The sequence below is a fragment of the Rhizobium lentis genome (assembly GCF_017352135.1).
GTDB lineage: Bacteria > Pseudomonadota > Alphaproteobacteria > Rhizobiales > Rhizobiaceae > Rhizobium > Rhizobium lentis.
Genome location: NZ_CP071454.1, coordinates 1566790 through 1622362, shown reverse-complemented (window position 1 = coordinate 1622362; position 55573 = coordinate 1566790). Strand labels below are relative to the sequence as shown.

The following is a 55573-nucleotide window of genomic DNA, read 5'->3' as shown; positions in this document are numbered from 1 at the left end:
TTTCTGACCGCCATAGCGCGGTGACGGTATGGCGGCCTTTCGTCAGTAGTTGCAGTTTGACGATCCGTTGGTCGGAGCAAAGCCGTAGCCGCAGGTCTTGTTCAGGGGCTGCCGCCGGCCGATCGAGCCGGTATACTCGCCGAAGGCGGCCGCGGGATACCAGTAACCGTTCGAGCTCTTGATATATCCGGGCCGGGCGCTCTCATATCCGCGGTATCCGTTGAGAGACGGTATCTTGCTTTGCGCCACCTGATACAGCAGGCCGGAAGAGGCCGTGACCGGCGGTATTGCTGGATGGATCGGTCCGGCGACGGCGGCGTCGATCGATGGCTGTGACGCAAATATGATCAGGCTGGCTTGCAGTACACTCCGGACGATTTTCTGCCTCATGGCCATCCCCCAATGGCGCGGTGTTCGCCGAAGCCGGAACGGTACCTGTCGCGTGTTGCGCCCATATTGATGAGGCCACAGGCGTTGTCCGATGTCGATTGCCCGAATGGATGAAATTGGGAATGCGGGCCATTCACAAACGGGTTCATCTGCTCAATCACAGCGATCGGAGACGAAGCAGCGGTGCGATGAAAAGAAAACCGCCCGATGCATCAACAGCGCATCGGGCGGCTTTTTCTCTCTTCCGTCGGATGACGGATCAGTTCCACTCGCGGATATCGACGAAGTGCCCGGCGATCGCGGCGGCGGCGGCCATCGCCGGCGAGACGAGATGCGTGCGGCCCTTGAAGCCCTGGCGGCCTTCGAAATTGCGGTTCGAGGTCGAGGCGCAGCGCTCGCCCGGCTTCAGGCGGTCGTCGTTCATGGCAAGGCACATGGAGCAGCCCGGCTCACGCCAGTCGAAGCCAGCGGCCTTGAAGATCTTGTCGAGGCCTTCGGCTTCCGCCTGTTCCTTGACGAGGCCGGAGCCCGGGACGATCATCGCGCTGACGGTCGAGGCGACGGTCTTGCCTTCAACCACCTTGGCAGCGGCGCGCAAATCCTCGATGCGGCCATTGGTGCAGGAGCCGATGAAGACACGGTCGACGGTGATGTCGGTCATCTTCGTGCCCGGCTTCAGGCCCATGTAATCCAGCGCTCGCCACTTGGAGGCACGTTTCGTTTCGTCCGGAATTTCGTCCGGGTTCGGCACGATGCCCTGAACGGAGACGACGTCCTCCGGCGAGGACCCCCAGGAGACGATCGGCGGCAGTTCGGCGGCGTTCAGCTTGACGACACGGTCGAAATGAGCGCCTTCGTCAGATTTCAGCGTCTTCCAATAGGCGATTGCCTGTTCCAGCGCTTCGCCCTTCGGCGCGCGCGGCTTGCCCTTGATATATTCGAAGGTAGTTTCGTCGGGAGCGATCAGGCCGGCGCGGGCGCCGCCTTCGATCGACATGTTGCAGATCGTCATGCGGCCTTCCATCGACAGCGCGCGGATTGCTTCGCCGGCATATTCGATGACGTAGCCGGTGCCCCCCGCAGTGCCGATCTCGCCGATGATGGCAAGAACGATATCCTTGGCGGTAACGCCTGCCGGCAGCTGGCCGTCGACCTGCACCAGCATGTTCTTTGCCTTCTTCTGGATCAGTGTCTGGGTGGCGAGAACGTGCTCGACCTCGGACGTGCCGATCCCATGAGCGAGGGAGCCGAAAGCGCCGTGGGTGGAGGTGTGGCTGTCGCCGCAGACGATCGTCATGCCTGGCAGGGTGAAGCCCTGTTCCGGCCCGATGATGTGGACGATGCCCTGGCGCTTATCGTTCTCGGAATAATATTCGACGTTGAACTCGGCGGCGTTCTTGGCAAGCTGCTCGACCTGGATGCGGCTTTCCTCATTCTTGATGCCGAGATGGCGGTCGGCCGAAGTCGGAACGTTATGGTCGACGACGGCCAGCGTCTTTTCCGGGGCACGGACCTTGCGGCCGGACATGCGCAGGCCCTCGAAGGCCTGCGGCGAGGTGACTTCGTGGACCAGGTGACGGTCGATGTAGAGAAGACAGGTGCCGTCTGCCTGTTCGTCGACCAGGTGGTCGTCCCAGATCTTGTCGTAGAGGGTACGCGGTGCGCTCATGGCGGTAAGTCCGTTTTGGATACTTTGGAAAATCGGAAAAAGCGGATCAGGCTCCGCCGGCCGTCATTCGATCAACGAAGTCGGCTGTTGAGCGCACCGGACACGCACGCAAAAAACCGCGCCGGCAGGCGATAATGATCCTGCAGCACGAAAACATGCGCGCCAATGCAACTGAACTTGGATTCCATGGCGCTGGATATAGCGATTTTCGATCGAAACGGCAATTCGAATCGTGAGGCGCGTCCTTTCCGCATCCGAATGGACGCAGTCGTTCAGCGGCGCGGCATCTGCTTCATCTTCTTCTCGATCCGCCGCAGTGCCAGAGACAGGCCGATTGTCAGGATCAGATAGACATAGGTGACGATCGAATAGGTTTCGAAGAATCGAAAGGAGCCGGAGGCATAGACCTTGCCCATCTGCGTAATGTCGGCCACCCCGAGAACGGAGACGAGGGAGGAATCCTTCACCATCGACACGAAGTCGTTGGAGAGCGGCGGGAGGATAACCCGGATCGCCTGGGGGAAGACGACGAGCCGGAAGCGGCGGTAGCGCGACAGACCGAGCGATTTGGCCGCCTCGATCTGGCCGATATCGACCGACTGGAAACCGGCGCGGAAGATCTCGGCAATGAAGGAGGAATAGCCGATCATCAGCGCGATAATGGCGCGCCACATCAGCGACAGGTCTCGCACGACGATCGGTTCGGCGATCCCGGCCTTCACCAAGGGCGTGATAGCCACGTTATAGGCCGCAACAAGACCCGGCGCGCCGACAAAGGCGACATAGAAGAGCAGCACCAGCATCGGGATGCCCCGGATGATTTCGATGTAGAAGCGGGCAATCTGGCGCAGCACGATGCTGTCCGCCAAGCCGAGCAGCGCGATGCCGAGCCCAAGCACCGTTGCCAGCGCAAAGGCGACGAGCGTCACAAATACGGTGACGCCGACGCCATTCACCACTGTTCGGAAGACCTGGGTGTAAATGTCGTTGGTGATGATGACGACAGCGAGAACGATGCCGATCAGGACAAGGACGGCAAGCCACCAGGGACGGTCGTCCCTCTCGTGTCGCGGGGATGGTTGTGGCGCCATCTGCGATCGCTCGGCGGATTATTCGCCCATCTTGTAGTCGAGGAACCATTTCTTGTTCAGTGCGTCGAATGTGCCGTCGGCCTTGAGCGCGGCGATGGCCGCATTGATGGGAGCGACGAGATCGGAGCCCTTCGGGAAGATGAAACCGAAGTCCTCGGTGCCGAGCGGTTCGCCAACCACCTTCAGCCCGCCATTCGAGGAATCGACATAGCCCTTGGCAGCGACGCTGTCGGTGAGGACGAGATCGACGTCGCCGGTCTTCAGCGCCTGCACGGTGGCGCCAAAGGTTTCGAAAAGCTTGATGCGCGGGTTCTGTTCGTTACCGTCGAGGATTTCATAGACGGCAGTGTAGAAGGGCGAGGTGCCGGGCTGAGCGCCGATCAGGCCATCCTTGAATTCGCCGAAGGATTTTGCGTCGGTGAAGCGCTTCTCGTCACCGCGCACCAGCATGAACTGTTGCGAGCGCATGTAAGGGTCGGAGAAATCGACCTTTTGCTTGCGGTCATCCTTGATGGTGATGCCAGTCATGCCGATGTTGTACTGACCGTCGGACACTGCCTGGATCATCGCGTCCCAGCTGGTGTTCTGGTATTCGACCTTGAAATTCAGCCGCTTGGCAATCTCGTTCATCGCGTCATATTCCCAGCCGATCGCCTTGCCGGACTTCGGGTCGACGAATTGCAGCGGCGGATAGGCATTCTCGGTGACGACGACGACGCTCTTGCCGCCGAGATCGGGCAGTTCGGCAGCCGATACGGCTATAGGTGCAAGCATAAGGGCGGCGAAGCTTGCGAGAACGGTGCGGCGAAACAACATAGAACGGCTCCAAAATTGAACGGCGAAAATTGTCATGGATGACCTGCCGAAGGCAAGGCCGCCGGTCATGCGCAAGCGCAAAAAATAGAAAAAGGCGGCCCGAAGACCGCCTTTCCAGAAACAGAATTTTGCGCAGATCTTATTCTGCGGCCTTCTCGGCCTCGGCTGCGGCGGCTGCTTCAGCAGCGGCCTTGGCTTCGGCAGCTTCTGCTGCTGCCTTTTCGGCGGCGAGCGCCTGGGCGGCTGCAACCTTCTCGGCTTCGATGCGTGCCTTTTCCTCGGCGATGGCGGCGCGCTCGGCGTCGTTGAGCTTGCGGGCGCGAACGCCGGTGTCTTCAACGATACGAGCCGACTTGCCGCGACGATCACGGAGGTAATAGAGCTTGGCGCGACGAACCTTACCGCGGCGAACGACGTCGACGCTTTCGATCAGCGGCGAGTAAACCGGGAATACGCGCTCGACGCCTTCGCCATAGGAAATCTTGCGAACCGTGAAGTTTTCCTGCAGGCCGCCGCCGGACCGGGCGATGCAGACGCCTTCATAGGCCTGAACGCGGGTACGGTTCCCTTCCGTGACCTTCACGTTGACGCGGACGGTGTCGCCCGGGGAGAATTCGGGGAGGGTGCGCTTGGCTTCGATCTTGGCGGCCTGTTCGGCCTCAAGCTGCTGAATGATGTTCATCGTCTTAACCTTTGGTTCTTCTGAAACAGCCAGAGCGCTCGACACTGATCCCTTGGGTTAGCCTCAGGATTTTGCCCTTGCGGGCGGGAGCGGATTCGCCATTCTTTGTTTGCTGGCAGACGGGGCTAACCCCATTTCCGCGTGCGCCAATACACCAAAGCCTGCAGCTTGTCATCCCTCGCACGACATTTTTGTGAAAGGGCCGGCGGAATCAGCTGTTTTTCTCAGCTTTACAGCGCCGCGCATCTTTTCGATGCGCGAAAGGACGCTGTAACACTTTGAATCCACGCATCGTACTTTCCGAACATCGATTACGTTTTTCGGGTCGATGCGTTGGCCTTTTCCAGCAGATCCGGGCGCCGCTCGCGGGTCAGCCGCACTGCCTCCTGATGACGCCATTTCTCGATGGCACCATGGTTGCCCGAGGTGAGGATCGACGGGATTTCTCGGCCTTCCCACTCCTGCGGCCGGGTGTAATGGGGATGTTCCAGCAGTCCGCCTTCGAAGCTTTCATGCAGGCCCGAGAGATCGTTGCCCATGACGCCGGGCAGGATGCGGATGATCGCGTCGAGCAGGATCAATGCAGCTGGTTCGCCGCCCGATAGCACGTAGTCGCCGATCGAGACTTCTTCCAGCCCGCGCGCCTCAATGACGCGCTGGTCGACGCCCTCAAAACGGCCACAGACGATGATGACGCCCTCGCCCGATGCAAGCTCGCGTACACGCTCCTGCGTCAACGGCCGCCCGCGCGGGCTCATCAGCAGGCGCGGCCGCGTGTCGTTTTCCGAGGCGCTGTCGATCGCGCGGGCGAGAATGTCGGGCTTCAGCACCATGCCGGCGCCTCCGCCAGCCGGGGTGTCATCGACGGTTCGGTGCTTGTCGGTTGCGAAATCGCGAATCTGGACTGTGTCCAGCGACCATTGCCCCCGCTCCATCGCCTTGGCGGCGAGCGAGAAGCCCAGATGTCCCGGAAACATCTCCGGATAGAGTGTCAGTACGCTCGCCCGGAAGGCCATGGCGTCACTTCTTCTTCGCCTTGTTCGGCGTGAACTTTGGAGGCTCGGGATCATCGATCAATCCCGCCGCAAGCGGATCGATCAGTAACGTGCCGGCTTCGAGGTCGATCTCCAACACCGAGGCTTCCGAGAAGGGGATAAGCACCGGGCGCTTGCCGGGGCCTTTGAGCTCCAGGAGATCGCCAGCGCCGAAATCGAAAACGCCGGTAACCGTGCCGTAGCTGACCCCCTTGTCGTCGCGCGCTTCCAGCCCTTCCAGATCGGCATAGTAGAACTCGTCGTCCTCCAATTCCTCGTCCGGCAGGTTCTCGCGCTCGATATAGAGTTCCAACCCATTCAGCGCTTCAGCGGCATTGCGGTCGTTGATGCCGCGGAAGCGGACGGCGACCATATTCTTCATCTCGCGGATCTCGAGGACTTCGAAGCTGCGTCCGTCCATGCTGTGCAGCTTGCCGTAGTCGCCGAGGGCGGTCGGATCGGCGGTATAGGCCTTGGCACGCACTTCACCGCGCAGGCCCTGCGCGCCGCCGATCGTCGCCATCAGAACGGGGTTTTCAAGCTTTGTCATGGGTTCCTTCATGTGAAGCCGAAAGACAGGCCTCTCATAAAACGAAGTGCGGGCGATTGGAAACGAAAACGGGCGGCATGTCGCCATGCCGCCCGCTTGATAAGGGAAGGTTCCGATTATTCCGCGGCGTCTGCAGCAGCAGCGGCGGCGTCGGCGACCTTCTGGGCCTTTTCGGCGGCGCGTTCCTGAGCGCGCTTGCCGGGCTTTGCCTTGACCGGATTGTTCTTGGCTTCGCGCTTGGCAATGCCGGCTTCGTCGAGGAAGCGCAGAACGCGGTCGGTCGGCTGGGCGCCGTTGTCGAGCCAGTGCTTGATGCGCTCGCCGTTCAGCTGAACGCGCTTCTCGTCATCCTTGGCGAGCATCGGGTTCCAGGAGCCGAGGTTTTCGAGGAAGCGGCCGTCACGCGGGCTGCGCGCATCGGCGAGAACGACGTGGTAGTACGGACGCTTCTTGGAGCCACCGCGGGCGAGACGAATTTTCAGTGCCATGTTCTTTACTCCTTAGGCTTTTCTTGACCGCTTCGTGAGGCGGTAGGGTTATCGGGCTGCGGCGTTCTGCTCAGCGTGGTCCGCAGCGATCTGCTCATGATGCCGGATGACTTCCTTGATAACGAAGTTCAGGAACTTCTCGGCGAAATCCGGGTCCAGATTGGCGGCTTTCGCCAGCTGGCGAAGGCGTTCGATCTGGTATTCCTCGCGCGCCGGGTCGGCCGGCGGCAGATTGTATTTGGCCTTCAGCACGCCGACCTCTTTGGTGCAGCGGAAGCGTTCGGCCAGCATGTGCACGAGAGCGGCATCGATATTGTCGATCGACTGACGATAGCTCGTGAGCTGGGCTTTGACGTTTGGATCAATCATGGGGCAAGCGATCCTTTCACTTCTTCTTCGGCAATCCGGGCAATCCCGGGAAACCACCGCCAAGGCCCGGCAGCTTCGCCCCGCCGAGGCCCGGCAAACCACCCGGCAGGCCGCCGAGACCGGGCATACCCCCACCCGGCTTTCCAAGTCCCGCCGCTTCCGCCTGCTTCTGCAGCGCTTCGAGCTGACGGGGGTCGATATTCGAGAGATCGGGCATGCCGCCACCCATGCCGCCGCCAAGCCCCATCTTGCCGGCAAGGCCGCCCATCATCTGCTTCATCAGGCCGCCTTTGCCCTTGCCGCCCATCATTTTCATCATGTCCGCCATCTGGCGGTGCATCTTTAAAAGCTTGTTGATGGCGGCGGCATCGGTGCCGGAACCGGCGGCGATGCGCTTCTTGCGCGAATGCTTGAGCAGGTCGGGATTGGCGCGCTCGGCCTTGGTCATCGACTGGATGATGGCGATCTGGCGGCCGAAAAGCTTGTCGTCGAGGCCGGCTGCGGCCATCTTGTCCTTCATGCCGGCCATGCCGGGCATCATGCCCATGATGCCGCCCATGCCGCCCATCTTCTGCATCTGGCGCAGCTGGTCGGCGAGGTCGTCGAGATCGAACTTGCCCTTGGCCATCTTGGCGGCCATGGCAGCCGCCTTCTCGGCGTCGATGTTTTCGGCCGCGCGCTCGACGAGCGAGACGATGTCACCCATGCCGAGGATGCGGTCGGCGATGCGGCGGGGATGGAATTCCTCGAGCTCGCTCATCTTCTCGCCGACGCCGATCAGCTTGATCGGCTTGCCGGTGACGGCGCGCATCGAAAGGGCCGCACCGCCGCGCCCGTCGCCGTCCATACGGGTCAGCACGAGGCCGGTGATGCCGACACGTTCGTCGAAGTTGCGGGCGAGGTTGACGGCGTCCTGGCCGGTGAGGCTATCGGCGACCAGCAGGATTTCATGCGGGTTCGAGCGCTTCTTGATGTCGGCCATCTCGACCATCAAGGGCTCGTCGATATGGGTGCGGCCGGCGGTATCGAGGATGACGACGTCATGGCCGCCGAGCCTGGCCGCCTGCACGGCGCGGGCTGCGATATCGGTCGGCGACTGGCCCGCGATGATCGGAAGCGTGTCGATATTGGTCTGTGCGCCGAGCTGGCGAAGCTGCTCCTGGGCTGCCGGACGGCGCGTGTCGAGCGACGCCATCAGCACCTTCTTCTTATCGCGCGCCGACAGGCGATTGGCGATCTTGGCGGTCGTCGTCGTCTTGCCCGAGCCCTGCAGGCCGACCATCATGACCACGACCGGGGCCGGGGCATGCAGGTCGATACCGACGCCTTCGCCGCCCAGCATCTCGATCAGTTCGTCATGCACGATCTTGACGACCATCTGGCCGGGCTTGATCGACTTCAGGATCTCGGCGCCGACGGCTTTTTCACGCACGCGGTCGGTGAAGGAACGCACGACGTCGAGCGCGACGTCGGCCTCCAGCAACGCGCGGCGAACCTCGCGCAGCGCCGCGGAAACATCGGCTTCCGAAAGCGCGCCACGGCCTGTCAGTCCATTCAGAATGGATCCAAGACGGTCCTGGAGGTTTTCAAACATCGGCTCTTCCTTGATACGTTTCGGGCGGGTTCGATATGCCCGGAAACGTCGTTCTTTTCCTTGACGAAAACAAGACGCAAAGCCAAAAAGCACCCGAGGGCGCATCGCGCTGTCGGGTGTTGACCTCCGGGATCATGAAGTCCCGGTCGGCGGCTCGGAGTCATGCGGCTCGTCGCGGATTGGGCGCGATAAACAGGAAAGCGGCGGGAAAGTCAAGGCGAATGCGGGCAGATGGCCGCATGGCGGGCCTTCGGCATGGGCGCCGCGGTTAAAATTCCGCCTGGCCGTCTAAGTTCGCTATAAAGGCCAGTTGCAAAATATTCCACTTATGATTCTACTTTCTACTTATGTGCATCCCTGTAAAATGATTCGTGAATATCCTTGATGCCGGGTCATCCGGCGAAGATATCGAATGATCAATCCTGATATTGAAAGTTGGGCACTGGCACGGGCCCATCATATTGTTCTCAACGAAGGCCTTAGTCTTGCAAAGGCGGCACAGGATCTGGATCGCAAACGGTCCCGCTCGCTGGTCTACGAGCTGAGAAAGGTCATCACCGCCGCTATCGTCGAGGCGCATTCGGCATCTTTCAGTTCGGACGGCACGCAGCGGTAGAAGCCGAACTGGCATCGACCCGGCTGGAACGTCTGCATGGCACTCACCCACTGGTAATTCCCTCGTATTTCCGCCATATACAGCGGAAACACAGACGGAATGATACGATGAGCGTAACGGTCGAATTCGCGAGGATGAACGGGCTTGGCAACAAGATCCTGGTCGTCGACATGCGAGGGCGGCCGGACAAGGTGACGCCTGCGGCGGCGGTCGCGCTCAATGCCGATCCGCAGACCGAGTTCGACCAGATCATGGCCATTCATGATCCGAAGGCCGACGGCACCGATGCTTTCATCGATATTCTGAACTCCGACGGCTCGAAGGCGCAGGCCTGCGGCAACGGCACGCGCTGCGTCGTGCAGGCCCTTGCCGCCGAGACCGGCCGGAAGGCTTTCACCTTCCAGACGGTCGCCGGAATCCTGAACGCCGTCGAGCACGAGGACGGAACAATTTCCGTCGATATGGGCCGGCCGGTCTTCGATTGGGACAAGATTCCGCTGGCGGAAGAATTCCACGATACCAGCCGCATCGAGCTGCAGATCGGCCCGATCGACAATCCCGTGCTGCATTCGCCATCCGCCATGTCGATGGGCAATCCGCATGCGATCTTCTGGGTGGACAAGGATGTGATGTCCTACGATCTCGCCCGTTTCGGGCCGCTGCTGGAAAACCATCCGATGTTTCCCGAGCGCGCCAATATCACGCTGGCGCAGGTGACATCGCCGACCTCATTGACGACGCGCACCTGGGAGCGCGGCGCGGGTCTGACGCTCGCCTGCGGCTCGGCCGCCTGTTCGGCCGCCGTCAGTGCCGCGCGCACCGGCCGCACCGGTCGCAAGGTGACGATCAATGTGGCGAGCGCCAAGCCGCCGGCGACACTTTCGATCGAGTGGCGCGAGCGCGATGGTCACGTCATCATGACCGGTCCCGCCGAATGGGAGTGGTCGGGCCGGCTCGATCCGTCGACCGGCCTCTGGTCGCGCGACGATAGCCGGGAGGCCGGGGCGCAGTGAGCGGCATCGAGGTCATTACCTTCGGCTGCCGCCTCAACACATATGAATCCGAAGTGATGAAGGCGCAGGCCGAAAAGGCCGGGCTCAACAACGCCATTCTGGTCAATACCTGTGCGGTGACCGGTGAAGCGGTGCGCCAAGCCCGCCAGGCGATTCGCCGGGCGCGGCGCGACAATCCGCATGCCCGCATCATCGTCACCGGCTGCGCCGCGCAGACGGAAAAAGAGACTTTTGCCGCCATGGCCGAAGTCGATGCGGTGCTCGGCAACGAAGAAAAGCTCGCGAGTGCTTCCTATCGCAGCCTGCCGGATTTCGGCGTTTCGGCCGAGGAGAAGCTCCGCGTCAACGATATCATGAGCGTCAAGGCGACGGCGCCGCAGATGGTCAGGCATATTGACGGCCACGTGCGCGCCTTCATCCAGGTGCAGAACGGCTGCGATCACCGCTGCACCTTCTGCATCATCCCCTATGGCCGCGGCAATTCCCGCTCCGTGCCGATGGGCGCAGTCGTCGACCAGGCCCGCAAGCTCGTCGATAGCGGCTATTGCGAAATCGTGCTGACCGGGGTCGATGCCACCAGCTATGGCGGTGACCTGCCCGGTACGCCGACGCTCGGTCTTCTGGCGAAGACGCTGCTGAAGCAGCTTCCCGATATCCGCCGCCTCAGACTTTCCTCGATCGACAGCATCGAGGCCGACGCCCATCTGATGGACCTCATCGCCGATGAGCCCCGCTTCATGCCGCATCTGCATCTGTCGCTGCAGCATGGCGACGACATGATCCTGAAGCGCATGAAGCGCCGGCACTCACGCGCCGATGCGCTGCGTTTCATCGAGGAGGCGCGCCGGCTCCGCCCCGAAATGAGTTTCGGTGCCGATATGATCGCTGGTTTTCCCACCGAAACGGAAGAGATGTTTGCCAATGCCGTGCGGCTCGCCGAACAGGCCGGCATCGCGCATCTGCATGTCTTCCCTTACAGCCCGCGTCCCGGCACGCCGGCAGCACGGATGCCGCAGCTCGACCGATCGCTCGTCAAGGATCGCGCCGCGCGGCTGCGCGCCACTGGACAGGGGCTGCATCAATCCCATCTCGATCAAATGGTCGGGACGCGGCAATGGCTGCTTGTCGAAAACAACGGCTTGGCGCATACGGAAAACTTCACGCTGGTCGCAGCCGCCGGCCTTCGTCCCGGCGAACTTGTACCGGCCACGATCACCGGCCACAATGGCAAGCATCTCGACATGCAATTGACGGCCGCAGCGGCCTGACTTTCACGGAATCTTCATGGCGCTCAGTTTCATCAAAAAGGTCTTCACCTTCGGCAAGCCGGCTGAAGAGCCCGTGCCTGAGTCCGTGGAAAAGGAGCTCGAGCCGCGCTCGCGCGATGAGGATCTGCCGGTTGCGGAAGATCCGGTGCTGGCCGAAGAGATGGATACAGCCGGCGGGCCGGCGGCGGATGTCGGTGCAGGTGAGGTGGAGGCACCTGTTGCTGAAGATGATGTCGAATCCGCAATCCTGCCCGCCGCCGACCAATTAAGTGATATGGGCGTCGTGCCGCTGTCATTGCTGGAAGCTGAGGCGGCAGCCGAGGTGCAGTCCGAGATCCCGGCGCCCGTCGAAATCGTTGCGGAAATATCCCCCTCTGTCTCTCCGGGACATCTCCCCCACAAGGGGGGAGATCTTTTGGAGCCCAACGCGCCGGAACAGCCGGATGACCTCGAAGACGTCGTCGAAAAGCTTGCGCAAGAGATTCCGACTACGGAAAACGCAGGGCTGGGTTCGTCCTCTCAGCCAATCTCCCCCCTTGTGGGGGAGATGCCCGGCAGGGCAGAGGGGGATGGCCTCACGGCAGAAGCGGAGACCGGCTCTCCCATCCTTCCCAAAGGTTTCGCCACCGGTCCGAAGGTCGCCGAGCCCGAAGCCGTCGCCCCGCAGCCGAAGCTCAGCTGGTTCCAGCGCCTGCGCAACGGCCTGGCGCGCACCTCCTCGCAGCTCACTGGCCAGATCACCGCGCTCTTCACCAAGCGCAAGCTCGATGACGAGACGCTGCAGGATCTCGAAGACCTGCTGATCCAGGCCGATCTCGGCGTCGAAACCGCGCTGCGCGTCACCGATACGCTCGCTTCCGAGCGCTACGGCAAGGACGTCACCGGCGAGGATGTCAGCCGGATCATGGCCTCCGAAATCGCCAAGGTGCTGAAGCCGGTCGCCAAGCCGCTGCAGCTCGATCTCTCGCACAAGCCGCATGTCATCCTCGTCGTCGGCGTCAACGGCACCGGCAAGACGACGACGATCGGCAAGCTGGCGGCGAAGCTTTCCGGAGCCGGGCTGAAGGTGATGCTGGCTGCCGGCGATACGTTCCGTGCGGCGGCGATCGAGCAGCTGAAGATCTGGGCCGAGCGGACCAATTCCGAATTCATCGGCACCAAGCTCGGCGCCGATGCCGCCGGCCTTGCCTATGACGCCTTCGAACAGGCGAAGGCGAAAAAATGCGACGTGCTGATCGTCGATACCGCCGGCCGCTTGCAGAACAAGGCTGAGCTGATGGCCGAGCTCGAGAAGATCGTGCGCGTGCTTGGCAAGCTCGATCCCGACGCACCGCATACCGTGTTGCAGACGCTCGACGCCACGACCGGGCAGAATGCGCTGAGCCAGGTCGAGATCTTCCGCAATGTCGCGGGTGTCAACGGGCTGATCATGACCAAGCTCGATGGCACGGCGCGGGGCGGCATTCTCGTTGCGATCTCCGCCAAGCACAAGCTGCCGGTCTATTTCATCGGTGTCGGCGAGGGTGTCGACGATCTGGAGCCGTTCGAGGCCGAGGATTTCGCCCATGCCATTGCCGGACTTGGACAATGATGCCACAGATATGCCGCCGAAAGCCTGCAAGGGACGGGCGGGAAAACAGGTTTTCAGGAATAGCAGGTTTGAAGAACGCATGACCACCGAAAGCGATATCACCCCGAGTGCGGCCGACCGCCATCATCCGATGCTAAAGCTGGCGCTGGAACTCGGGCCGCTGATGATCTTCTTCTTCGCCAACCTGCGCGGCCAATGGCTGGTGGAAAGATTTCCTGCCCTCGCGGAGCTCGGCGGCCCGCTGTTCGTCGCAACCGCCCTGTTCATGGCGGCGACGGTCCTTTCGCTGGTCGTGTCGAAGATCGTGCTCGGCCATCTGCCGATCATGCCCTTTGTCTCCGGCATCGTCGTCGTCATCTTCGGCTCGCTGTCGATCTGGCTGCAGAACGAGACCTTCATCAAGATGAAGCCGACCATCGTCAACACTCTCTTCGGCGTGGCGCTGCTCGGCGGACTTGCCTTCGGCAGGTCGCTGCTTGGCTATGTCTTCAATGCCGCCTTCCAGCTCGATGCCGTCGGATGGCGCAAGCTTACCATCCGCTGGGGCGTGTTCTTTCTCTTCCTCGCGGTGCTGAATGAAGTCGTCTGGCGCAATTTTTCCGACGATAGCTGGGTCGCCTTCAAGGTCTGGGGCACGATGCCGATCACCATCATCTTCACGCTGGCACAGATGCCGCTGGTGCTGAAGCATAGCATCAACCTGGAAACGGACGGCGAGAAGTGAGCGCTGCGGACTCCGAATATCGAGTGAGACACCAGAGCTTCTGGTTCGTCGCCTGCGTTGCGGTGCTGGTCGCCCAGATTGTCGCCGAATATCTGATGGGCCGCGTGCCGATCTGCGCCTGCGGCTATGTCAAGCTGTGGGAAGGAGGGGTCAATACCAGCGGCAACTCGCAGCATCTGTCGGATTGGTACACACCCTCTCACATCATTCACGGCTTCCTGTTCTTCGGGCTCGCTCACCTGGTCCTGCGCGGCAAGCCGCTGGCGGCAAGGCTGCTGCTGGCGCTCGTCATCGAATCCGCCTGGGAACTGCTCGAGAATTCGCCCCTCATCATCGACCGTTACCGCACGGCGACGATCGCGCTCGATTATTACGGCGACAGCATTCTGAATTCGGCGATGGATACCGTCTTCATGTGCCTCGGCTTCTTCTTCGCCTGGCGCGCGCCGGTGGCGCTGACGGTGGCGATCGCCATCTTCTTCGAGATTTTCACCGGCTATATGATCCGTGACAACCTGACACTCAATGTGCTGATGCTGATCTGGCCGGTCGAGGCGATCAAGGTTTGGCAGGGCGGAGTTTAGGGTCAAAAAAGTCCCCTCCCCAACCCTTCCCACAGGTGGGAGGGTCAAATCTGGGGCATCGCCTCGCTCCTCCAATAAGGTCTGGGGCGTGCTGCAATTTTTCCGGAACCGGGGATTCGCAATCAGCTGAGGTGTGATTCACTGTTCGTGCCGGGAAAGGATGACCGGCATGGATGACGCAACCCTATTCCGAAGATCTTCGCGAGCGGGCGCGGGCCCGATTGAGCGCCGGGCAGACGACGCGGTCGATCGCGGCTGCGGTGTCGAGGGAATCCTTGGCCGAAGCCTTGACGGTCTCCACGCAAAGGGCCTGCCAGATCGCGGCAACCTGAGGCGAAGCCACTGGCTCTAGTTGTGCAGTTTGGTTCGGATGCGATCACGGCGATCGGCAGGCATGCGACCATGCCGGACGAACCAGCGATGGCTGCATAATTTAGGGCAGCGGTCCCCGCAAAAAGCCGATTTTTTGCAGCCGGACGCAAATCTCCAGGCCGCGGCGTAGTAATTGCCCTGACCGCCCTTGGGGCTTCCCGTCCGCGACCGCAAGCGTCCGCTATGAATCGATGGCTTTGGATTGCGAAAATTTTCTCGAAGCGAAAGCCATCTCGCAAAAATCATCTTTGTCTATCAAATTAACAGACAATACGTTGATTCCTCCAAAACAAGGGGTCAAACTGATGAAGCTTACGCTTAGAACATTGCTTGTGGCTGTGGCCGCGCTGTCCTTCTCATTGCCCGCAACGGCGGCCTCCTTGAAGGTCGGCGTTGTTCCTGGCGTGTACGCGGACTCGATTGAAGCCTTGATCCCGGAGGCGAAGGCCAAAGGGCTCGATCTCGAAGTGGTCGAGTTCAGCGATTGGACGACTCCGAATATCGCGCTTCAATCCGGCGACATCGACGTCAACTACTTTCAGCACCAGCCGTTCCTCGACAATGCTACCAGGGAACGTGGCTATGATTTCAAGAGCGCAGGCATCGGCGTGCTTGCTAACATCGGGCTGTACTCGCTCAAGTACAAGAAGTTCGAAGATATCCCCGAAAACGGCAAGGTCGCCATAGCGAACGACCCGGTTAACCAGGGCCGCGGACTTCTACTCCTCCAGCGCGCCGGCCTGCTCAAGCTCAAGGACGGCGTTGGGTTCAAGGGATCGCTTGACGACATCACTGAGAATCCAAAGAACCTGAGTTTCACCGAAGTCGAGGGTCCCCAGCTTGCGCGCGTCACTGGCGATGTTGATCTGGCTCAGGGGTATCCTCACTTTATCGTCGCCTCCAAGGCGTTCGATCCGAGTTCGGGCCTCCTCTACTCAGGTGTCGACGACAAGCAGTTCGCGATCATTTTCGCCGTGAAGTCCGACCGTGTGGAGGATCCGGCCATCAAGGAGTTGGTCACTCTTTACCAGAATTCGCAGGCTGTGAAGGATGCGATCAACAAGGCGTTCGCGTCCGACACCAAGCTCTACACGCTGCCGTGGGTGGCAACGAATTGACCGTCATCTCCGTCAGCAGGGTCGAGCCGATCGAGGCAACTTCGCGGGAAAGCGGTGAAGGTTTGTCGCCCAATCCCGCCCGGGCAATCGCCGTCTCGTTCGACGGCGTGGGAAAGACCTATGATACACACAAGGGCTCCATCCACGCTCTCAAAGGCATCACGATAGATGTCGCACGAGGCTCGATCTTCGGCATCATTGGTCGCAGCGGAGCAGGGAAATCGAGCCTGCTCCGCACTGTGAACCGGCTGGAGACCGCGACCGAGGGCAGCGTCGTCGTAGACGGGGTTGACGTCCGGTCGCTAAGTGACGACGACCTCGTGACATTCCGACGCCGGGTCGGAATGATCTTTCAACACTTCAATTTGCTGTCGGCTAAAACCGTCTGGGGCAATGTCGCGCTCCCTCTGATAGTGGCGGGTGTGCCCAAGCTCGAAATTGACGAGCGCGTTTCTGATGTTTTGCGGCTTGTCGGCCTCGAAGGGAAGCAGGACGCCTATCCCTCGCGTTTGTCAGGTGGGCAGAAACAGAGGGTAGGGATCGCGAGGGCGCTGGTGAACCGACCCGAAATTCTTCTTTGCGACGAGGCGACCTCCGCGCTCGACCCGGAGACCACGCTCTCGATTCTCGAATTGCTTAAAGACATCAATCGCTCGCTCGGCATCACAATCCTGCTGATCACGCACGAGATGAGCGTCGTGCGTGAGATCTGTGATGATGTGGTTGTGCTCGAAGGCGGCCAGGTTGCCGAGGCTGGCAAGACCTGGGAGATTTTCAGCAAGCCCGCCCATGCGGCCACAAAGGCACTGCTCAAGCCGCTGGAACCTGGTATTCCGCGCGATATCGCGGACCGGTTGACCTCTGCGCGCGAGCATTTTCACCAGCGGGCGCTCATTGAACTCACCTACGGGGGCAATGGGCGTGAGGGTATCAAACTTCAGGAGTTGGCGAGGGTCGTCGGCTCAGGGGTGCAGATCGTTCAGAGCATGGTGGACCGGATCCAAGGACACGCGTACGGCCGGATGCTCTTGACTACTAACGCAGACGATCAAGTCGCTCTCTCCAGATTCGAGGGACTTGCAGATAACGTAAGGATACTCGGCTATGTCCGCGATGATGTATGAGCGCCTCTGGCAGGCGCTGCTGGACACCGTTCTTATGGTTGGCACGTCGGCTCTGATCGCGCTCGCCGCCGGTATCCCGCTTGCAGTCTTCCTCGTTCTGGCTGCCCCAGGCGGGCTCATAAAGGCTCCCTATGCCCAACGATCCTTGGCGGCAGTCATCAACGGTTTTAGAGCAACACCATTCATCGTGTTGCTCGTCGCGCTGTTACCCCTCACACGGTTGATTACCGGAACCACAATCGGGGTGTGGGCCGCGGTCGTGCCACTTTCAATAAGTGCGACGCCGTTCTTCGCTAGAATCGCGGAAGTCAGCCTGCGCGAGGTCGATGGCGGGCTTATTGAGGCAGCGCAGGCCATCGGTTGCAGGAGATGGCATATCGTCAGGCACGTCCTGCTTCCGGAGGCGCTTCCTGGAATCGTTGGCGGCTTCACGATTACCGTCGTCAGCATGATCGGTGCCTCAGCGATGGCAGGTGCCGTGGGTGCAGGAGGCCTCGGTGATATGGCAATCCGGTACGGGTATCAGCGTTTTGACACGACCGTTATGGTGGCGGTAATCGCCGTGCTCATTGCCTTGGTCTGTGTCGTACAGCTTGGCGGTGACGCTGTCGTACGCCGCCTGAAGGCACGATGAGGTCAATGATGGCTGACAATGTGTCTCATCGGCCGGTCGAAAATCGACTACCCCGTCCGCCCGCAAAGCCGCATTTGATCACAAGCGACCTCGAGGCGCTGGCGATAGCGGAGAAATTGGCCGCGCGTTTCAAAATCGAGGCGTCGTCGCGAGACCGCGAACGACGACTGCCTTGGGATGAAATAGAGGAATACACTGCGAGCGGTCTTGGCGGTATCACGGTTCCGCGCGAGTTTGGCGGCGCGGATGTCTCGTTGGTAACCGTCGCCAAAGTGTTCGAAATCCTGTGTGAGGCCGATCCATCACTCGGCCAACTTCCCCAAAACCAGTTCGGCGTGCTCGCTTTGCTCCGTGATATCGGGAGCGAGAGCCAAAAGACCCGCATCTTCGGTGACGTGCTCAACGGTCATCGGATTGGAAATGCCGGACCGGAAAAAGGCAGCCAGGTGGTTACGGCGAGCACAACTCGACTATCGATGGTCGACGGAGAGCCGAGGCTCACGGGGAAGCGTTTCTATTCGACCAGTGCAATATTCGCCCATTGGATTCCAACCCGTGCGGTTGATCACGACGATAACCCAGTCCAGGTCTGGCTTCGTCGAGACCAGCCCGGTGTGAAGGTTGTCGACGATTGGTCTTCCTTCGGGCAAAGGACAACGGCAAGCGGATCGGTGGTCTTCGACGACGCGGCGGTCGATCCCGATCTTATTTTCCGGATGGCCGAGTTCAAGGACAGGCCGGGACTCGCCGGTCCCACCTCGCAATTGATACAGGCCGCAATCGATTGCGGCATTGCCGGCGCGGCAATATCCGATGCGGTATCCTTCGTTCGAGACCGGGCACGCCCTTGGGTCGATTTCGGCGGCGAGCGCGCCGCGGACGACCCGACTATCATCCACGAAATCGGAAACCTTTACACGAGCTACCACGCGGCGCAGGAGGTGCTCTATGAGGCTGCTGCCGCGCTAGATGAGATCGCGAGGCGCCCTGTGAGCGACCGTTCCAGCGCAGAGGCTTCTGTAGCGGTGGCGAACGCAAAGATACTCACGACCGAAGTCGCGCTGGAGGCAAGCGAGATGCTTTTCGATCTGGCGGGTTCCTCGGCCACGCGCGCCGCCCACAATCTTGACCGCCATTGGAGGAATGCAAGGACGCACACTCTGCATGATCCGGTTCGTTGGAAGTATCACCTTGTGGGCAATTTCGAACTGAACGACGTTTTGCCCAAGCGGCATCAATGGAACTAGCCATGAGCGATGAAGCAAAAGCCGCCGCGCCGGCCCCTCGGCCGTCAGGTGTCCCGCCGGTCATTGGTAGCCATGAGCAAGCCCTCGAAGTAGCCGGTAAGCTCGCCACCGGTTTTGCGGTGACGGCTTCCGAAAGGGATCGCGGCCGCGACCTTCCCTGGAGCGAGGTTGAACAGTTTTCCCAGAGTGGCCTTTGGGGCGTCACCGTTCCAAAGGATTTCGGCGGCCCGGCGCTCGGCTCCAAGACGGTGACGGATATCATATCGACGATCGGGGCGGCCGACGGATCCCTTTCGCAGATCCCCCAGAACCATTTCTATGCCCTTGAGGTACTACGAGTCGGCGGAAGCTGGGAGCAGAAACGCTTTTTCTACGATCGCGTCCTCGCCGGCGAACGTTTTGGCAATGCGCTTGCGGAGATTGGCAATAAGGATTTCAAAAGAAGAACAACCTTGCGCCGGGAGAACGGCGACTGGATCGTCAACGGGCGCAAATTCTATTCCACCGGGGCGATCTTTGCGCACTGGATACCGACCCTTGCTATCGCGCAACAGGGAGGCAAGCGGGTCTCCTATCTGGTGATGGTCCCAAGGGCATCAGAAGGCGTCGCCGTCATAGACGACTGGGACGGCTTCGGGCAGCGCTTAACCGGGAGCGGCTCCGTACTATTCGACGACGTTCGCGTCGAGGAGCGGTGGATCATACCGTTCCAGGCTTCGTTCGACACGCCGACGACGATCGGGCCTTTCGCCCAGTTGATGCATGCGGCCATTGATTACGGCATCGGCGTCGGAGCACATGAAGAAATGAAGCGCTTCGTCCGCGAGCGAGCCCGGCCGTGGGTTGACGCCAATGTCGGAAGAGCCTCCGACGACCCGCTGACGGTCAGCGCAGTGGGCCAGGTGAACGTCAAGCTAAAAGCCGCCGCGGCATTGTTGCGTCGGGCATCCCGCTTTGTGGATGACGCACAATCCACGCCGACAGAAGCCACGGTAGCCGCGGCATCGGTGGCAGTAGCCGAAGCCAGAATTCTAACGACAAAAGCTGGTTTGCTGGCCGCGACGAAATTGTTCGAATTGTCGGGCACCTCGGCCACGGCGAGCGAGCTTAACCTCGACCGATACTGGCGCAATGTCAGGACGCACACACTCCATGACCCGGTCCGTTGGAAGTACCAGGCCATCGGAAACTATTACCTGAATGAGCGCGCCCCGCCACGACACGGTGCCATCTAGGCCATTTCACGATGACAAAGAAACTCCTGATCAACGCGTTCAACATGAATTCGGTGGGCCACATCAATCACGGTCTATGGGCGCACCCGCGTGATCAATCCCACAAATACAAGACACTCGACTATTGGACGTCGCTTGCGAAGACGCTCGAGCGCGGTCTTTTCGACGGAATTTTCTTGGCCGATATCGTTGGCGTCTACGATGTTTATCAAGGATCAGCCGATCTGACGCTCCGGGAATCGATCCAGCTGCCTGTCAATGATCCACTCTTGCTGATCTCGGCAATGGCGGCCGTGACACGACATCTTGGTTTCGGTGTCACCGTAAACGTGAATGGTGAGCCGCCTTATCTGTTTGCGCGCCGGATGTCGACGCTCGACCACCTTTCTGGTGGTCGGCTCGGGTGGAACATCGTTACCGGCTATCTCGACAGTGCGGCGCGTGCGGTCGGGCAAGATGCGCAGGCGGAGCATGACAGCCGATATGAACGGGCCGACGAGTACCTCGAGGTCCTCTATAAGCTCTGGGAGAGCAGCTGGTCAGACGAGGCCGTCTTGCTGGACAAGCAAGGCCGCAGATACGCCGATCCGAACAGGGTGAGGCCGGTCGTGCACGATGGCCGCTACTACAAGGCCAGCGGTTATCATCTGGCGGAGCCTTCCCCTCAACGCACGCCGGTCCTCTACCAGGCCGGCACCTCCGGTCGTGGAAAGGAATTTGCTGCGAAACACGCGGAATGTGTCTTCATCACGGCAGTCGACAAGGCTGCCGCCCGCAAGACCGCACGCGCCATCCGCGAGGGAGCGGTCAGTGCCGGTCGGAATGCGGACGATGTAAAGATATTCGTCGGCATAACCGTCATAACCGGTGCGACACGGAGCGCGGCGCAGGATCTATACGGGGAATATCTCAGCTATGCCAACCCCGAAGCCGGGCTGGCTCACTTCTCTGCTGGCACCGGGATCGACCTCTCCAGGTTCGGGCTGGACGAACCGATCTCCTACGGAACCTCCAACTCCATCCAATCTGTCACTCAGCTGGCGCAGGAGAAGCGTTGGACGAAGCGTCAGCTTTTGGAGGAACTCAAAATGGGAGGGCGCTATCCACTCATCGTAGGGGATGGCGAGAGCGTGGCGTCGGAGATGATTTCCTGGATGGACGAGGGCGAGATCGACGGCTTCAATCTCACCAGAACTGTGGTTCCGGAGAGCTACGAGGATTTCGTCGATCATGTCGTTCCGAGATTACAGGAGCGCGGACGATACAAAACAGCTTATGCCGACGGTACGCTGAGGAAAAAGCTTTTTGGAGCAGGGGACCGACTGCCAGATCGGCATTTTGCTCGCTCGTTCGCGATCTGACCTCGCATTTCGGTCGGCTCTCGACAGCAACAAGCAGTGAGTTGTCAGAATAGGATTTGGAATGCCGGTGCGACAAGTGAAGCCCCTCCCTGCGGGGATGGGTCTTGCCTGGTGGCTACGACGCCGGTTTTCCCAGCGCCTTTTCCATCGCCGGAAACAGCCCTTCCTTCAGGCTGATATCGTCGAAGGGGCCGACGCGCTTGTAGAGGATGGTGCCGTCGGGGCCGACGAGATAGCTTTCGGGAATGCCGTAGACGCCCCAGTCGATCGCCGCCTTGCCGTTCGGATCGACGCCGATCGCCTTATAGGGATTACCGAGTTCGCCGAGGAAGCGCAGGGCGTTCTCGTTATTGTCCTTGTAATTGATGGCGACGATGTTCAGCCGGCTGTCTTTGGCGAGTTCCTTGAGAATGGGGTGCTCGTCGCGGCAGGGGATGCACCAGGAGGCGAAGACGTTGACGAGGGTCAGCTTGCCGCTGACCGCAGCGTCGGTCAGCGGCGGCAGGTTGGCGCCTTCAAGCGGCGGAAGGTTCAGCGACGGTGCCTTGGTGCCGATCAGGGCGGAGGGAATTTCGGCGATGTTCTTGCCGTGGAAATCCTGGTCGTAGAGCATCTTCGCAGCCGTCGCGGCAATACCGCCGAAGACGATCAGCGGCAGAAGCGCCAACGCATAGCGGCCAAATCCGCCTGGCTTGACAGTCTTGGTGTCGGGTGTCTTGCTCATTTGCCATCCTTTGGCCGCGCCGATCGGCGGCGGATACCGGCGGCTTCGAGGCTCGCAAGCTCGCGGCGGCGCGCCCGACCGTCGGCCCAGGTCCACAGGATGACGGCGATCGTCACCAGTGCGGCTATGCCATAGGATGCATAGACATAGAAAGCGTGGGTCATGGCCTATTCCTCCCGGCTGGCCATGCGGGCGGCGAGACGGCGCTGGGCGGCGACGCGGCGGCGCCAGATCTCGTTTCTCATCGCCATGACGTGCAGCGTGAAGAAGAGCAGCGTGAAGGCGATGGCCATGACAAAGAGCGGGCGCAGGAATTCTAGATCGATCGCCGGGCCATCGAGGCGCATCACGCTTGCCGGCTGATGCAGCGTGTTCCACCAGTCGACGGAAAACTTGATGATCGGGATGTTGACGAAGCCGACCAGAATCAGCACGGCGGAGACGCGTGCCGCCCGTGACGGATCGTCGATGGCGCGGCTCAGCGCAATGAGGCCGAGATACATCAAGAAGAGGATGAAGACGGAGGTGAGCCTCGCATCCCAGACCCACCAGGTGCCCCACATCGGCTTGCCCCACAGCGAACCGGTGATGAGCGCCACCAGCGTAAAGGCGGCGCCGAGCGGGGCTGCGGCCTTGGCGGAGACATCGGCGAGCGGGTGGCGCCAGACCAGCGTGCCGATGGCCGAGAGGCTCATGATCGTGTAGCACATCATCGAAAGCCAGGCAGCGGGCACATGGATATACATGATGCGCACGGTCTCGCCCTGCTGGTAATCGCCTTCGGTTGCAAAGCTCAGATAAAGGCCGACCGCAAAACAGAGGGTGGTGATGCCGCCCATCCAGGGAATGATGCGCGCGGCCAGCGCCAGGAACCGAGTCGGATTGGCGAGATCGCTGATTTTGCTGATGGCAAGGCTGGTTTGGCTCATGAGCGCTTCCTTACCTTGATCCGGCTTTTCCCGCAATCGATAGGCATTCAATCCGACGTGTTTCGCAGCGCCAGAGCGGCGGCGGCGGGGCCGATGACCGCGAAGAAGAGCGTCAGTGCGATCAATATCAGGAAGGGCGGCAGGAATGGCGCCGGCTCTTCGACCGCGGCATAAGTGGCGCTGACGCCGAAGATCAGCACGGGGATCGTCAGCGGCAGCACGAGGATTGACACCAGCAGGCCGCCGCGGGGCAGGGCGACGGCGACGGCAGCGCCAACCGCGCCGATGAAGGTAATAGCGGGCGAGCCGACGAAGAGCGTCAGCATGGTCGCGCCGATCGCCGTCTCGTCCATGTTCATGAACAGGCCGAGCAGCGGCGAGGCGATAACCAGCGGCAGGCTGGTGGCAGTCCAGTGAGCGGAGCATTTGAGGAGCACGGTGAGCACAAGCGGCGTTTCCTGCATCAGCATCAGGTCGAGCGATCCGTCATCGCGCTCGGCCTGGAACAGGCGGTCGAGACCGAGAAGGGCGGCGAGCAGCGCGCCGATCCAGACGATGGCCGGGCCGATGCGCGAAAGCAGCTTGAGGTCGGGGCCGACGCCGAATGGGATCACGGCAACGACGGTCAGGAAGAACAGCACGCCGATCAGTGCGCCGCCGCCCGCGCGGATGGAGAGTTTGAGGTCGCGGAGGAAGAGGGCCGTCATGCAGGGGGACTCTTTGCAGGGCAGAGGGGGGTAACCATACCGAGAAACATCAACCCCATACCCCCTGATCCACGCCGGCAAAGCCCGTCATCTTCATCTCCTGCACATTCTTCAATCCCAGCGGCTGATGCGTCGCCGCGAGCACAATGCCGCCCTTGGCCAGGTGGGTTTCGATCAATCCCGCAAACAGCCGGTCGGCGCTGGCGTCCAAGGCCGCTGTCGGTTCGTCGAGGATCCAGACGGGGCGGTGCGCGACGAGCAGCTTGGCGAAGGCGAAGCGGCGCTGCTGGCCGGCGGAGAGATAACCGAAGGGAAGGTGGGTGATTCCCGAGAGGCCGACTGCTTCGGCGGCGTCTTCGAGAGGGAGGCCGGCGGTGGCGGGATGGCCAAGGAAGGACTGCCAGAATTCCAAGTTCTCCACAACCGTGAGTTCATTCTTCATCGCGTTTCGATGGCCCAGGTAGTGGCTGACCTCGCCCGGATGGCGGCCTTGCGGGCTCTCTTCATCGCGGAAGAGGACGGTGCCCTTTTCGGGCTTGAGGAGACCGGCGGCAACGCGCAGCAAAGTGGATTTTCCTGATCCATTTTTGCCGGTCAGGACAAGCGCCTCTCCTGCCGTCAAGTGAAAGGAAACGTTTACGAAAATGAGATCCTCACCGCGCCTTGCAGCCAGATTTTCGGCGGTAAGTTGCATGTGCGGGCTCTTTCTTCGTTGCGGCTTTCGGAAGGCTCAAAAAATGTCTGGTTTGGCAGTGCTCGGGTATGGCAAGTTTTTAGGAAATTATCTATAAGACCGGCAACCACGCCAGCGGTCGGCGTGAATTTCATCCTTGCGCCGAACTTGGAGCATCTGCTTCACGTGCGGACAGCGGAAATGGCCGTACCCGCATCCTGATGTGCATTAAGTGCATAGGCGTTCGCACGACTGTGTTGGCTATCAGAACGGGGTTTCTCGTGTCTAAATCTCTTGACAGTTTCAATTGTCGTTCCACGCTTTCCGTGAACGGGAAGGACTATGTCTATTACAGCCTGCCCAAGGCTGAGGCAAACGGTCTGGCCGGCGTATCGAAGCTTCCCTATTCGATGAAGGTGCTGCTCGAAAACCTGCTGCGCTTCGAGGACGGCCAGTCGGTCACCAAGGAGCATATCCTCGCCGTTGCGGAGTGGCTGAACAACAAGGGTGCGGTCGAGAACGAAATTGCCTATCGCCCGGCGCGCGTGCTGATGCAGGACTTCACCGGCGTTCCCGCCGTTGTCGATCTTGCCGCGATGCGCGACGCGATGGTGTCCCTCGGCGGCGATCCCGAGAAGATCAACCCGCTCGTTCCTGTCGATCTCGTCATCGACCACTCCGTCATCGTCGATGAATTCGGCACGCCGCAGGCCTTCGCCAAGAACGTCGAGCTGGAATATCAGCGCAACGGCGAGCGCTACCGCTTCCTGAAGTGGGGCCAACAGGCGTTCAAGAATTTCCGCGTCGTGCCTCCCGGCACCGGCATCTGTCATCAGGTCAATCTCGAATATCTCGGCCAGACCGTCTGGACCAAGGAAGAAGACGGCGAGACGATCGCCTATCCCGATACCTGCGTCGGCACCGACAGCCATACGACGATGATTAACGGTCTCGGCGTTCTCGGCTGGGGCGTGGGCGGTATCGAAGCGGAAGCGGCGATGCTCGGCCAGCCGGTCTCGATGCTTCTGCCTGAAGTCATTGGCTTCAAGCTGACCGGCAAGCTCAAGGAAGGTGTCACCGCGACCGACCTCGTTCTCACCGTCGTGCAGATGCTGCGCAAGAAGGGCGTCGTTTCCAAGTTCGTCGAGTTCTTCGGTCCCGGCATGGACAACATGCCGCTCGCCGACCGCGCGACGATCGGCAATATGGGCCCGGAATACGGCGCCACCTGCGGCTTCTTCCCGGTCGATGGCGAAACCATCAACTACCTCACCATGTCCGGCCGCACCCATGACCGGATCGCGCTTGTCGAAGCCTATTCGAAGGCCCAGGGGATGTGGCGCGAAGGCGACGGCTCGGACCTCGTCTTCACCGACACGCTGGAACTCGACCTTGGCGACGTCGTGCCGTCGATGGCTGGCCCCAAGCGTCCGGAAGGCCGTATCGCGCTCGAAAACATCGCTTCCGGTTTCGCGACGTCGATGGAAGCCGACTACAAGAAGCCCGGCCAGCTCGCCAACCGCTATGCGGTCGAAGGCACGGATTTCGATCTCGGCCATGGCGACGTCGCGATTGCCGCCATCACCTCCTGCACCAACACCTCCAACCCGTCGGTGCTGATCGCTGCCGGTCTTCTCGCCCGCAACGCCGTTGCCAAGGGCCTGAAGACCAAGCCGTGGGTCAAGACCTCGCTGGCGCCCGGAAGCCAAGTCGTCGGCGAATATCTTGCGAAGTCCGGCCTGCAGGCCGATCTCGACAAGCTCGGCTTCAACCTCGTCGGCTTCGGCTGCACCACCTGCATCGGCAATTCCGGCCCGCTGCCGGCGCCGATCTCGAAGACGATCAACGACAAGGGCCTGATCGTATCGGGCGTGCTCTCCGGCAACCGTAACTTCGAGGGCCGTATTTCACCCGACGTCCAGGCGAACTATCTCGCGTCGCCGCCGCTCGTGGTCGCCTATGCGCTCGCCGGCACCGTCCAGAAGGACCTGACGAAGGAGCCGATCGGCGAAGACCAGAACGGCAATCCCGTCTATCTCAAAGATATCTGGCCGACCTCGCACGAGGTGCAGGAGTTCATCCAGAAGTACGTTACCCGCGAACTCTACGAAACCAAGTATGCCGACGTCTTCAAGGGTGACGCCAACTGGCAGGCCGTCCAGGTCCCGCCGGGCCAGACCTATGCCTGGGACGACAATTCGACCTATGTCCAGAACCCGCCCTACTTCGTCGGCATGGGCAAGAAGGGCACCGGCGTCGCAGACATCAAGGGCGCGCGCGTGCTCGGCCTGTTCGGCGACAAGATCACCACCGACCACATTTCTCCGGCCGGTTCGATCAAGGCGACTTCGCCGGCAGGCGCCTACCTCATCGGACACGATGTCGCCGTTGCCGACTTCAACCAGTACGGCACGCGCCGCGGTAATCATGAAGTGATGATGCGCGGCACCTTCGCCAATATCCGCATCCGCAACCACATGCTCGGCCCGAACGGCAAGGAAGGTGGTTACACCATCCACTATCCGTCGAAGGAAGAGACCTCGATCTATGACGCCGCGATGCAGTACAAGGCCGAAGGCGTGCCTCTCGTCATCTTCGCCGGCGTGGAATACGGCAACGGCTCCTCGCGCGACTGGGCTGCCAAGGGCACCAACCTGCTCGGCGTCAAGGCGGTGATCGCCCAGTCCTTCGAGCGCATCCATCGCTCGAACCTGGTCGGCATGGGCGTCATCCCCTTCGTCTTCGAAGAGGGCACGACATGGCAGAGCCTCGGCCTCAAGGGTGATGAACTCGTCACCATCGAAGGGCTTGATAAGATCAAGCCGCGCGAGCGGAAGATCGCCAAGATCACCTATGGGGACGGCTCCGTGAAGGAAGTACCGCTGCTGTCGCGCGTCGATACGCTCGACGAGGTGATCTACCTCAACAATGGCGGCATCCTGCAGACGGTTCTGCGCGACCTCGCTGCCTGATTGTCGAGCATGATGCCGAAAAGTGTGAGCGGTTTTCGGACAACATCATGCTCTGCTTCTTTGATGTAGATCCGGATTCAGATTTTAGGCCCTGAAATCATCCGGATCCAAGAGCTTCCCATGATAATGGCCGCCGGAGAGCAATTTCCGGCGGCTTTTCTTACGGCGATAGTGTTTGATCGGTCTCACGATGATTTGTTTTCAGCCCGTTCCATCGGGTTACGTCTCACCCGTTCGTGATTTTTCGTTTGGACCCGGAAGGATTATTCGTACGTTCATATGTCAGGGCCTGCGGTTCCACGCCGACGGCGCTGAAAAAGAGGTGCAGGTGAATGTCCCCCCGTTTTATGATTCCGCTGATCGCCGGCGTCGCTCTTGCAGGCCCGTTGCATGCCGAAGACGGCACGCCGAAAGGCGTCGTCGAACTTTTCACCTCACAAGGCTGCTCCTCCTGTCCTCCGGCTGATGCCGCTTTCCGCAAGCTGGTGAACCAGGGCAATGTCATCGCGCTCGCCTATCACGTTGATTACTGGAATTATCTCGGCTGGGCCGATACGCTGAGCTCCAAGGAAAATACCGAGCGGCAATACGGCTATGCCAGGACGATGGGCCGCAGCAACGTCTATACGCCGCAGGCGATCGTCAACGGGCGCGGCCATCTGGCCGGCTCCGATCTGAATGGCATCAACAGCCGGATCGACAGCGACAGCAGCGATGGCAACGGCCTGACCATTCCCATCAGCGCGGCGATGCGCGGCGACGAACTGGAGATCAAGATCGGCGCCGGACAGGGCAAAGCCAATGTCGTCATGGTCTATTTCGACAAGGAAAAGACGATCGAGGTCGAAAAAGGCGAAAACAGCGGCAAGAAGATCTCCTATCTGCACAGTGTCACCAATGTCGAAACCGTCGGCATGTGGGACGGCAAGGCGACCAGTCTGACGCTGCCGGCGAGCGTCCTGCAGCGGCCGCAGCTCGAGGGCTGCGCAATCCTGCTGCAAGCAGCGACCGCGGACGGCGATCCGGCTGCGATCCTCGGCGCGACCGTAGTGATGGCTGGCAAAAATATCTGAGGAGTTCATCCAGCTGGGGATGACGGGCCGGGCGGCCCGGCCGAGCGTATTCGGGGCTGGGGTTAAGGTCGATACGCTCCGCCGGGCCCTTTGGCGCGCTGGCGCCAAACCGGGATGCATAATTCTCCTGCAAATGAGGCGCTGTTTTGACTGAAATGCGGCACTGCGGAGAAAGCGACCTTTCCTCCCCAGCCCACCGTCCTTGCACGTGTGACGCTGCAATGCGGCCGAATGTGACAGGCCGCACTCTTGCAATTTGCGGCGGCTCGGGCAAACTGTCACTCTCCTGTCACAAGCGGAGGCCTTGGGATACCTGATGACAGATCAGCCGGATTTGCGACACGGCGAAAGCCGATTCGTCGACAATAGTTCCTCAGTCGTCGTCGATCTCAGGGAATACAGGCAAAGCAAGGACCCGCTTCCGGTGACCTTCCACCGGCGTGAACTGGATGCAATCCTCTGGATCTACGGCCGCATGGTCGGCGAGGGCGAATGGCGCGATTACGCCATCGACCATCTGAAGGACAGGGCGGTCTTTTCCGTCTTCAAGCGCTCCGGCGAAATGCCGCTCTTCCGGATCGAGAAGAACCCGAAGCTTGCGGCTAAGCAGGGCGCATATTCCGTTGTCAATACCAACGGAATGATCCTGAAGCGCGGTCACGAGCTGAATCAGGTGTTGAAGGTGTTCGACAAGGCTCTGAAGCTCGTCGACAAATAAGTCGTATCAACCAGTAAACAGCGTGCCGGGATAGATGGACGCATCCGGGTCGGTCGTCATGCCGTCGCCGAGGCTGCGCTGCATCAGCATCGTATCGAGCCAGCGGCCGTGCTTGTAGCCCGTGCCCCTCATCAGGCCGACTTCCGCAAAGCCCGCCTTGAGATGGAGCGCGATCGAGGCGGGGCTTGCGCCGCCGATGACGGCCACCATCTGACGAAAACCGAGGGCGGTGCAGCGGTCGATCAGTTCGGCCATCAATGCCCTGCCGATGCCGCGACCGCGCGCTTCCGGAGCCAGATAGATCGAATCCTCGACCATCCAGCGATAGGCCGGGCGGGTACGGAAGGCCGATGCGTAGGCATAGCCGAGGAGGTTTCCATCCACATCTGCCGCGGCGATATAGGGATATTGCTGGCCGACGATCGCGGCAAAACGCTGCATCATCTCGGCCTCAGAGGGCGGGATGATCTCATAGCTCGCAACACCGTTCAGGACGGAGTCGCGATAGATATCGGCGATCGCGGGAATGTCGGCTTGCGAGGCATCGCGCAGGAGGAAGGACATTGGCAGATGGTCCAGCGGGAGGGCAGGGCTCCTCTAGAACCACTCCTGCAAAGCCGGCGCAATAAAAAAGGCGGCCGAAGCCGCCTTTTCGATCTCTGTGCGCCTGTTATCTGCGGTTGCCCATGAACTGCAGCAGGAACATGAAGAGGTTGAGGAAGTCGAGATAGAGCGTCAGCGCGCCCATGATCGCCTTGCGGCCGGCAACAGCGACGTCGTCGGCTGCGTAGTACAGTTCCTTGATCCGCTGCGTGTCGTAGGCGGTGAGGCCTGCGAAGATCAGAACGCCGATCACCGAGATCGCGAACTGCAGGGCGGACGACTGCAGGAAGATGTTGACGAGCACGGCGATGATCAGGCCGAAGAGACCCATCATCAGGAACGAACCCATTGCTGACAGATCACGCTTCGTCGTGTAGCCGTAAAGCGACAGCGCGCCGAAGGAGGCGGCGGTGACGAAGAAGGTCTGCACGACGCTCTGGCCCGTATAGACCAGGAAGATCGACGAGAGCGACAGGCCCACCAAGGCGGCGTAGATCCAGAAGGTTGTCTGGGCGGCGGACACGCTCATCTGGTGAATGCGGAAGCTCAGGAAGAAGACGACCGCAAGGGGAGCAAGGATCACGACCCAGCGCAAGGGCGACTGGAACAGCAGCACGCCAAACTGGGTGAGCTGGCCGTCCTGGACCGCAAAGTTGAATCCGAGATATGCGGCTACACCGGTGATCGCCAGGCCCAGCGCCATCAGGTTGTAGACCTTGATCATATATGCGCGCAGGCCTTGATCAATCATCTCGCCGGTCTGAGCGCGGCTTTGATAGTTACGAAGATCAGCCATAGTTTCCTCTTACAAGCTCCGATGGAGTTACGGTGTCGGGGTTTTCGACCCGGGCGCCGCTGCGGAGCTCCAGCATGCCTGCAGACAATATGAGGCTTTCGCCCATTGCAAACAAGAGGCTTGCAAAGGCGCGTCTGGTTAAATCGCCGTAAGGTGAAGGGTTTCGGGAACGGCTATTCCTTCAAAGTTCCCGCAGCACCGGCGCCGCCTTCTGCCCGAGGATGCGCCAGGTGCCGACAAGGCCGATGCCGACGGTGAGCACGAGCGCCGTCACCAATGTCAGTCCTGCCACATCGGGCAGGAAGGTGGACGGCAGGAGCATGATGCGGGCGACGATGAACCAGGCGGCGATGCCCCCGGCAATCAGCGCAAAGATCGCGGTCGCAAGCCCCAGGATCAGATATTCGTAGCTGAAGGCGCGGATCAGCATGGCGCGCGTGGCGCCGAGCGTCTTCAACACCACCGCATCGTGGGTGCGCGCCCTGTTTCCGGCGGCAAGCGCGCCGGCAAGGACGAGGATGGAGGCGATGAGGGCGACGGAGGCGGCGGCGCGGATCGCGGTCGCAAGCTGCGCCACCAGCTGGTTGACGATATCGATCGCGTCCTTGACTCGGACGCTGGTGATCGTCGGGTAGGTGTTGGTGACGGATTTGAGGATCGCCGCATCTTCGGCTGTCGTCGACGAAGGATCGGTCAGCGTCGCCAGCCAGGCATGCGGGGCGCCGCGGAAGGTATTCGGCGAGAAGACCATGACGAAATTGATCGACAGCGATTCCCATTGGACGCGGCGCAGATTGGCGATCTTCGCCGTGATGTTGCGGCCGAGCACGTTAACGGTCACCATATCGCCGATCTTGAGGCCCAGTTCATGCGCTTCTTCCGAGGAGAAGGAGACGAGCGGTTCGCCGCTGTAGTCCTTATCCCACCAGCTGCCTTCGGTGAGGGCGGCGTTCTCCGGCAAAGTGTCGGCATAGGTAATGCCGCGATCGCCGTTCAGTACCCAGCGGCCGGCGGCCGGCACGTTCAGCTTGGTGACGTCTTCGCCGTTGAAAGCGACGATCCGGCCGCGCAGCATCGGCACTTCCATGAGCTTGCCCTTCGGCGCCTGCGTCTGGACAAGGTTGCGGAAGGCGTCGACCTCGGCGCTCTGGATGTCGACGAAGAAGAAGTTCGGCGCGCCTTCGCTCATGCGGCCGGTGAGCTGCTGGCGGAGGTTGCCGTCGATCAAGGTCAGCGTCACCAGCAACGCCAGACCGAGGCCGAGCGAAAGCACGACCGACGGCGTCAGCGCGCCGGGACGGTGGATGTTGCCGATCGCAAGCCTGAGCGCCGGCGAGTGAACGCGCGGGCTGCGGCGCGCGAGCCAGGCGATCAAGGCGGCGACGAGGCGCAGGATGACGAAGGCGAAGACGATCGCACCGACGAAGATGACGGCGATGAAACGATCATAGGCGGTGAGGATGGCAAGGCCGGCGAGGGCCGCCATGAAGAGGGCGGCAAGCAGGATATAGGGCCAGGACGGCAGGCGCCGCGCCTCGAAGCCCTGCTCGCGGAAGAGTGCGGTTGCCGGCACCTCGCGGGCATGGCCGAGCGGCAGAATGGCGAAGGCGAGCGTCGTCAGGACGCCGAAGACGGCAGCGAGCAACAGGGCGCCGGGATAGAGCGTCGGTGTCGTGGAGACCGGCAGGAACTGTGCCAGGAACTGCGCCGCAAAGATCGGCGAAAGGGCGCCGATGACGAGGCCGGTGATGATGCCGCCAAGCGCGATGACGGCAATCTGGAAAAGATAGATCAGAACGACGACGACGGCCGGAGCGCCCAGACACTTGAAGGTGGCGATGGTGGTGCGTTTGGAATCGAGGAAAGCGCGCACGGCATTGGCGACGCCGACGCCGCCGACGATCAGGGCGGTCAAGCCCACCAGCGTCAGGAATTGCGAGAAGCGGGTGATGTTTTCGGTGAGCGAGGGTGCTGCGCGGTCACTGGTGCGGATCGCCCAGCCGGCGGAAGGGAATTCCTTGGCGGCGCGCGCCTGGATGCCCTGCATCTCGCTTCTGTCGTCCAGCCGGATCTTATAGGCATGTTCGACGAGGCTTCCAGTCTGAATTAGCCCCGAGGCTTCGAGCGCCTGGCGACTGAGCAGCAGACGCGGCGCAAAACCGAAACTTTCCGACAGCGCATCCGGCTCCGTCTTCACCGTACCGGTGATGCTGAGCTTGACGTTGCCGAGCAGCAATTCGTCGCCGACCGCAAGGCCGAGCCGATCGAGAAGCAGTGGGGCAGCGACCGCACCATAGGTGCCGCCTTGGCCTGAAAGCAATGCTGCAAGCGGGTAGTCCGGCTCGGCTACGAAACTGCCATAGAGCGGGTAGGCATCATCGACGGCCTTGACCTCGACCAGCGCCTGGTCGGAACCATCCGGCTTGCGCGCCATCGAGCGCAGGCCCGTCGACACCGAGACGGTGCCGAGACTTTCGAGGAAATCCATTTCCTGGGGGTTGGCTTCACGGTTGTTGAGCTCGAAGCGGATGTCGCCGGCAAGCAGCTCCTGCCCCTGGGAGGCGATGGTGTCGGTGATCGACTGCGAAACGGAATTGACTGCGGCGATCGCCCCTGTGCCGAGTGCGATGCAGGCCAGGAAGATGTAGAAGCCGCGAATGCCGCCGCGCAGCTCGCGCAGCGCCAGGCGAAAAGCGAGCGCGACGCGCGGCGTGACCATCCTCATGCGAATACCGCCTCGCTGTGGAGGGCGGTGCTATCGCCTTCGATCCTGCCGGAACGGACGCGGATCTGGCGCGAGCAGCGGTTGGCAAGCGAGGCGTCGTGGGTGACGAGAAGCAGGGTCATGCCGCGTTCGGCTTGCTTGGCGAAAAGCAGGTCGGCGATCTGGCGGCCGGTCTCGGTATCGAGATTGCCTGTGGGCTCGTCGGCGATCAGCAAAGCGGGCGACGGGGCGAGCGCTCGGGCAATCGCCACGCGCTGCTGCTCGCCGCCGGAAAGCTGACCGGGATAGTGGTTCAGCCGTTCGCCGAGGCCGACCGAATTCAGCTCGCGACGGGCGATGTCGAAGGCGTTGCGGACATTGGCGAGCTCCAGCGGCACGGCGACGTTTTCCAGCGCCGTCATGTTGGCGATCAGGTGGAAGGATTGGAAGACGATGCCGATGTTGCGACCGCGGAAATCGGCGACCTCATCCTCGCTCAGCGCGTGCAGCGGCGTGTCATTGATGTTGATTTCGCCGCTGTCGAGCTTCTCCAGTCCGGCAAGCACCATCAGCAGGGTGGATTTGCCGGAGCCGGAAGGGCCGACGATGCCGACGGATTCGCCCGCTGATATATCGAGGTCGATGCCCTTCAGCACATGGACGGAGGCGGCCGCACTGCCAAGGGTCAGATCGGCGCCCTTCAACTCGATGATGGTTTTTGCCAACAGAAATCGCCCTATATAAGTCGGTGATCGAATGGCCGCATAACGGCACTTCGCCAATCTAGGGAAGCCAGAATGAGATTTAAAGCTGCCGCGCTTCAATTCACCGTCATTGCCCTTTCGCTGATCTTTGCCGCTGCAGCTGATGCCCGCACGATCAATCTCGTCGGATTCGGGGACAGCCTGATGGCGGGTTATCAGCTGCCGCCCGGCGACGGCTTTCCGGAAAAGCTGCAGGCGGCCCTGAAGGCAAAGGGGCTCGACGTCGTCATTGCCAATGCCGGGGTCTCGGGCGACACGACGACAGGTGGGCTTGCCCGTATCGACTGGTCGGTCCCCGACGGTACCGACGGCGTTATCCTCGAGCTTGGCGCCAACGATGCGCTGCGCGGCATCCCACCCGAAGAGAGCGAGAAAAACCTCGACCAGATGATTGCCCGGCTCAAGGCCCGTGGCATTGCGGTGCTGCTCGTCGGCATGATGGCGCCGCCAAACATGGGAGCGGATTATGCGGCACGCTTCAATCCGATTTATCGGAAACTTTCCGACAAACACGGAGTTCGACTTTACGCCTTCTTCCTCGACGGGGTTGCGCTGGATGCGGGGCTGAAGCTCGAGGATGGCATGCATCCGAACGCCAGAGGTGTCGACGTCATGGTCGAGAAGATGGAAGCCGATGTCACAAATTTCGTCGAAGCGATTTCTTCTGTGAAGAATTAGGGGCTTGCGCGGCCGTTGATTGCGTGATTCCGTGTGAGCACCTGCAAAAGATTCGGGGAGTGCTCGTTATGCCGAGACTGTTTACCGCCCTCGAAATTCCGCGCAATGCGGCAATGAGCCTTTCATTGCTGCGCGGTGGCCTCCCCGGAGCACGCTGGATCGATGTGGAAAACTACCACATCACGCTACGCTTCATCGGTGATGTCGACGGCCGCACGGCCGATGAAATCGTTGAACGCCTCGACCGGATCGACCGGCCGGAATTTCAGTTCCGGCTTGAAGGCGTCGGCTCCTTCGGCTCGAAGAAACCGCATTCGGTCTGGGCCGGCGTTTCCCAATCGCCCGAGATGTACGCCCTGCAGGCAGAGATCGAGCGGATCTGCCAGCGCATCGGGCTGCCGCCGGATCCCCGCAAATTCACGCCGCATGTGACGCTGGCACGGCTCAAATCCTCGCGGCTCGACGACGTTGTGCAATATCTGGCCGGGCGCGGCAACTTCCATACCGCGACCTTCACGGCGCCGCGCTTCGTGCTGCTTTCGTCACGCGAATCGGTCGGTGGTGGTCCTTACCTCACCGAGGAAGTGTTTCCGCTGCACGAGGCGCGTTCGACGCCCAGCGTTTCGAGCAGGCTGCTGCAGCCGGTCAAGAGCCTGGTATAGGCCATCTCGAATCCCTCCGGACCGCCATAATAGGGGTCGGCTATATCCTCCCCCGTTCCGACCGCGATATCGCCGAACAGGCGGATATTCGTCTCGGGCGGGGCGATCCTGCTGAGCTCAGCCACGTTGTCGCGGTCCATGGCGACGATCAGCTTGAAACGGGTGAAATCGATCGGACGCACGCGGTGGGCGCGTTGCCTTGTTATGTCGATGCCGTGGCTCCCGGCAATCGCGGTCGGACGGCGGTCTGGCGGTTCGCCGTCATGCCAGCCACCGGTGCCGGCGGAATCGATCGTGAAACGATCGGTCAGTCTCGCCTCGGCGACAAGGTGGGTAAAAATTCCCTCCGCGAGCGGAGAACGGCATATATTGCCCATGCAGACGAAAAGAATGCGGATGTGTTTCATCGGTAACCTGCTGACAGATAAGAGGATCATGGCATGAAACAGGAAAGACTGGAACGGGCGGCGGCCGAGGCGAAACTGTCCGAACTCGCGGGTTGGGCGCTCAATGATACGGCCTCTGCAATATCGAAGACGTTCAAGTTTTCGAATTTCATCGAAGCGTTCGGCTTCATGACGCAGGCAGCAATTACCGCCGAGAAACTGAACCACCATCCCGAATGGTTCAACGTCTATTCCAGGGTGGATGTAACGCTGAAAACGCATGATGCCGGCGGGCTGACGGAACTGGACTTCAAGCTCGCCAGGGCGATGGATAAGGCGGCAGCACGTGGCGCCGTTTGAAAGCGATCGCTGATTGAAAGCCGAAGCACCATCACCATATGTTCGCATGGACGAAAGGATGTAAGGGATGGACGAGGTTAAATTCGGGGAAATCCTGTTGCCGGGCGACGAGGACACCCAGAGCCGGCGAGAGAAAACCGTGCGGCAGAAGTTCTGGCCGACCTTCCGCCGGGCCGTGCGGCAGATTCCCTTCTCACGCGACGTCGTCGCCGGCTTCTATTGCGCGCTCGATCCGCAAACGCCGACCAAGGTGCGCGGTGTGCTGCTCGCAGCCCTCGCCTATTTCGTCATGCCGGTGGACATGATCCCGGATATTTTCGCCGTGGTCGGCTTTTCTGACGACATCGCCGTGCTTTCCGCCGCCTTCGCCATGGTGCGCGGCCATGTCCGGCCGAGCCATTACGACGCGGCAGACCGCGTCCTTGCCGACCGACCTGCGGACGAGATGAAAACGATTTGACGGCCGCCGCGCTGTTCAGCCGAGTTCCTGCTCCAGCATCTTGCGAAGCTTTCCGAAGGCAAGCCGGATACGTGATTTCACAGTCCCAAGCGGCAGTCCGGTCGCTTCGGCAATCTCAGAATGCGACTGGCCGAGAAAAAAGGCGGCACGCAGCATGTCGCGCTGCTCCCACGGCAACCGTCGGACGGCGGCACGGATGCTGGCGTCGCGATCGTCATTGGCGATGATTTCTTCGGCGCCGATATCGGCCGGCGGCAGCAGGGTCGGGTCGGCCTCGTCGAGGATGCGGCTGCTGGCGCGGCGCTGCAGATCGATGCGGCGGTTGCGGGCAATGCGGAAGACCCAGGTCGAAAGCGAAGACCGCGTGGCATCATAGAGATGGGCCTTATGCCAGAGCACGATCATGATCTCCTGGACCAGCTCTTCGGCCTCGCCTGATGTCATCTTCTGGCGCATCAGCCAAGTCTTCAGGCGGGGGGCGAAATAGTCGAAGAGGATGGAAAAGGCCTGCTGGTCGCGATCGTCTGCGACGGCCTTTACGAGGGCAGCGAAACGCTGTCTTTCCTCGGCATCCATATCGTCTCGCGAGCCCCCTGCGGCGAAAATTTCGTCCCGGATTTCCAAAGTGTTACTGAGGTACAACGGATTTTTGAAAGGTCAAACTCTTGCCTGAATCTTTGTGTCTTAAATTCAGCCGAACGGCCGGCCGGTGCCATCGGCGCACCGGCAACGCAGCCGATTTCAGCAAGGGGCAAAAGTGGTGGTCGAGCTGAAATGACACAGGCAGATACAAATCGCAGCTATTGTTGACCATTTGGTAACCTGAATTAAGTCAAAATAAAGCAGATCGTGATTATGCGCCGCCCGCTATGATCGCTTCGGGCCTTGAATCGCAAGAACCGGCAGGAATCCATGTTTGTAAAAAGTATCGTATCCGCTCTCGCCTTCACCCTTGTTATGGCCGGAGTTGCGACAGCGCAGCAGGCCGCGCCGAACCGCATTCAGCAGTTTCAGGCATGGGGCGCCTATTCCTACAAGTCGGGCAACAGCACCGTTTGCTATGTACTGTCCGTTCCGACGGCAAAGCAGCCGGCAAGCGTCGACCATGGCGACAATTTCTTCATCGTCTCGCAGCGCCCGGGCCAGAACATTTCCTATGAGCCGCAGGCGATGATGGGTTACACGGTGAAGGAAAATTCGAAGATCAACGTCGTCATCGACAACAAGACCTTCGTGATGTTCACCAAGGACAAGGCCGGTTGGGTCGAGAATGCTGCTCAGGAGCCGGCCCTCGTCGCGGCGATGAAGACCGGCCATTCGATGACGGTCAATGCCGTCTCGCGCAAGGGCACCGGTACCTCCTACAGCTATTCGCTCTCGGGTATTTCGGCGGCACTGAAGCAGATCGAAAGCTGCAAATAAGCAGTTTCGCTGATGGAACTCAAAAGGCCGGCCTTGCGCCGGCCTTCGTTATTTCCATCTAGAGCGCGGCGCGATCTTTCAGATTCGCCTGGCGCGCTTCAGGTCCTTGGTTTCCGCATGAAGTTTACGCGAAACCGCTGCACAGTTTTGCGCGACATGCTTTGTAGTGACGCGCGGGCAAAATGATGCTAAAGGCCGCGCAAACAGCGGAGATCGCGATATCAGTCGCCGTCCGCCATCAATTTCTGCCAATGTGCCGTCATGCGCCCGCAAGTCTTCCGGATTAGACCCTGAAGTCCGCGGCTTGCGGAACGGTTACGTTCGAATTCGGGATGAAAGACTATGTCCGTCATGGATGCGATCGTCGTCAACAAGCCTCAGGCCCCGCGCCCCTCTTCCGGCGTCGAGAAGCCGTCGCTGATCGGGCTGTCGCGCGAGGAGATGGCAGCGGCACTCCGCGAAAAGGGTGTGGCCGAGAAGCAGATCAAGATGCGCGTCTCGCAGCTCTGGAACTGGATCTATGTGCGCGGTGTCTCCGATTTCGACCATATGACGAATGTCGCCAAGGACATGCGGGAGATGTTGAAGCAGCATTTCACCATCGCGCGTCCGGAGATCGTCGAGGAGCAGGTCTCCAATGACGGCACGCGCAAATGGCTGCTGCGTTTTCCTCCGCGTGGCGCAGGGCGTCCGGTCGAGATCGAAGCCGTCTACATTCCGGAAGAGGGCCGCGGCACGCTGTGCATTTCCAGCCAGGTCGGCTGCACGCTCACCTGTTCCTTCTGTCATACCGGGACACAGCGCCTGGTGCGCAACCTGACGGCGGAGGAAATTCTGTCGCAGCTGCTGCTCGCCCGCGACCGGCTTGGCGACTTCCCGGATCGCGAGGCGCCGCAAGGCACGATCATGCCTGCCGAGGGCCGCAAGGTCAGCAATATCGTGATGATGGGCATGGGCGAGCCGCTCTATAATTTCGATGCCGTCAAGCAGGCATTGCTGATCGCCACGGATGGCGACGGCCTGTCGTTGTCCAAGCGCCGCGTGACGCTTTCCACCTCGGGCGTAGTGCCAGAGATTTTCCGCACGGGTGAGGAGATCGGGGTGATGCTGGCGATCTCGCTGCATGCGGTGCGCGATGACCTGCGCGATATCCTGGTGCCGATCAACAAGAAGTATCCGCTGAAGGAACTGATTGACGCCTGCAAGGCCTATCCCGGTCTTTCCAATGCAAGGCGCATCACGTTCGAATATGTGATGTTGAAGGATGTCAACGACAGCCTGGAGGACGCCAAGGGGCTGATCAAGCTCCTGAAGGGCGTGCCGGCGAAGATCAATCTCATTCCGTTCAATCCCTGGCCCGGCACCAATTACCAATGTTCCGACTGGGAGCAGATCGAGAAGTTCGCCGATTTCATCAATTCGGCAGGTTATGCCTCGCCGATCCGCACGCCGCGCGGCCGCGATATTCTTGCCGCCTGCGGCCAGCTGAAATCGGAATCCGAACGTATGCGCAAGACCGAACGTCTGGCCTTCGAGGCGATGATGATAGCCAATCACGGCGCCGACGACTGATCAGCAAGTTTGATCCTCGCTACAATTCTCCTGCATTGATTTAAGTATGCGCTTTTCCTAATAGTGCCGCCAAAATCATTCAGGAGGATACCCATGCGCCCGATTCTGCTCGCTCTTGCCGCCACTTTGGCCCTTTCCCTGCCGGCAAAGGCGGATGATGTGACCGTTGCCGTGACGGCGATCGTGGAGCACCCGGCGCTGGATGCAGCCCGCAAGGGCGTTCTCGATGTGCTGACGGCGGCCGGCTACAAAGATGGCGAGAATCTGGAATTCCTATTTGAATCGGCGCAGGGCAATCCGGCCACCGCTGCCCAGATCGCCCGCCAGTTCGCCGGCGACGAGCCCAATGTCATCGTGCCGATCTCCACGCCCTCGGCCCAGGCGGTCGTCTCGGCAACGCGCGACATTCCCGTCGTGTTCACCGCCGTCTCCGATCCGCTCGGCGCCCAGCTCGTCAAGAATATGGACAAGCCCGGCGGCAACGTTACCGGCCTTTCCGACATGTCGCCTGTCGGCGAGCACTTGGCGCTGATCAAGGAAATCGTGCCGAAGATTAAAACGATCGGTTACCTCTACAACTCGGGTGAGGCGAACTCGGTTTCGCTGCTCGCCGTGCTGAAGGCCGAGGCCGTAAAGGCCGGCCTGACGGTTGTCGAATCGGCCGCCACCAAGTCGGCCGAGGTTCAGGGTGCGGCACGCGCGCTCGTCGGCCGCGCCGATGCGATCTACATCCCGACCGACAACACGATCATCTCCGCACTCGAGGGCGCTGTCGCAGTTGCCGAGGAAAGCAAGCTGCCGCTCTTCACCGCCGATACGGATTCGGTTTCGCGCGGTTCGATCGCCGCCCTCGGCTTCAACTACTACGATGTCGGCAAGCAGACGGGTGAAATCGTCGTGCGCGTGCTGAAGGGCGAAAACCCCGGCGACATCGCGGTCAAGACGGCCGCCGGCAGCGATCTCGTCGTCAACAAGGCCGCCGCGGCAAAGATGGGCGTTACGCTGCCTGAGAGCGTGCTTAAGCGCGCCAACAAGGTCATCGAATAATCGGCCGGAATTCCACCGACCGTTCACATTCAGCCGCTCCCGTTTGCACGGGGGCGGCTGAAGTATTACAAGGCTGCGGTTTCGCGACGGGCGGAACTGAAACAAAAAAGGGGCTGAAAGCCTTGAGCCAAATTGCATTCTGGGGGGCCGTCGAGCTCGGCCTAGTCTACTCCTTCGTCGCTCTCGGCGTCTATCTCGCCTTCCGCGTCCTCGACTTTCCCGATCTGACGGTGGACGGTTCCTTTCCGCTCGGCGCAGCGGTGACCGCTGTGTTGATCATATCAGGCGTCAATGCCTGGCTTGCGGCGCTGATGGCGATGGCGGCGGGCGCTGCGGCCGGCATGGTGACGGCGCTGCTCAATGTGCGCTTCAAGATCCTCAACCTGCTCGCCTCGATCCTGACGATGATCGCGCTCTTTTCCGTCAATCTGAGAGTGATGGGAAAACCCAATGTCGCGCTCATCAATGCCGATACGATGATCAGCCCCTTCTTCGGCCATGGCCTTCGCGATTTCTACGTGCGGCCGCTCTTCGTCGGCGTTCTGGTTATTGTTGCGCTTGTGCTGGTCTGGCGCTTCCTGGAGAGCGATGCCGGACTGGCGATGCGCGCGACCGGCGCCAATGCGCGCATGGCCCGCGCCCAGGGCGTCGATACCAGCCGGCAGATCTATCTCGGCATGGCGATCTCGAACGCACTGGTGGCCTTCGGCGGCGCATTGTTCGCCCAAACCAACGGCTTTGCCGACGTCACTTCGGGGGTCGGCACGATCGTCGTCGGTCTCGCGGCGGTCATCATTGGCGAGACGCTGCTCGGGCGGCGTGGTCTCCTGATCGCGCTCATCGGCTGCGTGTTCGGTTCGATCCTCTATCGCATCGCGATCCAGCTGGCGCTGTCGAGCGACGTCATCGGCCTGCAGGCCTCCGACCTCAACTTCGTCACGGCGGTGCTGGTGACCTTCGCGCTCATTCTTCCTCGTCTTCGCAGAGGTGCCGCATCTTGATCAGCGTTAGGGATATCAAGGTCGTTTTCGGACGCGGCACGCCGCTGCAGAAACAGGCGCTGAACGGCGTCAGCCTGACCATCGAGCAAGGCTCCTTCGTGACCGTCATCGGCTCGAACGGCGCCGGCAAATCGACGCTGCTCGGCGTGCTCGCCGGCGACGTCATTCCGAGCGAGGGACAGGTGCTGATCGGCAAGAACGAGGTGACCCGCAGGTCGACGGCGGCGCGTGCGGGCCTGGTGGCGCGTGTCTTCCAGGATCCGCTGACGGGAAGCTGCGGCTCGTTGTCGATCGAGGAAAACCTCGCTTTGGCGGCCCGGCGCGGCGAAAAGCGCGGACTTGCGCCAGCGCTTGGCGGCAAACGCCGGGACACTTTCAAGGAGCGGATCGCCGAGCTCAACCTCGGGCTGGAAAACCGGTTGAAGGATCGTATGGATCTGCTTTCGGGTGGACAGCGACAGGCCGTTTCGCTCGTCATGGCAACGCTTTCCGGTTCGGAGGTGCTGCTGCTCGATGAACATACGGCAGCGCTCGATCCCGGCATGGCCGAGTTCGTGATGAACCTGACGCAGAAAATCGTTACCGAGCGCAAGCTGACGACGATGATGGTAACGCATTCCATGCGCCAGGCGTTGGATTACGGCCACCGCACGATCATGCTGCACGGGGGCGAGATCGTCCTCGATGTCGCGGGCGACAACAGAAAGAACCTGCAGGTCGAGGATCTGATCGCCATGTTCCGCAAGATGCGTGGCCAGACACTGGATGACGATGCGTTGCTGATCGGCTAAACCGGCAGGGTGCTGATCGGGTGAACCGACAGCGTGGGCTATCTTGCCTGGGTGAGCAGGATCTTGGCGGCGAAGATCGAGAAGACGCCGGCAAAAGTATAGTCCATGCCGCGCAGCACCTTTTTGTTGTTCTGCAGCCAGCCGGCGAGCCAGTCGGCGGCGAAGATCACGCTGGCATTGACAGGCATGCCGATCAGAATGAAGCAAAGCCCAAGGAAAAGCAGCTTCTCGGTCACGGCGGGATCACCGGCGCTGACGAATTGCGGCAGGAAAGTCATGAAGAAGATGATGACCTTCGGGTTCAGCAGGTTGACCCAGAAGCCCGACGAAATGTTCGACAGTGCGCTGCCCTTCTGCGACTCGACCTTGGCGACGGTGAGTTTCGAGCCGAATCGGATCGCCTGCACCGCCAGCCAGAACAGATAGGCGGCGCCGCCGGTTTTCAGCATCAGGAACGCGGTCGGCGAAGCGGTGATCAGCGCCGAGATACCGAAAGCGACCAGCATGGTGTGGACGACGATGCCGAGGCTGGTGCCGACGACGACGAAGAGGGCAGACTTCTTGCCCTGCGCCAGCGCGCGGCTGATCGACAGCGTCATGTCGGGGCCCGGAGTGGCCGCAAGCAGCAGCGTCGCGGCGGCAAAGGCGAGAAGCGTCGGCAGGCTGGGCACGAAATCCATGGGCATACTCTGAAAGCCGGAAAGTGAGCTATGATCTCTTACCCGGCTTGCAGAAAATTACCAATCAAACCTCCTGATGGCGCCGATCACTTCTGCTCCAGGAAGGCCTTGAACTTGTCGGCATAGTCCTTGTGCCAGCGCGACAGGGGCGGGCGGTTCTCGATAATATCGCCGATCGCCCAGGCCATGCGCCGTTCATCGACCGGGCGCGCCACGTCGTTGTCCGGGCAGAGAATATAGAAATCGCCCCGTTCGAGACTCTCGACCATGAAATCGATCGTCTGTTCCGGTGTCCAGGCACCGGCCGGCTTTTCCGCGCGGTCGCCCTTGGTGAGGCCGGTGAAGACAAAGCCGGGGATCAGAAGATGGGCGGAGATTTTCGCCCCCTCGATGTTGCGCAGCTCGTGCTCGAGCGCTTCGGTAAAGACTTTCACGCCAGCTTTGGAGATGTTGTAGGCGGGGTTGCCCGGCGGCGTTGTAATGCCCTGCTTCGAGCCGGTATTAATGATCATGCCGGGCTCGCCGTGGGACAGCATCTTCGGGCCGAAGGTCCGCGTGCCGTTGACGACGCCCATCAGGTTGACGGCCAAGATATGATCCCAATTGGCCTGTGGGCTGAAGAGCGAGGTCTCCGGGCCGATGCCGGCATTGTTCATCAGCACGTGCACGCGGCCGAAACGCTGGAGCACGGCGCGTTCGAGCGCCTCGAGCGAGTCCCTGCTGGCCACGTCGGTCTCGACCGCCATGACCTCCTCTTCGCCGGCAATGCCCTTGAGTTCGTCGGCGGCGGCAGCCAGCCGATCGCCGCCGAGATCGGCGATGGCGACGCTCATGCCGCGCCCGGCGAAATATTTCGCCGCGGCAAGGCCGATGCCGGATGCGCCGCCGGTGATGACGGCGACATTGGACTTCTTGAAAATGTCTTGAATATTCGTCACGGGGACAGCCCCTCCTCGAGCGTTGTTCGCACGTTGCGGAATATGGGTGCCGCTTTCGCACTGTCAAACGGTATCGGCGCCATGCGCTGTCGCACTTGCCCTTGCGTCACGCGCCAATCTCGCTAAAAGTGCCGCGACACCGGGTTTTCGCCGGCCATTATTCAACGGACCTCATCATCATGGCATCGTACAAAGACGTGAAGAAAGTCGTGCTCGCCTATTCCGGCGGCCTCGACACCTCGATCATCCTGAAGTGGCTGCAGACGGAACTCGGCGCCGAAGTCGTCACCTTCACCGCCGATCTCGGCCAGGGCGAAGAGCTGGAGCCGGCGCGCAAGAAGGCCGAGATGCTCGGCATCAAGGAAATCTATATCGAGGATGTGCGCGAGGAATTCGTGCGCGATTTCGTCTTCCCGATGTTCCGCGCCAATGCCGTCTACGAGGGCGTCTACCTGCTCGGCACCTCGATCGCCCGTCCGCTGATCTCAAAGCATCTGATCGATATCGCCCGCAAGACGGGCGCGGATGCGATCGCCCATGGTGCGACCGGCAAGGGCAACGACCAGGTCCGTTTCGAACTCTCCGCCTATGCCCTCAACCCCGACATCAAGATCATCGCACCGTGGCGCGACTGGGCGTTCAAGAGCCGCACGGAACTGCTCGCCTTTGCAGAACAGCACCAGATCCCGGTCGCCAAGGACAAGAAGGGCGAGGCGCCGTTCTCCGTCGACGCCAACCTGCTGCACTCCTCTTCCGAGGGCAAGGTTTTGGAAGATCCGGCACAGGAAGCTCCGGAATATGTGCATATGCGCACGATCTCGCCTGAGGCCGCGCCCGATAAGGCGACGGTGATCAAGGTCGGCTTCCGCAAGGGCGATGCCGTCTCGATCAACGGCGTCGAGATGTCGCCGGCGACGCTGCTCGCGACGCTCAACACCTATGGCCGCGACAACGGCATTGGCCGTCTCGACCTCGTCGAAAACCGCTTCGTCGGCATGAAGTCGCGCGGCGTTTATGAAACACCCGGCGGCACGATCCTGCTCACGGCGCATCGCGCCATCGAATCGATCACACTCGACCGGGGTGCCGCCCACCTCAAGGACGAGATCATGCCGCGTTACGCGGAGCTGATTTATTACGGCTTCTGGTTCTCGCCGGAGCGCGAGATGCTGCAGGCGCTGATCGACAAGAGCCAGGAGCATGTCGAGGGCGAGGTGACGCTGAAGCTCTACAAGGGTAACGTCATGGTCATCGGCCGCGAGAGCGAAAAGTCGCTCTATTCCGACAAGCTCGTCACTTTCGAGGACGACCAGGGCGCCTACGACCAGAAGGATGCGGCCGGCTTCATCAAGCTCAACGCGCTGCGCCTGCGCACGCTCGGCAAGCGTAACCTCGTGAAGTAATCACGCTTCGCTTTCGAACTGCATTGAGCCCGCCGGCTTTGTCGCGCGGGCTTTTTTTGCGGAACGGGTTCAGCTTTCCGTGGAAGCGTAGGGTCACCGGCCATCAGGGGATGAATTGAACAAACATCGTCTCGACGCCTTATCTGCCTTGAAGCTCTACAAAGGCCAGAACCATGGATGTCAGGCAGACAATCGACGCGTTCGAACAGTGGTTCAGAACATTCGTATTGAGCGAATGGACGTTCTATCAAGTCGGGATTATCGCCGTCGGTTACGTCGCAGCGTCCTTCTTAGCCTCCCGAACCGAACCTGCGCTGGATTCGAAGGCCAGGCGCATCAAAGGTAATCCGGACCTGTTGCGCGTCATAATCGCCTTTATGCGGCGCTTGAAATGGCTCTTTCTTGCGGTATGGCTATGGCTTGCAAACGTCGTCTTGACGCAAAACACCTGGCCGTCGCAACGGTGGCTCGTCTCGACTGCCCTGACGCTGACGGCGGCGTGGTTCCTCATCTCCGTGCTGACCAAGATTATCCGCAATCCCACCTTGTCGCGAACGGTCGCGATCGTCAGTTGGAGCTACGTCGCGTTGTATGCGCTCCGGCTTGACGGGCCAGTGCTCTCCGCGCTCGATGGCCTGGCTGTCAATTTGGGGGCTGTGCGCCTTTCATTCCTTCTTGTGCTAAAAGCGGTCGTCTTGGCCATCGCGCTCATCTGGGTGGCTGTTCTCCTCGGAAATGTCCTGTCCCATTGGGTGCAGAGGTCGGGCGACCTTTCGCCATCGATCAAGGTCCTGATCAGCAAGTTCATAAAAATCGGCTTGATCATGATCGCGGGCGCAATTGCCTTATCAGCGACCGGCATCGACCTTACCGCATTGACGGTTTTTTCCGGCGCAGTTGGCGTCGGAATAGGTTTCGGCCTTCAGAAAGTCGTATCGAACTTCATCTCCGGCATCATCATCCTCCTCGATAAATCCATCAAGCCAGGCGACACGATCACCCTCGGAGATACCTTCGGTTCGATTCGTGATTTGCGCTCGCGGTTCGTCTCGGTCATCACGCGTGACGGCAAAGAATACCTGATCCCCAACGAGGACTTCATCTCCCAACAGGTCGTCAACTGGTCGTTCTCCAGCGACTACGTCAGGATCGACGTCGACTTCGGTACGGCTTACGACAGCGATCCACATGAGGTCGCTAGAATCGCGATCGCGACTGCCTCCACGGTGGATCGCGTTGCAAACAACTACAAGGCGCCGGTATGCTGGCTTACCTGCTTTGGCGCTTCGTCGCTTGATTTCCGGCTCCGCTTCTGGATCTCCGATCCCGCAAATGGTCTGACGAATGTCAGGGGCGAGGTGCTGATGGCGCTTTGGGACGCGTTCAAGGAAGCTGGCGTGTCGATCCCGTTCCCGCACCGGGAAATCATCATGAGGACGCCTGTCGAGATCAAACAGTCACGCCAAGACTAAACGACGACATTGAGCCCGCCGGCAAACGCCGAGCGCGCTTCAATTGCTGCGTGAATTACGCGACGGTGGCATCTCCATTTTCGTGGCCGCGTAACCACCCTTGACGGATGGCCGTGATCGCCTAGTCTGCTCGATCATCCTCGGGAGCATTTCCATGACGCAGTCCTTGCTCTTCGGCGCCTTTCTGGCGGCGCTGTTTTACGTGCTCATTCCGGGACCTGCCTTCCTGCAGTTGCTTGGCATCGGCGCCGGGCAGGGGCGCAAGGCCGGGGCTTTGTTCATGATGGGGCATCTCGTCGGGGATCTCATCTGGTCGACGCTGGCGCTGATCGCGATCGTCGGGGCAAAGACGATCGGAACCTTCGTTTTCGATCTGCTCGGGCTCGCCTGTGGTTTCTATCTCGCCTGGATCGGCTGGAGCGCCGTCAATGCTAGGGCGAAAGCAGATGGGCAGGCGCTTGTTGTGGTCGAGCGGCCATTCCGGCGTGGCCTCATTTTCGGCGTCACCAACCCCAAGGGTTATCCGGTGGCGCTTGCCACATTCACGGCGCTGGTCGCCGGTTCGGCCGGCGCGCTCGATTTCGAGGCGCTGCCAGTGCTTCTCGTTGTGTCCTTCCTGGGGTTCGTGACCGCCGACATCATCCTGATCGGCATCATTGGCGCGGGTGCGGTGCGCCGCTTTTATCGCGCACATGAGCGGCTGATCGTGCGCTCGTCCGGCGTGCTGTTCATGGGCTTTGCCGCCCAGGCGCTATGGCATGCAGCGCCCGGCCTCATCGGCTGGCGCAGGGCCTGACTGCGATCATGCATTCAGGAAACTGACGATCGATTTCAGCGTCTGGACTTCTTGGGGGTCGCCAATCGACATGGCGACCTGCAACTGATTCTTATAATAATCGAGGAAATTGAAACTCGTGCCGTCGGTGACGCTGGAGAGATCGATGATATTGCCCAGTGGATCGATCGCATGCATCGGCAATGGTTCGGAAATCGCGGCGTAAGTGTTCTGATCGATCAGGCCGCTATCGAAGCTTTGGCGGGCGTAGTTGCGCAGCTCTCCAGGGCTGACGGCGGTGAAATCCGGCCCCTCGTCGAGATTATCTTCGAGCTGGAACGAAACCGGGGCCGGAGCCTTGGTCTCGATTTGAATATCGGCGGTCTTTGAATTTCTTGCGTTGTTAGGGTTGTTTTTAAACAGCAAACTCTGAGAAGACCGCAGGGAAAAAATTTCCATGGCGCATGTCCCCTGGCAGGAAGATCACCTGGAAACTAGCGCCTGTGCCTGATTCGCGTCAATCGTTAACAAATGGTTAATTTGCGGTTGTCAAATCTTGTCCACTAGCTTTGGCTGACGTGCGTCAGATCGCTCGACCCGGCAAAGGGTTCGTCGGACGACATACCAATTCTGTGGCGGCTCTCCTATATTTACCATCCAATCGCCTGCCAAAAAGGATTCTCCGATGCCTTCTCCACATGATTTCAATCCGGCGCTGGTCAATTGGGACGGCCTGCACGGGCTGCCGAGGTTCGATGTTATCGATGACGGCGATTTCGCCGCCGCTTTTGATGCGGCGCTTGCCGAGCATGAACGGGAGATCGACGAGATTGCCGGCAACGCCGCAGCGCCGACATTCGAGAACACGGTCGTGGCGCTGGAGATTGCCGGCGATGCGCTGTCGCGCGTCTCGGCGTTGTTCTGGAACAAGGCCGGCGCCCATACCAACGATGTGATCCAGGCGCTGGAGCGGGAGATCTCGCCGAAGCTGTCGCGCCACTATTCGAAGATCGGCATGAATGCCCCGCTTTTTGCCCGCATCGACACGCTCTGGGAGAAGCGCGAAAGCCTCGGCCTGACGCTCGAACAGACACGCGTGCTCGAACGCCATTGGAAGGGCTTCGTCAAGTCGGGCGCCAAGCTCGAAAAGGCCGAGCAGGAGAAGCTTGCCGCGATCAACGAAAGGCTTGCCGGCCTCGGCACCCGATTCGGCCAGAACGTGCTGGCCGACGAAAAGGCCTGGGCGCTCATGCTTTCCGACGGCGCCGAGCTTGCCGGGCTGCCGGAATTCCTGCGCGACGCGATGGCGGCGGCAGCGTGCGAGCGCGGCGAAGAGGGAAAATATGCGGTGACGCTGTCACGTTCGATCATCGAACCGTTCCTGACTTTTTCAGAGCGCCGGGATCTACGCGAGCAGGCTTTCAAGGCCTGGGTGGCGCGCGGGGAGAATGACGGGGAGACAGACAATCGCGCCGTCATCAGGGAAACGCTGGCGCTGCGCCATCAGGTGGCGGCGCTGCTCGGTTACGGCAATTTCGCCGAGCTGAAGCTTGATAATACGATGGCGAAGACGGCCGATGCGGTGAACGGCCTGCTGAAGGCCGTTTGGGCGCGGGCAGTAAGACGCGCCGGCGAGGAAGAGATCGATATCGCGGCGCTGATCGCCGAAGAAGGCCGCAATCATGAGGTAATGCCCTGGGACTGGCGCCACTATGCGGAAAAGATCCGGGCGCGGAAGTTCGATTTCTCCGAGTCCGAGCTCAAGCCCTATCTGCAGCTCGAGAAGATCATCGAGGCCTGTTTCGATGTGGCCGGCCGGCTGTTCGGTATCCGCGCGATCGAGAAGAAGGGTGTGGCGGCCTATCATCCCGACGTCAGGGTTTTTGAGATCAGAGACCGGGAAGACAGGCTGGTCGCCCTGTTCCTCGGCGATTATTTCGCCCGCAGCTCGAAGCGCTCCGGCGCCTGGATGAGCTCCCTGCAATCGCAGCATAGGCTGGAGCTGAAGAACGGCCGCCGCGGCGAACTGCCGATCATCTACAATGTCTGCAATTTCGCCAAGCCCGCCGAAGGCAAGCCGGCGCTGCTGTCGCTCGACGATGCCCGCACGCTGTTCCACGAGTTCGGCCATGCGCTGCACGGCATGCTTTCTGATGTCACCTATCCCTCGGTCTCGGGCACCGGTGTCTCGCGCGATTTCGTCGAATTGCCCTCGCAGCTCTACGAGCATTGGCTGACGGTTCCGGCGATCCTAAAGCAATATGCCGTGCATTTCGAAACCGGGGAGCCGATGCCTCAGGCTCTGCTCGACAAGGTGCTGGCGGCCCGCACCTTCAATGCCGGCTTCAACACCGTCGAGTTCACCTCGTCGGCGCTCGTGGATATGGCGTTTCATACGCGAGAGACCGTCGAGGATCCGATGGCGGTGCAGGCAGAGGTGCTGGCCGAAATCGGCATGCCGAAGTCGATCGTCATGCGCCACGCGACGCCGCACTTCCAGCATATCTTCTCCGGCGGTTACTCGGCCGGCTATTACTCCTACATGTGGTCGGAAGTGCTGGACGCCGACGCCTTTGCCGCTTTCGAGGAAACAGGAGATGCCTTCAACGGCGATATGGCGCGCAAGCTGAAGGAACATATCTATTCCGTCGGCGGCTCGGTCGATCCGGAAGATGCCTACAAGGCCTTCCGCGGCAAGCTGCCGAGCCCGAATGCGATGCTCGTCAAAAAGGGGCTTTCGACCTTCGAGGAATTGACAGGCAGCGACGCCTAAGACAATTTGATGACAGATACCCACGCGGCATGGTGACAGCCATGCCGCAGCTTTCGCGCGCGACCCCCTTTCGCAATCGCGAAAAAAACGGTAAGAGCGCGCCAAACGTAAATGGCGCGTCCACTTGGCGTAGCGCCCCAGCCTCAGAGATTATGACATATGGCACTTCGCAACATCGCGATCATCGCGCACGTTGACCATGGCAAGACAACCCTCGTTGACGAGCTTCTGAAACAATCCGGTTCGTTCCGCGAGAACCAGCGCGTCATGGAACGCGTGATGGACTCCAACGACATCGAAAAAGAGCGCGGCATTACCATTCTCGCCAAGGCGACATCGATCGAGTGGAAGGATACGCGCATCAACATCGTCGATACGCCCGGCCACGCCGACTTCGGCGGTGAAGTCGAGCGCATTCTCTCGATGGTGGATGGCGCGATCGTTCTCGTAGACGCCGCCGAAGGCCCGATGCCGCAGACGAAGTTCGTCGTCGGCAAGGCCCTCAAGGTCGGCCTGCGCCCGATCGTTGCGATCAACAAGATCGACCGCCCGGACGCGCGTGCCGACGAAGTGGTCAACGAAGTCTTCGACCTATTCGCCGCTCTTGATGCCACCGACGAGCAGCTCGACTTCCCGATCCTTTACGGTTCCGGCCGTGCCGGCTGGATGAATTACGATCCGTCCGGCCCGACCGACGAAGGTCTCGCGCCGCTGCTCGACCTCGTCGTCAAGCACGTGCCCGAGCCGAAGGTCGAGGAGGGTCCGTTCCGAATGATCGGCACGATCCTCGAGGCCAACAACTTCCTCGGCCGCATCATCACCGGCCGTATCGCGTCCGGCTCGATCAAGCCGAACCAAGCCGTCAAGGTGCTCGGCCAGGACGGCAAGCTGATCGAACAAGGCCGTATTTCCAAGATCCTCGCCTTCCGCGGCATCGAGCGCCAGCCGATCGAAGAAGCGCATGCAGGCGACATCGTCGCCATCGCCGGCCTCTCCAAGGGCACCGTTGCCGACACATTCTGCGATCCGTCGGTGACGGAAGCCCTGAAAGCGCAGCCGATCGATCCGCCGACCGTCACCATGTCCTTCATCGTCAACGACTCGCCGCTTGCCGGCACCGAAGGCGATAAGGTCACCAGCCGCGTCATCCGCGACCGCCTGTTCAAGGAAGCCGAAGGCAACGTTGCGCTCAAGATCGAGGAAAGCGCCGACAAGGACTCATTCTTCGTTTCCGGCCGCGGCGAACTGCAGCTTGCCGTTCTGATCGAAAACATGCGCCGCGAAGGCTTCGAGCTTGCCGTTTCGCGTCCGCGCGTCGTCATGCACAAGGATGAGAGCGGCCAGCTGCTGGAGCCGATCGAAGAAGTCCTGATCGACGTCGACGAAGAGCATTCCGGCGTCGTCGTGCAGAAGATGTCGGAGCGCAAGGCCGAAATGGTCGAGCTGCGTCCGTCGGGCGGCAATCGCGTCCGTCTCGTTTTCTACGCACCGACCCGCGGCTTGATCGGCTACCAGTCGGAACTGCTGACGGATACACGCGGCACGGCGATCATGAACCGCCTGTTCCACAGCTACCAGCCCTACAAGGGTGAGATCGGCGGCCGCGTCAATGGCGTGCTGCTCGCCAACGAAGCCGGCGAAGCCGTCGCCTATGCGCTGTTCAACCTGGAAGACCGCGGCCCGATGATCATCGATGCCGGCGAGAAGGTTTATATGGGCATGATCATCGGCATCCATACGCGCGACAACGACCTTGAAGTCAACGTGCTCAAGGGCAAGAAGCTGACCAACATCCGCGCCGCCGGCAAGGATGAAGCCGTCAAGCTCACCCCGCCGATCCGCATGACGCTGGAGCGGGCGCTCTCCTGGATCCAGGAAGACGAGCTGGTCGAGGTCACGCCGAAGTCCATTCGCCTGCGCAAGATGTATCTCGACGCCAACGACCGCAAGCGGTTCGAAAAGACGAAGGCGGCTCTCTAAGCATTCTGAGAGATTCCTTTTTAGAACCCCGGCCTTTGCGCCGGGGTTTTTTATTGTGCGCTGCGTCGATTCCGACTTGTGACAATCGTTAAAAAAGCGTTAAAATTTGACCATCGTCCACATGTTAAGTCTGTGGGCAACCAACCGGAATGCGCTGTCGCATATGGTTAATTGCCCCCGGCAGGACCAGAGTAAACGTTATGAAGACGTTGTCGATCGATGTCCGGCGGGCCGAGCCGCACGATGCCCGAGCCATTTCGGAAACGCATAGGCTTGCCTGGCAGCACACCTATGCGGGGATCATTCCGCATCGTGCGCTGACGCAGATGATCGAGCGGCGTGGCGAAAACTGGTGGCGCAAGGCAACGCGCGGACCTGCGACGCTGCTGGTTCTCGATGTCGCCGGAACAGTTGCCGGCTACGCCACGCTCGGCCTCAACCGCGCTCGTGCCCTGCCGCAGGAAGGCGAAATCTACGAGCTTTATCTCCGCCCCGAATATCAGGGCATCGGCCTCGGGCGGATGCTGTTCGGCGAGGCGCGCCGGCTCCTGAAGTCGCTCGGTTGCAACGGGTTGGTCGTCTGGTGCCTCGAGGATAACGAGAACGCCAGCCGCTTCTATCGCAGCCACGGCGGCATCGATTTCTGCGAAGGCATGGAAAATTTCGACCACAAACAGTTGAAGAAAATCGGCTTCATCTGGAACTGAACCGCTTTACCGGCGGTTCGCTCATCTCCTGCTGGAAATTTGATGTCGTTGCGCGTCGGCGCCATCACGCATTGGTGATCTCCAATGTTGCGTTGCCGCATGAAACTGATTATCTGGCTGCGAGCAATTCAACCTCGCAGGAGTTTCGTATGCGCATCGACGCCGTTTCAATCGGTAAGAATCCCCCTGAAGACGTCAACGTAATCGTCGAGGTTCCGGTCGGCGGTCATCCGATCAAGTACGAAATGGACAAGGAAGCCGGCACGCTCGTCGTCGACCGTTTTCTCTATACGCCGATGACCTATCCGGGCAATTACGGCTTCGTGCCGCACACGCTGTCTGAAGACGGCGACCCGATCGACGTGCTGATCGCCAGCACCCGCCCGCTGGTTCCCGGGTGCGTCATCAATGTGCGCCCGATCGGCGTCCTGAAGATGGAAGACAATTCCGGCAAGGACGAGAAGATCATCGCCGTGCCGTCGCCGAAGCTGACGCTGCGCTATGAGAAGGTGAAGGACTATACCGACCTTCCCGAAATCACGCTGAAGCAGATCGAGCACTTCTTCGAGCACTACAAGGATCTGGAGCCCGGCAAGTGGGTGAAGATCTTCGGGTGGGGCGATTCCAAGGAAGCCGGCCAGCTCATCATCGAAGCCGTCGAGCGCGCCAAGAAGGCGAAGGGCTGACCTGCTCAGCGCAACAGCATTTCAAGCTTTTTCACCAAATCCTCTGGGTCGCCCTCGATCCGGAGGATTTTTTTGCGCGCCGTCTCGCCGGAGGCGAGGCTGACACTGGACTTGGGAATGCGCAGCGACTGGGCGATCAGAAGGATGAGCGCCTTGTTGGCCTTGCCCTTCTCCGGGACTGATGTGACGCGTGCCCTCAGCAGGGCTTCGCCGTCGCCATCCGCCTCGATGCCGTCGATTGCGTTACGCCCGCCATTCGGTGTCAGCCGGACGGCGAGGCGCAGATGGTCATCGAAAAGCTTCCAGGGAGGGTTCACGCGACCAGCGGGTACAGCGTGGTCCAGAGGAAGGTGCGCAGGAAAAAGATGATCACCAGCAGGATGATCGGGGAAATGTCGATGCCACCCAGGTTGGGGAGAAAGCGCCGTATCGGCTTCAGCGCGGGTTCGGTGACGTTATAGAGGAACATGCCGACCGAATTGACGAACTGATTGCTGGAATTGATGACGTTGAACGCATAGAGCCAGGAGAAAACGGCACTGGCAATCAGTATCCACGTATAAATATTCAAAACCAAATCAATGGTTTGAAACAATGCAAACATCGTCGTCTCCAATTGGTTGTTGACAGACATGTAGACATTGGCAAGTAAACGGGCAAGTGCCGTGTGGGAACGCACGGCAAATCATGTTTAACGGGCGGCTTTCCAACCATTCCCGGCGCCCGCTTCCTCGGACAACGCCCATGTCGTTTTCGCCCACCGGAGACCGTTTTGCCGCGTTTCGGCATTCGTCCTACACGCGCTTCTTCTTCGCGCGCTTTCTGCTGTCCTTCTCGCAGCAGATCGTCAGCGTCGCCGTCGGCTGGCAGATGTACGACCAGACGGGCAAAGCGATCTATCTCGGCCTGATCGGCCTCGTCCAATTCCTGCCATCGCTGTTGCTCATCCTCGTTACCGGTTCGGTGGCTGATCGGCACAATCGCCGGGCGATCGCCGCCCTTTGTTCGCTGGTGAGCGCACTCTGCACGCTGGCGCTGCTGGTCATGACGGCAACAAACACGTTCGCGCCCTGGCCGGTCTTTGCGGTGCTTTTGATCTTCGGTATCGAACGCGCCTTCATGTCGCCGGCCGTGCAGTCGCTCGCACCCAATCTCGTGCCGGAACACGCCCTTTCCAATGCGATCGCCTGGAATTCGTCGTCCTGGCAGCTTGCGGCAATCACAGGACCGGTCATCGGCGGCCTGCTCTATGGCGTCAGCGCGTCGACCGCTTATACAGTAGCAGTCATCTTCTCCGTGCTCGGCGCGGCTCTTCTCTTCATGATCCCGAAGCCGGAGCAGAAGACGACGGGCGAGGCCAAGAGCTGGGCGATGATCCTCGGCGGCTTCAGTTTCATCCGTGCCGAAAAGGTCGTGCTCGGCGCGATCTCGCTCGATCTCTTTGCCGTGCTGCTCGGCGGCGCCACCGCGCTGATGCCGATCTTCGCCCGCGATATACTGACGCTCGGTCCCTGGGGCCTCGGACTGCTGCGCGCGGCGCCGGGGCT

The 55573-nt window shown here is 60.7% G+C and carries 60 protein-coding genes (2 of these 60 running past the window's edge); 34 read left to right on the top strand and 26 right to left on the bottom strand.

What is annotated here, in order from left to right; genetic code table 11:
• Positions 1–7, top strand: partial view of an aldo/keto reductase gene (locus J0663_RS07815; protein ID WP_207243857.1) — the end only. It extends 824 nt beyond the left edge of the window; the window shows 7 of its 831 coding nt (coding positions 825–831); its start codon lies beyond the left edge, outside the window; its stop codon occupies positions 5–7.
• A 35-nt stretch (positions 8–42) separates the two neighbouring features.
• Here J0663_RS07815 and J0663_RS07810 read toward each other — a convergent pair whose 3' ends face one another.
• From J0663_RS07810 to ffh, 10 genes are all read right to left on the bottom strand, one after another.
• On the bottom strand, positions 43–390 hold the full coding sequence (locus J0663_RS07810; RefSeq protein ID WP_207243856.1) for a cell surface protein: 348 nt from the start codon (positions 388–390) through the stop codon (positions 43–45).
• A 259-nt stretch (positions 391–649) separates the two neighbouring features.
• The gene (gene leuC, locus J0663_RS07805) at positions 650–2059 is read right to left on the bottom strand and encodes a 3-isopropylmalate dehydratase large subunit (RefSeq protein ID WP_207243855.1); all 1410 of its coding nucleotides are present in this window, start codon (positions 2057–2059) and stop codon (positions 650–652) included.
• Between the two features lie 272 nt (positions 2060–2331).
• On the bottom strand, positions 2332–3150 hold the full coding sequence (locus J0663_RS07800) for an amino acid ABC transporter permease (protein ID WP_207243854.1): 819 nt from the start codon (positions 3148–3150) through the stop codon (positions 2332–2334).
• A gap of 18 nt (positions 3151–3168) precedes the next feature.
• Positions 3169–3966 carry a basic amino acid ABC transporter substrate-binding protein gene (locus tag J0663_RS07795; RefSeq protein ID WP_207243853.1) on the bottom strand — a complete coding sequence of 266 codons (798 nt, stop codon included), beginning with the start codon at positions 3964–3966 and terminating at the stop codon, positions 3169–3171.
• A 139-nt stretch (positions 3967–4105) separates the two neighbouring features.
• Positions 4106–4648 carry a 50S ribosomal protein L19 gene (gene rplS / locus J0663_RS07790; RefSeq protein ID WP_207243852.1) on the bottom strand — a complete coding sequence of 181 codons (543 nt, stop codon included), beginning with the start codon at positions 4646–4648 and terminating at the stop codon, positions 4106–4108.
• 311 nt (positions 4649–4959) lie between these two features.
• Positions 4960–5664 (bottom strand): tRNA (guanosine(37)-N1)-methyltransferase TrmD, encoded by a 705-nt coding sequence (gene trmD / locus J0663_RS07785; protein ID WP_207243851.1) that lies wholly within the window; start codon positions 5662–5664, stop codon positions 4960–4962.
• 4 nt (positions 5665–5668) lie between these two features.
• Positions 5669–6232, bottom strand: coding sequence for a ribosome maturation factor RimM (rimM, locus tag J0663_RS07780; RefSeq protein WP_207243850.1), 564 nt, complete (start codon positions 6230–6232; stop codon positions 5669–5671).
• Between the two features lie 116 nt (positions 6233–6348).
• Positions 6349–6720 (bottom strand): 30S ribosomal protein S16, encoded by a 372-nt coding sequence (gene rpsP, locus J0663_RS07775; RefSeq protein WP_207243849.1) that lies wholly within the window; start codon positions 6718–6720, stop codon positions 6349–6351.
• 48 nt (positions 6721–6768) lie between these two features.
• Complete coding sequence (locus tag J0663_RS07770) at positions 6769–7089, bottom strand: chorismate mutase (protein ID WP_207243848.1); 321 nt, start codon at positions 7087–7089, stop codon at positions 6769–6771.
• A 16-nt stretch (positions 7090–7105) separates the two neighbouring features.
• Complete coding sequence (gene ffh / locus J0663_RS07765; RefSeq protein WP_207243847.1) at positions 7106–8683, bottom strand: signal recognition particle protein; 1578 nt, start codon at positions 8681–8683, stop codon at positions 7106–7108.
• A 412-nt stretch (positions 8684–9095) separates the two neighbouring features.
• Between ffh and J0663_RS07760 the strand changes: the two genes are divergently transcribed.
• The 13 genes from J0663_RS07760 to J0663_RS07700 all read left to right on the top strand — a co-directional run bounded on the left by J0663_RS07760 (position 9096) and on the right by J0663_RS07700 (position 21570).
• Positions 9096–9299 carry a hypothetical protein gene (locus J0663_RS07760; protein ID WP_207243846.1) on the top strand — a complete coding sequence of 68 codons (204 nt, stop codon included), beginning with the start codon at positions 9096–9098 and terminating at the stop codon, positions 9297–9299.
• A 107-nt stretch (positions 9300–9406) separates the two neighbouring features.
• Positions 9407–10312: a diaminopimelate epimerase gene (dapF, locus tag J0663_RS07755; protein ID WP_207243845.1), complete on the top strand. Its 906-nt coding sequence runs from the start codon at positions 9407–9409 to the stop codon at positions 10310–10312.
• Positions 10309–11580, top strand: a complete 1272-nt coding sequence (gene mtaB / locus J0663_RS07750; RefSeq protein WP_207243844.1) for a tRNA (N(6)-L-threonylcarbamoyladenosine(37)-C(2))-methylthiotransferase MtaB — start codon at positions 10309–10311, stop codon at positions 11578–11580. The genes dapF and mtaB overlap by 4 nt, the downstream gene beginning before the upstream one ends.
• A gap of 16 nt (positions 11581–11596) precedes the next feature.
• Positions 11597–13171: a signal recognition particle-docking protein FtsY gene (ftsY, locus tag J0663_RS07745; RefSeq protein WP_207243843.1), complete on the top strand. Its 1575-nt coding sequence runs from the start codon at positions 11597–11599 to the stop codon at positions 13169–13171.
• 79 nt (positions 13172–13250) lie between these two features.
• Positions 13251–13895 carry a septation protein A gene (locus J0663_RS07740; RefSeq protein ID WP_207243842.1) on the top strand — a complete coding sequence of 215 codons (645 nt, stop codon included), beginning with the start codon at positions 13251–13253 and terminating at the stop codon, positions 13893–13895.
• Positions 13892–14479 (top strand): DUF2585 domain-containing protein, encoded by a 588-nt coding sequence (locus J0663_RS07735; protein ID WP_207243841.1) that lies wholly within the window; start codon positions 13892–13894, stop codon positions 14477–14479. The genes J0663_RS07740 and J0663_RS07735 overlap by 4 nt, the downstream gene beginning before the upstream one ends.
• Before the next feature lie 173 nt (positions 14480–14652).
• The gene (locus J0663_RS07730; protein ID WP_207243840.1) at positions 14653–14811 is read left to right on the top strand and encodes a hypothetical protein; all 159 of its coding nucleotides are present in this window, start codon (positions 14653–14655) and stop codon (positions 14809–14811) included.
• Between the two features lie 345 nt (positions 14812–15156).
• The gene (locus J0663_RS07725; RefSeq protein ID WP_207243839.1) at positions 15157–15969 is read left to right on the top strand and encodes a MetQ/NlpA family ABC transporter substrate-binding protein; all 813 of its coding nucleotides are present in this window, start codon (positions 15157–15159) and stop codon (positions 15967–15969) included.
• Entirely contained in the window at positions 15966–17093 is a 1128-nt protein-coding gene (locus J0663_RS07720; RefSeq protein WP_259666140.1) for a methionine ABC transporter ATP-binding protein, read from the top strand. The genes J0663_RS07725 and J0663_RS07720 overlap by 4 nt, the downstream gene beginning before the upstream one ends.
• Positions 17074–17727, top strand: coding sequence for a methionine ABC transporter permease (locus J0663_RS07715; RefSeq protein ID WP_207243837.1), 654 nt, complete (start codon positions 17074–17076; stop codon positions 17725–17727). The genes J0663_RS07720 and J0663_RS07715 overlap by 20 nt, the downstream gene beginning before the upstream one ends.
• A gap of 8 nt (positions 17728–17735) precedes the next feature.
• Positions 17736–18974, top strand: coding sequence for an SfnB family sulfur acquisition oxidoreductase (locus tag J0663_RS07710; RefSeq protein WP_246590382.1), 1239 nt, complete (start codon positions 17736–17738; stop codon positions 18972–18974).
• A 2-nt stretch (positions 18975–18976) separates the two neighbouring features.
• Positions 18977–20209, top strand: coding sequence for an SfnB family sulfur acquisition oxidoreductase (locus J0663_RS07705; RefSeq protein WP_207243835.1), 1233 nt, complete (start codon positions 18977–18979; stop codon positions 20207–20209).
• 11 nt (positions 20210–20220) lie between these two features.
• The gene (locus tag J0663_RS07700; RefSeq protein ID WP_207243834.1) at positions 20221–21570 is read left to right on the top strand and encodes an LLM class flavin-dependent oxidoreductase; all 1350 of its coding nucleotides are present in this window, start codon (positions 20221–20223) and stop codon (positions 21568–21570) included.
• A gap of 115 nt (positions 21571–21685) precedes the next feature.
• On the opposite strand, the gene J0663_RS07695 is transcribed toward J0663_RS07700, so the two are convergent.
• From J0663_RS07695 to ccmA, 5 genes are read right to left on the bottom strand one after another with little or no spacing between them, the layout of a single operon-like run.
• Entirely contained in the window at positions 21686–22294 is a 609-nt protein-coding gene (locus tag J0663_RS07695; protein WP_207243833.1) for a DsbE family thiol:disulfide interchange protein, read from the bottom strand.
• Positions 22291–22458, bottom strand: coding sequence for a heme exporter protein CcmD (gene ccmD / locus J0663_RS07690; RefSeq protein WP_207243832.1), 168 nt, complete (start codon positions 22456–22458; stop codon positions 22291–22293). The genes J0663_RS07695 and ccmD overlap by 4 nt, the downstream gene beginning before the upstream one ends.
• 3 nt (positions 22459–22461) lie before the next feature.
• Positions 22462–23223: a heme ABC transporter permease gene (locus tag J0663_RS07685; protein ID WP_207243831.1), complete on the bottom strand. Its 762-nt coding sequence runs from the start codon at positions 23221–23223 to the stop codon at positions 22462–22464.
• Positions 23224–23270: 47 nt separating this feature from the next.
• Complete coding sequence (ccmB, locus tag J0663_RS07680) at positions 23271–23930, bottom strand: heme exporter protein CcmB (RefSeq protein WP_207243830.1); 660 nt, start codon at positions 23928–23930, stop codon at positions 23271–23273.
• 49 nt (positions 23931–23979) lie between these two features.
• A complete protein-coding gene (ccmA, locus tag J0663_RS07675) occupies positions 23980–24624 on the bottom strand; it encodes a heme ABC exporter ATP-binding protein CcmA (RefSeq protein ID WP_207243829.1) in 645 nt (214 codons plus the stop codon).
• Between the two features lie 260 nt (positions 24625–24884).
• On the opposite strand from ccmA, the gene acnA reads away from it, so the two are divergent.
• The 3 genes from acnA to J0663_RS07660 all read left to right on the top strand — a co-directional run bounded on the left by acnA (position 24885) and on the right by J0663_RS07660 (position 29366).
• Entirely contained in the window at positions 24885–27575 is a 2691-nt protein-coding gene (acnA, locus tag J0663_RS07670; protein WP_207243828.1) for an aconitate hydratase AcnA, read from the top strand.
• Positions 27576–27907: 332 nt separating this feature from the next.
• Positions 27908–28648, top strand: a complete 741-nt coding sequence (locus J0663_RS07665) for a DUF1223 domain-containing protein (protein ID WP_207243827.1) — start codon at positions 27908–27910, stop codon at positions 28646–28648.
• Between the two features lie 316 nt (positions 28649–28964).
• Positions 28965–29366, top strand: a complete 402-nt coding sequence (locus J0663_RS07660; protein WP_207243826.1) for a DUF2794 domain-containing protein — start codon at positions 28965–28967, stop codon at positions 29364–29366.
• Positions 29367–29372: 6 nt separating this feature from the next.
• On the opposite strand, the gene J0663_RS07655 is transcribed toward J0663_RS07660, so the two are convergent.
• The 4 genes from J0663_RS07655 to J0663_RS07640 form a co-directional block, all read right to left on the bottom strand.
• Positions 29373–29930 carry a GNAT family N-acetyltransferase gene (locus tag J0663_RS07655; protein ID WP_207243825.1) on the bottom strand — a complete coding sequence of 186 codons (558 nt, stop codon included), beginning with the start codon at positions 29928–29930 and terminating at the stop codon, positions 29373–29375.
• Between the two features lie 106 nt (positions 29931–30036).
• Positions 30037–30765, bottom strand: coding sequence for a Bax inhibitor-1/YccA family protein (locus tag J0663_RS07650; RefSeq protein WP_207243824.1), 729 nt, complete (start codon positions 30763–30765; stop codon positions 30037–30039).
• A gap of 181 nt (positions 30766–30946) precedes the next feature.
• Positions 30947–33490 carry an ABC transporter permease gene (locus J0663_RS07645; RefSeq protein ID WP_207243823.1) on the bottom strand — a complete coding sequence of 848 codons (2544 nt, stop codon included), beginning with the start codon at positions 33488–33490 and terminating at the stop codon, positions 30947–30949.
• Positions 33487–34194, bottom strand: a complete 708-nt coding sequence (locus J0663_RS07640) for an ABC transporter ATP-binding protein (protein WP_207243822.1) — start codon at positions 34192–34194, stop codon at positions 33487–33489. Before J0663_RS07640 ends, J0663_RS07645 begins: the two co-directional genes overlap by 4 nt.
• A 72-nt stretch (positions 34195–34266) precedes the next feature.
• On the opposite strand from J0663_RS07640, the gene J0663_RS07635 reads away from it, so the two are divergent.
• Positions 34267–34911: an arylesterase gene (locus J0663_RS07635; protein WP_207243821.1), complete on the top strand. Its 645-nt coding sequence runs from the start codon at positions 34267–34269 to the stop codon at positions 34909–34911.
• Between the two features lie 68 nt (positions 34912–34979).
• On the top strand, positions 34980–35573 hold the full coding sequence (gene thpR / locus J0663_RS07630) for an RNA 2',3'-cyclic phosphodiesterase (protein ID WP_207243820.1): 594 nt from the start codon (positions 34980–34982) through the stop codon (positions 35571–35573).
• Here thpR and J0663_RS07625 read toward each other — a convergent pair.
• Complete coding sequence (locus J0663_RS07625) at positions 35480–35980, bottom strand: low molecular weight protein-tyrosine-phosphatase (protein ID WP_207243819.1); 501 nt, start codon at positions 35978–35980, stop codon at positions 35480–35482. The genes thpR and J0663_RS07625 overlap by 94 nt on opposite strands.
• Before the next feature lie 33 nt (positions 35981–36013).
• Between J0663_RS07625 and J0663_RS07620 the strand changes: the two genes are divergently transcribed.
• Both J0663_RS07620 and J0663_RS07615 read left to right on the top strand, forming a co-directional pair.
• The gene (locus J0663_RS07620) at positions 36014–36319 is read left to right on the top strand and encodes a 4a-hydroxytetrahydrobiopterin dehydratase (RefSeq protein ID WP_207243818.1); all 306 of its coding nucleotides are present in this window, start codon (positions 36014–36016) and stop codon (positions 36317–36319) included.
• Between the two features lie 67 nt (positions 36320–36386).
• The gene (locus J0663_RS07615; RefSeq protein ID WP_207243817.1) at positions 36387–36779 is read left to right on the top strand and encodes a YkvA family protein; all 393 of its coding nucleotides are present in this window, start codon (positions 36387–36389) and stop codon (positions 36777–36779) included.
• Between the two features lie 15 nt (positions 36780–36794).
• Here J0663_RS07615 and J0663_RS07610 read toward each other — a convergent pair whose 3' ends face one another.
• Positions 36795–37355, bottom strand: a complete 561-nt coding sequence (locus J0663_RS07610) for a sigma-70 family RNA polymerase sigma factor (RefSeq protein WP_207243816.1) — start codon at positions 37353–37355, stop codon at positions 36795–36797.
• A gap of 336 nt (positions 37356–37691) precedes the next feature.
• Between J0663_RS07610 and J0663_RS07605 the strand changes: the two genes are divergently transcribed.
• From J0663_RS07605 to J0663_RS07585, 5 genes are all read left to right on the top strand, one after another.
• A complete protein-coding gene (locus J0663_RS07605) occupies positions 37692–38201 on the top strand; it encodes an invasion associated locus B family protein (RefSeq protein ID WP_207243815.1) in 510 nt (169 codons plus the stop codon).
• A 342-nt stretch (positions 38202–38543) separates the two neighbouring features.
• Positions 38544–39773 carry a dual-specificity RNA methyltransferase RlmN gene (gene rlmN / locus J0663_RS07600; RefSeq protein ID WP_207243814.1) on the top strand — a complete coding sequence of 410 codons (1230 nt, stop codon included), beginning with the start codon at positions 38544–38546 and terminating at the stop codon, positions 39771–39773.
• Between the two features lie 93 nt (positions 39774–39866).
• Entirely contained in the window at positions 39867–40820 is a 954-nt protein-coding gene (locus J0663_RS07595; protein ID WP_207243813.1) for an ABC transporter substrate-binding protein, read from the top strand.
• A 122-nt stretch (positions 40821–40942) separates the two neighbouring features.
• On the top strand, positions 40943–41821 hold the full coding sequence (locus tag J0663_RS07590; protein WP_207243812.1) for an ABC transporter permease: 879 nt from the start codon (positions 40943–40945) through the stop codon (positions 41819–41821).
• Complete coding sequence (locus J0663_RS07585; RefSeq protein WP_207243811.1) at positions 41818–42612, top strand: ABC transporter ATP-binding protein; 795 nt, start codon at positions 41818–41820, stop codon at positions 42610–42612. Before J0663_RS07590 ends, J0663_RS07585 begins: the two co-directional genes overlap by 4 nt.
• 38 nt (positions 42613–42650) lie before the next feature.
• Here J0663_RS07585 and J0663_RS07580 read toward each other — a convergent pair whose 3' ends face one another.
• Positions 42651–43292, bottom strand: a complete 642-nt coding sequence (locus J0663_RS07580; protein WP_207243810.1) for a LysE family translocator — start codon at positions 43290–43292, stop codon at positions 42651–42653.
• 86 nt (positions 43293–43378) lie between these two features.
• The gene (locus J0663_RS07575; protein WP_207243809.1) at positions 43379–44230 is read right to left on the bottom strand and encodes an SDR family NAD(P)-dependent oxidoreductase; all 852 of its coding nucleotides are present in this window, start codon (positions 44228–44230) and stop codon (positions 43379–43381) included.
• Between the two features lie 179 nt (positions 44231–44409).
• On the opposite strand from J0663_RS07575, the gene J0663_RS07570 reads away from it, so the two are divergent.
• From J0663_RS07570 to J0663_RS07560, 3 genes are all read left to right on the top strand, one after another.
• On the top strand, positions 44410–45633 hold the full coding sequence (locus tag J0663_RS07570; RefSeq protein ID WP_207243808.1) for an argininosuccinate synthase: 1224 nt from the start codon (positions 44410–44412) through the stop codon (positions 45631–45633).
• 173 nt (positions 45634–45806) lie between these two features.
• Complete coding sequence (locus J0663_RS07565; RefSeq protein ID WP_207243807.1) at positions 45807–47105, top strand: mechanosensitive ion channel family protein; 1299 nt, start codon at positions 45807–45809, stop codon at positions 47103–47105.
• A gap of 154 nt (positions 47106–47259) precedes the next feature.
• The gene (locus J0663_RS07560) at positions 47260–47901 is read left to right on the top strand and encodes a LysE family translocator (protein WP_207243806.1); all 642 of its coding nucleotides are present in this window, start codon (positions 47260–47262) and stop codon (positions 47899–47901) included.
• Between the two features lie 6 nt (positions 47902–47907).
• Here the strand turns inward: J0663_RS07560 and J0663_RS07555 are convergent, their stop codons facing one another.
• Positions 47908–48339 carry a hypothetical protein gene (locus tag J0663_RS07555; protein WP_207243805.1) on the bottom strand — a complete coding sequence of 144 codons (432 nt, stop codon included), beginning with the start codon at positions 48337–48339 and terminating at the stop codon, positions 47908–47910.
• Positions 48340–48565: 226 nt separating this feature from the next.
• Here J0663_RS07555 and J0663_RS07550 point away from each other — a divergent pair, with 226 nt between their 5' ends.
• From J0663_RS07550 to ppa, 4 genes are all read left to right on the top strand, one after another.
• Complete coding sequence (locus J0663_RS07550) at positions 48566–50653, top strand: M3 family metallopeptidase (RefSeq protein WP_207243804.1); 2088 nt, start codon at positions 48566–48568, stop codon at positions 50651–50653.
• A gap of 159 nt (positions 50654–50812) precedes the next feature.
• Positions 50813–52633, top strand: a complete 1821-nt coding sequence (typA, locus tag J0663_RS07545) for a translational GTPase TypA (RefSeq protein ID WP_207243803.1) — start codon at positions 50813–50815, stop codon at positions 52631–52633.
• A 200-nt stretch (positions 52634–52833) separates the two neighbouring features.
• Positions 52834–53340: a GNAT family N-acetyltransferase gene (locus J0663_RS07540; RefSeq protein WP_207243802.1), complete on the top strand. Its 507-nt coding sequence runs from the start codon at positions 52834–52836 to the stop codon at positions 53338–53340.
• Positions 53341–53489: 149 nt separating this feature from the next.
• Positions 53490–54026, top strand: a complete 537-nt coding sequence (ppa, locus tag J0663_RS07535) for an inorganic diphosphatase (protein ID WP_064707990.1) — start codon at positions 53490–53492, stop codon at positions 54024–54026.
• Between the two features lie 5 nt (positions 54027–54031).
• Here ppa and J0663_RS07530 read toward each other — a convergent pair whose 3' ends face one another.
• A complete protein-coding gene (locus J0663_RS07530; protein WP_207243801.1) occupies positions 54032–54343 on the bottom strand; it encodes a DUF167 domain-containing protein in 312 nt (103 codons plus the stop codon).
• Positions 54340–54630: a YggT family protein gene (locus J0663_RS07525; protein ID WP_246590381.1), complete on the bottom strand. Its 291-nt coding sequence runs from the start codon at positions 54628–54630 to the stop codon at positions 54340–54342. Before J0663_RS07525 ends, J0663_RS07530 begins: the two co-directional genes overlap by 4 nt.
• Before the next feature lie 140 nt (positions 54631–54770).
• On the opposite strand from J0663_RS07525, the gene J0663_RS07520 reads away from it, so the two are divergent.
• Positions 54771–55573, top strand: the 5' portion of a protein-coding gene (locus tag J0663_RS07520; protein ID WP_207243800.1) for an MFS transporter. The gene runs 433 nt beyond the window's last position; 803 of the gene's 1236 nt are visible here — the first part of the coding sequence; it begins with the start codon at positions 54771–54773; its stop codon lies beyond the right edge, outside the window.

Bases quoted from the DNA above. Each gene is read 5' to 3' on its own strand.
- J0663_RS07560 (WP_207243806.1), top strand. From the start codon at position 47,260: ATGACGCAGTCCTTGCTCTTCGGCGCCTTTCTGGCGGCGCTGTTTTAC.
- leuC (WP_207243855.1), bottom strand. From the start codon at position 2,059: ATGAGCGCACCGCGTACCCTCTACGACAAGATCTGGGACGACCACCTG.
- J0663_RS07580 (WP_207243810.1), bottom strand. From the start codon at position 43,292: ATGGATTTCGTGCCCAGCCTGCCGACGCTTCTCGCCTTTGCCGCCGCG.
- J0663_RS07605 (WP_207243815.1), top strand. From the start codon at position 37,692: ATGTTTGTAAAAAGTATCGTATCCGCTCTCGCCTTCACCCTTGTTATG.
- J0663_RS07595 (WP_207243813.1), top strand. From the start codon at position 39,867: ATGCGCCCGATTCTGCTCGCTCTTGCCGCCACTTTGGCCCTTTCCCTG.
- J0663_RS07770 (WP_207243848.1), bottom strand. From the start codon at position 7,089: ATGATTGATCCAAACGTCAAAGCCCAGCTCACGAGCTATCGTCAGTCG.
- J0663_RS07570 (WP_207243808.1), top strand. From the start codon at position 44,410: ATGGCATCGTACAAAGACGTGAAGAAAGTCGTGCTCGCCTATTCCGGC.
- J0663_RS07660 (WP_207243826.1), top strand. From the start codon at position 28,965: ATGACAGATCAGCCGGATTTGCGACACGGCGAAAGCCGATTCGTCGAC.
- J0663_RS07565 (WP_207243807.1), top strand. From the start codon at position 45,807: ATGGATGTCAGGCAGACAATCGACGCGTTCGAACAGTGGTTCAGAACA.
- rpsP (WP_207243849.1), bottom strand. From the start codon at position 6,720: ATGGCACTGAAAATTCGTCTCGCCCGCGGTGGCTCCAAGAAGCGTCCG.
- J0663_RS07740 (WP_207243842.1), top strand. From the start codon at position 13,251: ATGACCACCGAAAGCGATATCACCCCGAGTGCGGCCGACCGCCATCAT.
- J0663_RS07760 (WP_207243846.1), top strand. From the start codon at position 9,096: ATGATCAATCCTGATATTGAAAGTTGGGCACTGGCACGGGCCCATCAT.
- J0663_RS07625 (WP_207243819.1), bottom strand. From the start codon at position 35,980: ATGAAACACATCCGCATTCTTTTCGTCTGCATGGGCAATATATGCCGT.
- J0663_RS07700 (WP_207243834.1), top strand. From the start codon at position 20,221: ATGACAAAGAAACTCCTGATCAACGCGTTCAACATGAATTCGGTGGGC.
- rlmN (WP_207243814.1), top strand. From the start codon at position 38,544: ATGTCCGTCATGGATGCGATCGTCGTCAACAAGCCTCAGGCCCCGCGC.
- J0663_RS07730 (WP_207243840.1), top strand. From the start codon at position 14,653: ATGACGCAACCCTATTCCGAAGATCTTCGCGAGCGGGCGCGGGCCCGA.
- J0663_RS07635 (WP_207243821.1), top strand. From the start codon at position 34,267: ATGAGATTTAAAGCTGCCGCGCTTCAATTCACCGTCATTGCCCTTTCG.
- J0663_RS07715 (WP_207243837.1), top strand. From the start codon at position 17,074: ATGTCCGCGATGATGTATGAGCGCCTCTGGCAGGCGCTGCTGGACACC.
- ccmD (WP_207243832.1), bottom strand. From the start codon at position 22,458: ATGACCCACGCTTTCTATGTCTATGCATCCTATGGCATAGCCGCACTG.
- trmD (WP_207243851.1), bottom strand. From the start codon at position 5,664: ATGGCCTTCCGGGCGAGCGTACTGACACTCTATCCGGAGATGTTTCCG.
- J0663_RS07710 (WP_246590382.1), top strand. From the start codon at position 17,736: ATGGCTGACAATGTGTCTCATCGGCCGGTCGAAAATCGACTACCCCGT.
- J0663_RS07525 (WP_246590381.1), bottom strand. From the start codon at position 54,630: ATGTTTGCATTGTTTCAAACCATTGATTTGGTTTTGAATATTTATACG.
- J0663_RS07620 (WP_207243818.1), top strand. From the start codon at position 36,014: ATGAAACAGGAAAGACTGGAACGGGCGGCGGCCGAGGCGAAACTGTCC.
- J0663_RS07645 (WP_207243823.1), bottom strand. From the start codon at position 33,490: ATGAGGATGGTCACGCCGCGCGTCGCGCTCGCTTTTCGCCTGGCGCTG.
- J0663_RS07685 (WP_207243831.1), bottom strand. From the start codon at position 23,223: ATGAGCCAAACCAGCCTTGCCATCAGCAAAATCAGCGATCTCGCCAAT.
- rplS (WP_207243852.1), bottom strand. From the start codon at position 4,648: ATGAACATCATTCAGCAGCTTGAGGCCGAACAGGCCGCCAAGATCGAA.
- J0663_RS07810 (WP_207243856.1), bottom strand. From the start codon at position 390: ATGAGGCAGAAAATCGTCCGGAGTGTACTGCAAGCCAGCCTGATCATA.
- J0663_RS07540 (WP_207243802.1), top strand. From the start codon at position 52,834: ATGAAGACGTTGTCGATCGATGTCCGGCGGGCCGAGCCGCACGATGCC.
- ccmA (WP_207243829.1), bottom strand. From the start codon at position 24,624: ATGCAACTTACCGCCGAAAATCTGGCTGCAAGGCGCGGTGAGGATCTC.
- J0663_RS07800 (WP_207243854.1), bottom strand. From the start codon at position 3,150: ATGGCGCCACAACCATCCCCGCGACACGAGAGGGACGACCGTCCCTGG.
- J0663_RS07650 (WP_207243824.1), bottom strand. From the start codon at position 30,765: ATGGCTGATCTTCGTAACTATCAAAGCCGCGCTCAGACCGGCGAGATG.
- J0663_RS07665 (WP_207243827.1), top strand. From the start codon at position 27,908: ATGTCCCCCCGTTTTATGATTCCGCTGATCGCCGGCGTCGCTCTTGCA.
- ccmB (WP_207243830.1), bottom strand. From the start codon at position 23,930: ATGACGGCCCTCTTCCTCCGCGACCTCAAACTCTCCATCCGCGCGGGC.
- typA (WP_207243803.1), top strand. From the start codon at position 50,813: ATGGCACTTCGCAACATCGCGATCATCGCGCACGTTGACCATGGCAAG.
- J0663_RS07695 (WP_207243833.1), bottom strand. From the start codon at position 22,294: ATGAGCAAGACACCCGACACCAAGACTGTCAAGCCAGGCGGATTTGGC.
- ffh (WP_207243847.1), bottom strand. From the start codon at position 8,683: ATGTTTGAAAACCTCCAGGACCGTCTTGGATCCATTCTGAATGGACTG.
- thpR (WP_207243820.1), top strand. From the start codon at position 34,980: ATGCCGAGACTGTTTACCGCCCTCGAAATTCCGCGCAATGCGGCAATG.
- dapF (WP_207243845.1), top strand. From the start codon at position 9,407: ATGAGCGTAACGGTCGAATTCGCGAGGATGAACGGGCTTGGCAACAAG.
- ftsY (WP_207243843.1), top strand. From the start codon at position 11,597: ATGGCGCTCAGTTTCATCAAAAAGGTCTTCACCTTCGGCAAGCCGGCT.
- J0663_RS07550 (WP_207243804.1), top strand. From the start codon at position 48,566: ATGCCTTCTCCACATGATTTCAATCCGGCGCTGGTCAATTGGGACGGC.
- J0663_RS07795 (WP_207243853.1), bottom strand. From the start codon at position 3,966: ATGTTGTTTCGCCGCACCGTTCTCGCAAGCTTCGCCGCCCTTATGCTT.
- J0663_RS07555 (WP_207243805.1), bottom strand. From the start codon at position 48,339: ATGGAAATTTTTTCCCTGCGGTCTTCTCAGAGTTTGCTGTTTAAAAAC.
- ppa (WP_064707990.1), top strand. From the start codon at position 53,490: ATGCGCATCGACGCCGTTTCAATCGGTAAGAATCCCCCTGAAGACGTC.
- J0663_RS07615 (WP_207243817.1), top strand. From the start codon at position 36,387: ATGGACGAGGTTAAATTCGGGGAAATCCTGTTGCCGGGCGACGAGGAC.
- rimM (WP_207243850.1), bottom strand. From the start codon at position 6,232: ATGACAAAGCTTGAAAACCCCGTTCTGATGGCGACGATCGGCGGCGCG.
- J0663_RS07705 (WP_207243835.1), top strand. From the start codon at position 18,977: ATGAGCGATGAAGCAAAAGCCGCCGCGCCGGCCCCTCGGCCGTCAGGT.
- J0663_RS07610 (WP_207243816.1), bottom strand. From the start codon at position 37,355: ATGGATGCCGAGGAAAGACAGCGTTTCGCTGCCCTCGTAAAGGCCGTC.
- J0663_RS07655 (WP_207243825.1), bottom strand. From the start codon at position 29,930: ATGTCCTTCCTCCTGCGCGATGCCTCGCAAGCCGACATTCCCGCGATC.
- J0663_RS07725 (WP_207243839.1), top strand. From the start codon at position 15,157: ATGAAGCTTACGCTTAGAACATTGCTTGTGGCTGTGGCCGCGCTGTCC.